Source organism: Paenibacillus sp. FSL W8-0439 (genome assembly GCF_038008995.1).
Classification (GTDB): Bacteria; Bacillota; Bacilli; order Paenibacillales; family Paenibacillaceae; genus Paenibacillus; species Paenibacillus polymyxa.
Window position 1 is genome coordinate 5,146,524 of sequence record NZ_JBBPAK010000001.1, and the last position, 57,671, is coordinate 5,204,194.

Consider the following 57,671-nt stretch of genomic DNA (forward strand, 5'->3'; position numbering starts at 1 on the left):
AAAATTCCCAAATCTACACCGAGACGTACATCGGACAACCGCTGTGCAGCCTCCTTGGAATCCAAAACTGCTGCATATGACAAAATACCGAATGAACGCATCACCCGATCTGTAATCCGCAGCATGGATTCATTCATCAATCGTTCTCTGGCAGAACGTTCATGCTCTATAATTTGCAGCACCACGCCATGCAGATTCTCGATAATTTCCGCTTCGGTTTGTCCCAAGGTAATCTGATTGGATACCTGAAACAAATTCCCAACTGCTTCGCTGCCTTCACCATAAATACCCCGAACTGTAAGACCCACCTGTGAAACAGCGGACAATATACGATTGATTTGATGAGTCATGACCAATGCGGGCAAATGCATCATCACCGAAGCTCTCATACCTGTGCCGACATTCGTCGGGCAACTGGTCAGAAAACCTCTCCGATCATCAAATGCATAATCAACATGCGCTTCAAATGCATCATCAATGACCATAGCACGTTCCCAAGCTTCTCTAACCTGACATCCCGGATATAAGCACTGAATACGCAGATGATCCTCTTCATTTATCATAACACTAACTGATTCATCATCACTAATCAACACAGCACCGTTGCGAGATTCGTTCGCCAAATTAGGACTAATCAAGTGCTTCTCAACCAGTACCTGTTTGTCGATCTCATCCAACTCGGATATTTTCAAGGTATGAAAAGTACCAAAACGACGCAAATCATCATACTGAAGGATATCCGTTAAGCGTTGAAGCACTTCTTCCGACTGCTGATTGGTAGCAAGCATGGGAAAAGGCAGATGCTGCAAGTTACGCGCAATTCTTACCCGGCTACTAATGACAATCTCCGAATCCGCAGCATCACCACGCATCCAATCACTTAGCGGCTTTTCCGTAAATCGGATATTGGGCATCACGCATTCCCTCCTACTCTTCACAAACTTTACTCTTCAGTCATTTCTTTTTCAAGCTTTCTGATTTGATCCCTAAGCTCAGCAGCTGATTCGAATTCTTCCTGTACAATGTGTTGTTGCATCTCTTTTTTCAAATCATCAATTTGCCGTTTAACCTTTAATCGGCCTCCAGTACGGACCGGAACTTTCCCAACATGACTCGTACTACCATGCACACGCTTGAACAGAGGGTCCAGGCGACTATCAAAATATTGATAGCATGATGGACATCCAAAACGTCCTAGCTTACTAAACTGTGTATAAGTCATACCGCAATCCTTGCATTGTAGATTTTGGGGAACACTGTGACCTGAAGACTGGCTCTTTGTGCTGGAGTCAAAATCCAACATCCCCGACAACAAGCTATGAATCGAAAAGCCATTAGGTGTTCCAGGGATCATCTCCCCTTTTTCCTTCGCACATGTCTCACAAATATGAAACTCTGTCTTTTCGCCATTCACAATTTTGGTGAAATGCAAAGTTGCCGGCCGCATATTACATTCTTGGCACAGCATAAAAGCACCTCCTTCAACGTCAGGATTTTTACAAATCCCTACATCTGAATTGCAAATCTCTATTCACTGGTTAATGGATACTAGCTATTTGGCCGCCAGCAACGAGATCAGCATAGCCTTAAGCAATCTTGCTCGCAGTTGGTCACGATAGGGAAGCTTCAGCAATAATGTATCTCTTGATAAAGCAGCCTTTATTAGACCCGCTTCCCTTTTACTTAAAAAATGAGCTTCCTCTAACTGATAAATCAATCCTTCTGCTGCCGATTGGCTAATTTCCTCCCCGATGCTCTGATGAAGGTGTGTATGGATCGCATGCTGTGCAGGCAATTGAATTCGCTGAATCCGAATATAACCTCCACCACCGCGTTTACTTTCCACCACATAACCTTTTTCCAGCGTAAACCGGGTACTAATTACATAATTAATTTGCGACGGTACGCAGGAAAAGCGGTCAGCCAGATCATTGCGCTGAATCTCCACTAAGCCTTGGGGACTTTCCAGCAGCATGCTCTTCAAATATTGTTCAATAATGTCGGAAACATTGCGCATTTCATCATCCTCCACTAACGGAAACGCAAGTATTCAAGTACATTTCACGCTCCACAGAGTCCGCCGTATATTGAACTTAACCAAACGGTATAGTCACGAATCTAAGCTGTATTCAGGCTATTGCCTGTTCTACATCCATTGGAATTGTACCGTTTCGTTTCTAGTGTGACCTTTATTTGCGATAAATCATACACTTCTCTTCTGTCCATAAGAAGCAGCTCCTAACTATACGCAAATCATGTCGTTATTGCTATACTTCTGTAGATTCACACTGTTTCTGATTGACTTTGACTTTCTTTGACTATATTCGTATTATAGCACAAATTTCATTTTTGCCAAGGGGTCAATACCATTTTTCGCAATCTAATTACGTTTTATACCATAGAATAAAAAAAACTCTTCCCATTATGGAAAGAGCTTTGAATAATTATGATATCCCACATCCAATTTGGTTAAAAAGAGTTGGGCATTAAGAAAATCTAATTGGGCCTTTATCAGAAAAAATCCAATAGGAACGTTTGTTTTGTTGGTATTACACGTTTAAGTGCAGCCACAGACTCACTGCTTCCTTCAATGCGCCCCCAATTAAACAGGTTATCAGCTTGCTGGTAGCCGAGCATTAAAGTTGTTAATGACTGAATTCCCAGTTCCAAGTCAGCTACTGTATCGTTCTCAGGCAAATTACTTGTATCCACTCTTGCCAGATGTCCTTGCCCCTCCGTAGTAATCGTTAATCTCCATACTCCTTCATTCCAAGGAGCATACCGATCTGTCAGATGTAAGGTTAAACTTGTTTCCTCTCCAATCTGCTCAAAAGGGTATCTCTCTACAAAAGCAACAGCATCCACAATACGCCCCATAAAATAAGGCACCGTTTCCTGTTGAATTCGCGGATCATCGAGTAAAAAAGGCAGATTGTCATCTGCTGGAACGTAAATAAATTTACCTTGGGTTATCATTGAGTCATGGTTTGCAAAATAAGTCCACAAAGCCCGACGTGCCGTCTCATTTTCATATACCAACTCATCACAATTTAACTGTTTATCTTCTATTTTGTATAGTGCATATCCCTGAGGATCGCCTGCATCTGTGTAATATACTACAGTTCGATAATTCTCATTTAAAATCCGTTCCTGCCACCATGCCTTATCTCGTACCAGCGTACCATTGTAACGTGAAGCATACGATTGATACACTTGGTCTAGTTCTGAAATATTTTTGATATCCCGTTTGACTATACCTTCTGTTTTAAGTTTAGCAGGGAATTTATCAATTGGAATGACGTATTTTTTGTACTCAGTATACGTTTCCCATCCAAATTTACGATAGAAGGCAAAAGAAAATGGATGCAGAAAAGAAAGGCTTTGTCCTGCGGTCTTCATTTCTTCAAGCGCATGCGTCAACAAACGTGAAACCATACCTCCGCGACGCTTTTCCGGCCACGTTGCCACACCAGCAATGCCTCCCATATCAAAAACCTGACCATGTATGTATACCTGTAGTGGTAGCAAAGTCAGTTTAGCGTTCAAGTCAGGTCCGTCGAATATCCCCCATGTTTGTTCTGGTTTGAATTTCTTCTTGGCTTTCTCCAGATCCTCCGGGGTCATTGTAAACTGAAAAGCATACTGGGATAATCCTATAGCTGCTTCAAATTCCTCACGTTGTAATTGTCTGATCTCCATAACTTCGTCACCTCGCTCGTATACTTGGACCTTTAAAAAAATACGCACTTAGAGTGTCGCAAAGCCTCTTCCCTCTGTCAACCTTAGAATCAGGTGTCCATCCACAAAATGCATAAAAAAAGGATGATAACCTCACTGAGGGTATCATCCTTTTTCACTTTTGCTTGGCAACGTCCTACTCTCCCAGGACCCTGCGGTCCAAGTACCATCGGCGCTGGAGGGCTTAACGGTCGTGTTCGGGATGGGTACGTGTGGAACCCCTCCGCTATCGCCACCAAACATGAATTTACACCGTAAATTCTTCCGTAAGGTTATTCGGTTCATCACAGATTGTGTGAATGAATCGCCATACGCTTGTCGTATGTACTTCTACATACTTTCAAGGTTACACCCTGAAAACTGGATCCGAAACTCATTGCGTCTTATCTTTAGGATAAGCCCTCGACCGATTAGTATTGGTCAGCTCCATGCATTACTGCACTTCCACCCCCAACCTATCTACCTCGTCGTCTTCAAGGGGTCTTACATACTGGGAAATCTCATCTTGAGGGGGGCTTCACGCTTAGATGCTTTCAGCGCTTATCCCTTCCGTACATAGCTACCCAGCGGTGCTCCTGGCGGAACAACTGGTACACCAGCGGTACGTCCATCCCGGTCCTCTCGTACTAAGGACAGCTCCTCTCAAATTTCCTACGCCCACGACAGATAGGGACCGAACTGTCTCACGACGTTCTGAACCCAGCTCGCGTACCGCTTTAATGGGCGAACAGCCCAACCCTTGGGACCTACTTCAGCCCCAGGATGCGATGAGCCGACATCGAGGTGCCAAACCTCCCCGTCGATGTGGACTCTTGGGGGAGATAAGCCTGTTATCCCCAGGGTAGCTTTTATCCGTTGAGCGATGGCCCTTCCATGCGGTACCACCGGATCACTAAGCCCGACTTTCGTCCCTGCTCGACTTGTAGGTCTCGCAGTCAAGCTCCCTTCTGCCTTTGCACTCTTCGAATGATTTCCAACCATTCTGAGGGAACCTTGGGGCGCCTCCGTTACTCTTTAGGAGGCGACCGCCCCAGTCAAACTGCCCACCTGACACTGTCCTCGTACCGGATCACGGTACCAAGTTAGAACCTAGATACGATCAGGGTGGTATCCCAAGGATGCCTCCCCTCAAGCTGGCGCTCAAGGTTCAACGGCTCCCACCTATCCTGTACAGATCGTACCCAAATTCAATATCAAGCTGCAGTAAAGCTCCATGGGGTCTTTCCGTCTTGTCGCGGGTAACCTGCATCTTCACAGGTATTAAAATTTCACCGGATCTCTCGTTGAGACAGCGCCCAAGTCGTTACGCCATTCGTGCGGGTCAGAATTTACCTGACAAGGAATTTCGCTACCTTAGGACCGTTATAGTTACGGCCGCCGTTTACTGGGGCTTCGGTTCATAGCTTCGCCCGAAGGCTTACCACTCCCCTTAACCTTCCAGCACCGGGCAGGCGTCAGCCCGTATACTTCGCCTTGCGGCTTCGCACAGACCTGTGTTTTTGCTAAACAGTCGCTTGGGCCTTTTCACTGCGGCCCCCTCGGGCTATTCACCCTACCGAGGCACCCCTTCTCCCGAAGTTACGGGGTCATTTTGCCGAGTTCCTTAACGAGAGTTCTTCCGCGCGCCTTAGAATTCTCTTCTCGCCTACCTGTGTCGGTTTGCGGTACGGGCACCTTCTCCTGGCTAGAGGCTTTTCTTGGCAGTCTGAGATCATGACCTTCGCTACTATAATTTTCGCTCCCCATCACAGCCCAGCCTTCACGATGTGCGGATTTGCCTACACACCAGCCTCACTGCTTAGACGGACATCCATCAGTCCGCGTCACTACCCTACTGCGTCACCCCATCGCTCATAGCGGATTACGGTGGTACAGGAATTTCTACCTGTTGTCCTTCGACTACGCCTATCGGCCTCGCCTTAGGTCCCGACTTACCCTGAGCGGACGAACCTTCCTCAGGAACCCTTAGGCTTTCGGCGGATCTGATTCTCACAGATCTTTTCGTTACTCATACCGGCATTCTCACTTGAATGCAGTCCAGCGCTCCTTCCGGTACACCTTCAACCCGCATTCAACGCTCCCCTACCCCTGATGCAAAAGCATCAAGCCATAGCTTCGGTGGTGTGTTTAGCCCCGTTACATTTTCGGCGCAGAGTCACTCGACCAGTGAGCTATTACGCACTCTTTCAATGGTGGCTGCTTCTAAGCCAACATCCTGGTTGTCTGTGCAACTCCACATCCTTTCCCACTTAACACACACTTGGGGACCTTAGCTGATGGTCTGGGCTGTTTCCCTTTCGACAATGGATCTTAGCACTCACTGTCTGACTCCCGGAACTAAATCTATGGCATTCGGAGTTTGACTGAGCTTGGTAACCCTTGCGGGCCCCGCACCCAATCAGTGCTCTACCTCCACGATTCTTCTTTCCGAGGCTAGCCCTAAAGCTATTTCGGGGAGAACCAGCTATCTCCGGGTTCGATTGGAATTTCTCCGCTACCCCCACCTCATCCCCGCATTTTTCAACATGCGTGGGTTCGGGCCTCCAGTGCGTGTTACCGCACCTTCACCCTGGACAGGGGTAGATCACCCGGTTTCGGGTCTACGTCCACGTACTCATTCGCCCTATTCAGACTCGCTTTCGCTGCGGCTTCAGCTCTTCACCTTAACCTTGCACGGGAACGTAACTCGCCGGTTCATTCTACAAAAGGCACGCCATCACCCATAGATCGGGCTCTGACTTCTTGTAAGCACACGGTTTCAGGATCTATTTCACTCCCCTTCCGGGGTGCTTTTCACCTTTCCCTCACGGTACTGCTTCACTATCGGTCGCCAGGGAGTATTTAGCCTTGGCAGATGGTCCTGCCGGATTCATACGGGGTTTCACGTGCCCCGCACTACTCGGGATCCGTCTCGGAGGGAACGGGTTTTGAACTACAGGGCTTTTACCTTCTCTGGCGGGCCTTTCCAGACCTCTTCATCTAACCGGTTCCTTTGTAACTCCATGTGAGACGTCCCACAACCCCAAGGAGCAAGCTCCTTGGTTTGGGCTAATCCGCGTTCGCTCGCCGCTACTGACGGAATCACTATTGTTTTCTCTTCCTCAGGGTACTTAGATGTTTCAGTTCCCCTGGTCTGCCTCTCACTCACCTATGAATTCAGTGAGTAGTGACTGTCGATGAAGACAGCCGGGTTTCCCCATTCGGACATCCCCGGATCAAAGCTTGCTTACAGCTCCCCGAGGCCTTATCGTTGTTCGCCACGTCCTTCGTCGGCTCCTGGCGCCTAGGCATCCTCCGTGTGCTCTTTGTAGCTTAACCTAGACTTTTCTTTCAAAGAAAGAAAATGTCGATATATGCTACCTTTATTTCACTTGTTTACACAAGATCAGCTTAAAGGAATATTCTAAAACGCAATTTCGTTTCGGTATCCAGTTTTCAAGGTGCAAAGCTGTGTGATTATCAATCAACTCCTGAAGAGTTAATGATCTCCAAACGGTTATAGATGAAATTGTAATTGGTGGAGCCAAGCGGGATCGAACCGCTGACCTCCTGCGTGCAAGGCAGGCGCTCTCCCAGCTGAGCTATGGCCCCTTACAAGTTCCATCAAAACTGAACAAATGGAATGATGAATTATTGAAGCTTACGCTTCATATTTGAATGTTTCCATTGCAGGAAACGATTCTCCATAGAAAGGAGGTGATCCAGCCGCACCTTCCGATACGGCTACCTTGTTACGACTTCACCCCAATCATCTACCCCACCTTCGGCGGCTGGCTCCTTGCGGTTACCTCACCGACTTCGGGTGTTGTAAACTCTCGTGGTGTGACGGGCGGTGTGTACAAGACCCGGGAACGTATTCACCGCGGCATGCTGATCCGCGATTACTAGCAATTCCGACTTCATGTAGGCGAGTTGCAGCCTACAATCCGAACTGAGACCGGCTTTTCTAGGATTGGCTCCACCTCGCGGCTTCGCTTCCCGTTGTACCGGCCATTGTAGTACGTGTGTAGCCCAGGTCATAAGGGGCATGATGATTTGACGTCATCCCCACCTTCCTCCGGTTTGTCACCGGCAGTCTGCTTAGAGTGCCCAGCTTGACCTGCTGGCAACTAAGCATAAGGGTTGCGCTCGTTGCGGGACTTAACCCAACATCTCACGACACGAGCTGACGACAACCATGCACCACCTGTCTCCTCTGTCCCGAAGGAAAGGCCTATCTCTAGACCGGTCAAAGGGATGTCAAGACCTGGTAAGGTTCTTCGCGTTGCTTCGAATTAAACCACATACTCCACTGCTTGTGCGGGTCCCCGTCAATTCCTTTGAGTTTCAGTCTTGCGACCGTACTCCCCAGGCGGAATGCTTAATGTGTTAACTTCGGCACCAAGGGTATCGAAACCCCTAACACCTAGCATTCATCGTTTACGGCGTGGACTACCAGGGTATCTAATCCTGTTTGCTCCCCACGCTTTCGCGCCTCAGCGTCAGTTACAGCCCAGAGAGTCGCCTTCGCCACTGGTGTTCCTCCACATCTCTACGCATTTCACCGCTACACGTGGAATTCCACTCTCCTCTTCTGCACTCAAGCTCCCCAGTTTCCAGTGCGACCCGAAGTTGAGCCTCGGGATTAAACACCAGACTTAAAGAGCCGCCTGCGCGCGCTTTACGCCCAATAATTCCGGACAACGCTTGCCCCCTACGTATTACCGCGGCTGCTGGCACGTAGTTAGCCGGGGCTTTCTTCTCAGGTACCGTCACCTCAAGAGCAGTTACTCTCTCAAGCGTTCTTCCCTGGCAACAGAGCTTTACGATCCGAAAACCTTCATCACTCACGCGGCGTTGCTCCGTCAGGCTTTCGCCCATTGCGGAAGATTCCCTACTGCTGCCTCCCGTAGGAGTCTGGGCCGTGTCTCAGTCCCAGTGTGGCCGATCACCCTCTCAGGTCGGCTACGCATCGTCGCCTTGGTAGGCCTTTACCCCACCAACTAGCTAATGCGCCGCAGGCCCATCCACAAGTGACAGATTGCTCCGCCTTTCCTCCTTCTCCCATGCAGGAAAAGGATGTATCGGGTATTAGCTACCGTTTCCGGTAGTTATCCCTGTCTTGTGGGCAGGTTGCCTACGTGTTACTCACCCGTCCGCCGCTAGGTTAGTTAGAAGCAAGCTTCTAACTAACCCCGCTCGACTTGCATGTATTAGGCACGCCGCCAGCGTTCGTCCTGAGCCAGGATCAAACTCTCCATTAAAGACCAACCGAAGCTGGTTATAGAAAGAGCGATTAGCTCATTTTTAATGCTAGCGATTCTTCTTTATAAGAGAAGTAATCTTTATTTCATCATCCATTTGTTCAGTTTTCAAAGAACTTGTCTGACCTCGTTTGTTTAACAAGTCAGGAATTAGATCATATCATATTAGTTGCTTTCTTGTCAAATCTTTTTTCAATTTTCTTTTCAGCAACTTTGCTTCAAGAAATATTATTCTCAAAGCAACGTCTAATAATATATCATGCCTGAAGTTATTTAGCAAGCACCTTTTTATACTCTTGTTCTTTACTATATAACAGATAATAAGGCAGCCACTCCGCTTTGGAACGGAATGACTGCCCTCATTGCAAAAACTATTATTCTTGTTCTAACAGTCTGATAAATTCATCCTCATCTTCTATGGTGTCAATTCCGAGCTGTTGTGCCTTAGCCAGCTTGCTCCCAGCCTTTTCACCAGCTATGACTAGATCCGTCTTTTTCGATACAGATCCGGCAACTTTGGCTCCCAGCGCCTCCAGCCTCGATGCAGCTTCATCACGCGTAAGCTGATGCAAGGTACCTGTAAGCACAACCGTTTTGCCACTGAAAAAGCTGTCTGTCTTTTTCGCCTGTGGAGCTTCGGGGGCCTGCGCTTTTACCCCTAGAGACAGCATCTTTTCAATCCCTGCTTGAGTAAATGGATCGGCAAAGAATGCAACAATGCTTTCAGCTACAATCCCACCTACATCCGGGAGTTCTATCAGTTCATCCACCCTAGCAGACATCGTCTTGTGCAAGTCACGATAGTGTTCAGCCAACATGCGTGTCGTCGCTTTACCGGTATTCGGTATGCCCAAAGCATAAAGGAAAGAAGCCAAGTCTCTCTCCTTACTCTTTTCGAGTGCCGCCAAGAGGTTATTGGCCTTTTTCTCACCAAACCGCTCCAGCTTCACAAGATCATCATATTGCAGTGTATACAGATCCGCTGGTTCACGAACTCCCAATTCATCATGCAGTTGAATAGCTGTTTTATCACTGAACGTCTCAATGTCCATAGCATCACGTGAAGCAAAATGAGAAATGCGGGCCACAATTTGGGGTTTACAACCTAGCTTATTGTCACAAAATAAATGAGCGCCTCGCTGCTGCAGCGGAAACCCACAAGCTGGACAATGATCTGGAACCACAATTTCCCCTCCATCGTTCTCAGATGTTACTTTTCCCAAAATCTCAGGAATAACATCGTTTGAGCGACGAATAAACACACGTGCCCCCAAAGCAAACTTCAAGTTTTTACGTTCGATGTCACCAGCATTGTTCAGCGTACAATTTTGTACAGTGACTCCCGCCAGCTCTACCGGTTCTACCCTAGCCAGTGGAGTGATCTTCCCGGTTCTTCCTACATTCCACTCGACCGAGTTAAGCACCGTAGTCGTTTCCTCTGCTTCGAACTTATAGGCCACCGCCCAGCGTGGGAATTTATCAGTATATCCGAGAACCTCACGTGTGCGCATATCTGTAATTTTCAATACTGCCCCATCAATAAGATAGTCCAATCCTGCACGGGATTCCTCAATCTCAATCAGTTGCTCCATTACATCATCAAAATTATCAAAGTAAGTCAGGTATGGGTTTACCTTGAAATGATTTTCACGCAGGAAGGTCATCATCTCCTGGTGGCTGTTAAACTGGATACCGTCTGCATATCCCACGTTGTAGAAAAATGCATTCAGTCGGCGTTCTGCTGTCACTTTGGGATTCAAGTTGCGCAAAGCACCAGCTGCGGCGTTGCGTGCATTTTTAAGAGGGTCCGCGGCAGTCTCATTATATTTGGACAGTACAGAAAGATTCATGATTCCTTCTCCCTGCACTTCAATTGTTCCATTTCGAAAAGGAATTGTAAGTGGCACGGATTTAATCGTCTTGACCTGTGCCAGTATCCCCTCACCTACCACACCATTACCACGTGTAGAAGCCTGCACCAGTTGTCCATCCGTATACGTTAGGTTTAGTGTCAGTCCATCAAATTTTAATTCTATTGCATAGCCTGGAGACGGCAAAGGCTGCTCCGGGTTCTTGGTATTATAATCATTGATCAGCTTCACGACACGCGCATTCCATGCACGCAGCTGCTCCATATTCTGAGCTTTATCAAGGCTCCATAATGGAGCGAGATGGCGATGCGGTGTGAAGCCCTTGAGGATCTCCCCGCCCACACGCTGTGTTGGCGAATCCGGCAGTACAAGACCGCTTGTCTGTTCAAGCGCTACCAGTTCGTCATAAAGCACATCATATTCTTTGTCGCTGATCTGGGGATCATCCAATGTATAGTAGTGATAGTTATATGTGTTCAGTTCAGCAACAAGCTGCTCCATCCTGTGCATTGGGTTCATGCAGGCGTATCCCTCCGGGAACTTCATTAGGGCAGAGGCCTTAGCCAAGCTGCCCTATGAGGTTCGAGATTTAATAATATTTAAGATTATTCTACTTTTGTAATCGGTGCAAAGCCAGCTAACAGTCGTTTAACCCCTACTGGAGCCGGGAAAGCAATCTGAAGCTCCATATCATTGCCCGTTCCTTTTACAGCTACAATGGTTCCAATTCCCCACTTGCCATGCTGTACCTTGTCTCCGGCAGCAAAAATGGATGCCCCCCCTGTCGAAACAGACGGAGTTGGTTTTGCAGGTGAGGAAGTGGTCACTGTTACGCGGGGCGACGCGGAAGCAGACGAGCCACTACGGCTCATCGTATCAAACGAGCGCTCTCCACCAAAGTTGCTGCCACTGCTTTTGCCCAGTCCGCGACCACCATAAGATCCGCCTACATTGCCTGAACGACGGTAACGATCACGCTTGATGACCGTATCCTCTTTTAACTCATCCGGAATCTCTTCGAGAAAGCGGGAAGGCGGGTTAGCTGTGGTACGTCCAAACAGAGTGCGCATCTGAGCGCATGTGAGGAACAACTGCTCCTCAGCACGGGTAATCCCGACATACGCCAATCTACGCTCTTCCTCCAGCTCTTCATTATCCAAAAAGGCCCTGCTGTGAGGGAATACCCCTTCCTCCATACCAACGATAAATACGATAGGAAACTCCAGTCCTTTGGCGCTATGCATGGTCATTAATACAACCGCATCACTCTGCTCCTCTTCATCGTCATTCATGGAATCAATATCGGCAATGAGAGCAAGATCAGTCAGGAAGGAGACAAGCGACTTGTCTTCCGTCCCTTTTTCAAATTCCATAGTTACCGACAGAAACTCATCAATATTCTCCAAACGCGAGCGTGACTCGAGTGTATTCTCGTTTTGTAGTTCCAATCGATATTGGGTGGTTTCCAGCATTTTTTCGGTCAACTCAGTAACTGACAGGTAATCCACCATCCGACTTAAACCTTCAATCATATCGTAAAACTCTACAAGCGCATTGCGCGTGCGTCCAGCAAAGCCCAAATCATCAACCACTTGAAGCACACGGAAAATCGAAACCCCACGTTCCGCCGCGGCTGCCTGTAATTTGCCAACCGTTGTGTCGCCGATGCTTCGTTTGGGTACATTAATGATTCGGATCAGGCTGATATCGTCGTCAGGATTGGACAGTAGGCGAAGATACGCCAGCAAATCCTTAATCTCTTTACGATCATAGAACTTGATTCCGCCCACGATTTGGTAAGGGATATCCGATTTGATCAAAATTTCCTCGACCACCCGAGACTGGGCATTCGTACGGTACAAAATGGCATGATGGCTATAGGTTTTGCCCGCCTTAATATTCTTATGAATTTCTGAGGCGATAAAATAGCCTTCGTCATGCTCGGAGTCAGCACGATAAACCTTAATCTTGGCGCCGCCTTCTTTGTCGGTCCATAGTTTTTTTGGCTTGCGGCCTGTGTTTTGGCCAATGACTTCGTTAGCTGCATTAAGAATATTTGAAGTTGAGCGATAATTCTGCTCCAGCAAAATCGTGCGTGCTTCCGGGTAATCCTCTTCAAAGTTCAAAATGTTGCTAATATCCGCACCCCGCCACCGATAGATAGATTGGTCGCTGTCACCTACAACACATAGCCGATGATGCTTGTCAGCCAGCATTTTGCACAGCATGTACTGCGCGCGGTTCGTATCCTGATATTCATCAACATGAATGTATTGAAATTTCTTCTGGTAGAAATCAAGTACCTCGGGCACTTCTTTAAAGAGCTGAATCGTTGCCATAATCAAATCATCAAAATCAAGAGAGTTGTTGTTTCTGAGCCGTTGTTGGTACTTGGTATATACCTTCGCCACAATTCCTTCAAAATAATCGCCAATCTTGCGCTCATACATTTCGGGAGTGACCAGTTCATTTTTAGCCGTACTCATCATAGACTGAACCGCTTTGGGTTCAAACTTTTTGGTATCTATATTCAGGTCCTTCATACAGCTTCGGATGACAGACAATTGATCCGTAGAATCCAAGATGCTGAAATTGGAGGTAAATCCGATCCGCTCGATATCCCGGCGTAAAATACGCACACACATGGAGTGAAAGGTGGATACCCACACATCTTTCCCCTGCGGACCAATCAGCTTAGATACGCGATCCTGCATTTCACGCGCGGCCTTGTTCGTAAAGGTAATCGCCAAAATCCCCCATGGAGCCGTCTTGCGGGTCGCAATGAGGTAAGCTATTCGGTGCGTGAGCACCCGTGTCTTACCACTGCCTGCGCCAGCCATAATTAGCAGAGGACCATCTACCGCCTCCACGGCCTGACGCTGAGGCTGATTAAGGCGAGCTACCGCCTCGTGTATATCTATTGATTGCATGCGTGCATGCTCCTTTCCCTAAGCTTTCATATATTCACGCTCTATACTTCCAATTTCACAGCTATCGTCTCCAACGCTTTCGCCAAATCACGATAAATAATGTTTCCTACTACAATGGTGTCACAAACAGCTGCTGCTTGTAACGCGGTAGTTTTATCCACGATCCCTCCTCCGTATAAAACACGAGATCGCTCCGTACCGCGATGTATTTGTTGTACCAGTTCCATATCTCCAAAGACACCGCTATATTCCACATATACAATCGGTAGATGCATAAGCTTGTCAGCAATCTGTGCATATGAAGCGGCAGCAGAAGCACTCAGCGAAGTTTCCGCACTAGTAAGCTTAGCGACGGTGGAATCACCGTTCAAAACAATATATCCTTCCGTCACAAGCAAATCCCAAGGGATCATATAACCAAATTGCTCAATCGCACGTTGGTGCTGCCCCATAATCCAATTACTGTCAGCGGTATTCAGCACCATGGGAATCATATATAGATCAAACCCCGGCACCACAGCTTCCAGATCGGATACCTCAAGCACACACGGCACCTCATAACGCCGAACCCGCGACAGCAAATCCACCGTATTTTCATAGGTTACGCCTGATGAACCTCCCACCATAATAGCGTCTGTACCAGACATACACACGGCATCAAGCGCCTCATCATTCAGTTCCTTGTCAGGATCAAGCTTAAATACATGCCTCCATGATTGAATTGAATCTGCCAACACACATTCCTCCAGCATCCATTGCTTTTGTCATCATCCAGACGAGCCGAATTCTAATATCCAAAAGCGTTCTATGCTAAGTCTATGACAGTGCTTAAAAGGTGTCAATGTTCGTATCAAATGGGAACACCGAGTTCAGACAGCTCATGGTCTCAGCGCATACAACCAACTGCGTCTACGAAGTTCTTTTTCCGTTAAAACGTCAGTATAAAAACCTCTTACACCCATCTGTTCGTACTCAGTGGCGTCCTTCAACTCGTTAATCGTATTTACGTAGCACACTGCCCCTGCCTGACGCAAACTTTCCACTAAGGCACCACTCACGCGATTTTCTGGTAAAGTTACTGCTGTTATATCATGCTGTTGGACAAATTGAATGATCTGGTCATCCGTGTCTTCTGTAGCATATAGCGTATAAATGATGGATGTATAAGGATAGATACTCCGCAACGTTTGCAACATTTCTTCATTATAAATTTGAGGGACAATACGAGACAGAAGTTCGGGATTTTTCTCCTGGGCCTGATGGGTCAGTTGTGCAAATAACTGTTTGATTTGGGCAGGGTCCTGCTCTTTCGTATCGGTCACAATATAGGCATCCGGGTAGTTTTCCAATAAATCCAATACATCCTTCCAATCAAGTGGAGTATAAGAACCGTGTATGGGGGTGTTTTTAAACTGATGATAGCTCCAAGGCTTTCCGCCCTGCTCTGTAGCAACTGCGTATTCCTGTTGCATTTGTTTGGTAAAGGATTCTGTCCATTCATGGCGCGCCACCAAATGTCCATCCGAAGTAAACATCAGGTCGACCTCGAATACACGGCTACCTTTTTTGTAATTTTCCACAAACGCTTCACGCGCATTGGTATAGGCCAAACCATCAACGGCTCCCATGGCATGCGAAATCACACGGTGTGTGGTAAAGCCAGTATGTTCTTCAGTAGATTGTCCTTTGTAAGCCAGTAAAAATGTACCGATTATCATTAAAAGAATAACTGCAGCAATCACTCGTTTCATAGGGTGTCACATCCTTTTCGTACAGGTCAATACCCTACATACACCTACTCAAAACAGCCCTATATCAGTTGAACTAAAAAATCAGCTATATAGACACAAAAACACCCTCCGGCTAAGTCGAAGGGTGACTCTGGATTAATATGCGTTTTTGAAACCATTGCGAATCGTGCGAAAAATAATTTTAATATCGAATAAGAGCGACCAGTTCTCAATATAGAAGATGTCATGCTTAATCCGTTCCTCAATAGATGTATCTCCGCGCAAACCGTTACTCTGTGCCCAGCCTGTAATTCCAGGACGAACATGATGCTTCACCATGTATTTTGGAATTTCCTCACGGAACTGATCCACATAATAGGGCCTTTCCGGACGTGGGCCAACGACGCTCATATCACCCAACAGTACGTTGAAAAACTGTGGTAGCTCGTCGAGGCTTGTTTTACGAATAAACGTACCAAAACGTGTGCGTCTTGGGTCATTAGCAGTCGTCCAGCCCGTATCTTCAGTTCCAGGCGGCAGTACCTTCATGGAGCGAAATTTGTACATTCGGAAGGTGCGACGGTTCAAGCCTACCCGCTCCTGCTTAAAAATAATGGGGCCTCTCGACGTGACCTTCACACCAATCGCCACGGCCAGCATAATCGGAGAGGTCAGAATAATCGCAAATAAAGAAAATAAAATATCGAACAGACGCTTAAACAATCGATTCCCTGCTACATCCAGTGGAATATCCCGTACATTAATCATCGGCATACCTGCAAAGTTGTCAAAGTAAGGTCGTGCCGGCAAATAATCAAAGAAATCGGGAATAATAAGCGTGCGCACTCCAGCCTTTTCACACATGTTGATAATCTTGGGATACTTATCATGAGCATCCAGCGGCAGCGCCAGAATGACCTCATCAATCATCAGGCGCGACAGCGTTGCCTCCAACTGATCTAATCCTCCAAGAATCGGGCGAAAATGGGCCTCTTCCTCTTCACTCCAATGCCGTTTATCATCCAGAAATCCCACTACTTCGTAGCCTAAATCAGGATACTGTCCAAGATTATGATAAAATCGTTGGCCCAAAGAACCCGCTCCAAGTATGAGCATGAATTGCTTATTGTATCCTTTTTGACGGAGGACTTTAAGAACTTGCTTCAAAAAATATCGATAAAACAAAATAATCAGTACATTACCAATCATATAGATCGCCAGGTAGGACCGCGAGATGTCGATTTGCTTTACGAAAAACATCACACTCAACAGCACAAACAGGCCAACAATATGAATCTGTGTGACGCGAAACACATCATCTGCAAACCTCTTTTTGCGTTTTGGTGAATAGAGCGAGAATAACATTCCCAGCACTACGGCAATCAGACCGTATATTAAGCTCCACCCTCCATATACTTGAATAGGAAGTGGCTCTTTATAAGTGATCCATTCACTTTCAAATTTGAAAAACCAAGCGATCAGAAAGGATAACTGAATGACCGCGAAATCCGCCACAATATATAATTGGGTTAAAAAACGCTGATTTCTGCGTATCATGCTTTCACCTCAGTACGAGATTGTTCCCCGCTGTCCGGCTTAACCGGTGCAGACAACTTATTTTTTAGAAAAGCCATCCCAAACTTCACCGTAATTCCCGCATATACAGCCATGTTGGTGATCCAGCTGTATTGCTGCTTATAATGCTTACGATGAAATACCCACATAGCTCTATGAAACTCATAAATAATTTTCAAAGGGCGACGGCGAGCACTGCCTCCTTTGATATGAATAATATATGTGCGCGGGTAGTAGTAAATGCCCCAACCAGCTTGTTTAATCCGATAACACCAGTCTATATCCTCACCATACATAAAAAAGGTTTCGTCCAATCCGCCGACCTGGTCAATCGTCTCCCGACGCACCAGCATAAAAGCCCCAACCAGTACATCCACAGGATACTCATCATCCGGGCTTAGATGCCCAAGCTGATATTGGTTGTACTTCGGGTTATCCGGGTAACGCTTCGACCAGCCGAAAGCATAGTAAAAAGACGCAGACGGCGTTGGAAACCCTCGCTTACAAGCCTTATCTAGCGAGCCATCCGGCAGGATGACCTTACAGCCCGATGCCCCCATCTCCGGATGCGTATCCATAAATCGAATCATTGTATCCAGCGTATCCGGCTGCACCAACGTATCGGAGTTCAACAGCAATACATAACGCCCGCTAGCTACTTCCATGCCCTGGTTATTCGCCTTGGCAAACCCTGTATTATCCTTATTGGCTATCAACATAATTTCAGGGTATGCAGCACGAATAGCCTCAACAGACCCGTCACTGGAGTGATTATCGATAACAATCACTTCATATCGATACTGCGTCTTTGACGCATACACCGACTGCAAACAATCCAGCGTCAATCGACATGTATTATAGTTGACGACCAGTATGCTTACATCCATATTTAAAACGCTCCTGACAAATTCAGTAATCTATTCTACTATCGCCTATTATAGCATACCGTGCAAACCACGGGGCGCAAAAAAGCACATAACTTGTAACCTTGCATAGTTAGTAGAATTTCGCAAAATTCGATTCCAGTCGCTCCAAAGTGCAAATATAGACAAACGAAACCATTTGGATCTATATATTGTTCATTGGAAGTCGATTATTAGATTTTTGTAAAATCCTCGGTTGAGGTCTAAATTTCATCGTGGTAAGATATACATGGAAAAAGGGCTGGTGCCAGCCAGCCCCGCGCAACCAACGCTCCAAGAGCGGACGGTTTTGGAACAATCAGGCCGAAAATAGACCCTTCCTTGCGGGGGCGGTCTATTTTCGTTTGTTAAACTCTAACAGTGTGACGATTAACGCCCCGAACGTCAGCATTAAACTGAGCGCCTCAAACACTGTCACAGGCTTCACCCCCCTCCTCGGGAGAGTTAGCCGACCGCCCTTGTCAGCTCTATCGGTTGCACGTTTCAATTATACTATATATTTCCAAAAAGGAACACGCATTCGATGGTATTTTAATAAAATAGTTATGTCTAATAAAAGAGTATAAGCTTGAACAATTATCAAAATGAAGCTTTAATCCCCACTCAATTAACAAAAAACCACCGATGAATTACGATTTTCCATAAATATTGAACTTCAGAACTTATTTATTATTGTGCAGAAAATATTACTTATGTTTCCAATGTAGATTGTAGTAGTATGACATATGGAGTATGTTAAGAGCAAAGAAAAGCCCATGCTGATTCCGCGTAAAATGATAATATACACCATTACGCAACAAACCATCATGAGCCACCAGCATTATAATTTAACGTAGTTAATTAGAAAGCCATCCGCAGAAAGAGCACTTGCCATACTTATATGGAATTGATTCATCTTAATTGTATTCAGAAAACCCTGTAATTAATTAGAAAATCGTGATAATTTCTAATAATTTAGTCACTTGTTCTTTTCATAAATACCAAGTATTTGCTTGCCAAGTAATTCACTGCTATAACTATAAAGTTAACAATAATTTTTGCTAGAAAATCATCCATCCTTACATTTTGGATAAGCACAATCATTAAAATGAAGTCCAGGCAAAGAGATGACAATCTGATAAGGAAGAATAAAGAGAACTCTTTAGGTAACGAAGTTAATTGAGAGTCATTTTTTTTAAATACATATAGCTTGTTCGTTACAAAAGCAAATATCATAGATATCAACCAAGCTACTGTAATAGAAAGCTTATAATCTGCACCTAATACTTTTGTAAAGAGGGCATAAATAATCAAATTTATAATAGTTGTAAGAATTCCAAAAACAACGTAATTTACAAGCTCCTTACCTAATTTCATAACCGACCCCGAGAGAATCTGTTTTCCATATAATTTTGTTCCGATATAGCACCCTTACCATTTCTATACTCTTTGACAAAATACAGTGGCCTACTTTTGGTTTCATTAAATACTCTGCCTAGATATTCCCCAATAATACCGAGAGACAACAATTGTATTCCTCCAAGAAATAAAATTACTGTCATAAGTGAAGCATAACCAGCAACAGAACCTCCAAAAATAAGAGTCCTAGTTATGATAAAAATCATGTAGAAAAATGCTCCTATCGAAATAAATACCCCCAGCATTGCAGAGAATCTTAAGGGTGCCGTTGTGAAAGAAGTAATTCCTTCAATAGCCAGATCTAAAAGCTTATAATAATTCCATTTTGTTTCTCCTGCCGCACGAGAATCACGATTAAATAAAATCTCTTTCTTGTTAAATCCAATCCAACTAAACATACCTTTTGTATACCTTTGTGTTTCTCTCAACTGTTTTAATGCCTCGATACAACGCCTGTCGAGCAATCGGAAATCCCCTGTGTTTTCTTGGATAGGAATTCTGCTCATTTTTTGAAGCAATTTATAAAAGCTGGATGCTGTCCATTTTTTAAACCAGGTTTCCCCCGCTCTGGTTGCCCGCTTCGCATATACATCGTCATAGCCCTGCTCCCAGTATTTAATCATCTCAACAATCAATTCAGGAGGGTCCTGAAGATCTGCATCGATAATCACAACAGCATCCCCCACGGAAAAATCCAATCCAGCAATCATCGCAACCTCCTTTCCGAAGTTACGTGAAAGGTCCACTAATGAAATTCTTCTATCCTTCTTACCTAAATTTCCAAGAATTTCAACCGTGTTATCCTTACTTCCATCATTTACGAATAATAATTCAAAATTATAACCAGTAATAGAATCAATTACTTTAGTTAAGCGAGAATAAAGTTGGTAAATAACTTCTTCTTCATTATAAGCAGGTATAAGAATTGTTATAGTTTTAAACATAGAAGCCCCTTCTTTATAGCATATTTATTCAAATTGAAATCTTTATAATTTATAAAAACCTTTCGACGCAAAAAAAAGCCAACTGATTATTAATCTGACAGATGTAATATCGCCATTATTCGAATAATCCTCTTTATCAACCTAAATTACCACTTTTTCGTATCGAGAAATATCTATATCGAATACTTGGGATTCCATAGAAACAGTACAGGCGAGTCCTTTAAGAGATTTTTGTGAATCTACTTCTATATAGGAGACACTTTAGAATCGTTTGTTTCTCCAGGATGAATTGCTATTTTATCCGGTATTAACCTAACTTCAACATTAGGCAATCCCGAGTAAGTTTTTGAAATTTCAACTCTATAATACGCTCGAAAATAGTGATCTTTGTATTACCAACCAGATTAACTGTTTAATACCCCATTAAAAAAATAAGCATCAATCATTTTATAATCTACCTATTATAAAAACAAACTTGTAAATCAAATTGTCAATTACAGACTGCCTATAGAATGGTGCTCTAAAAATATATATGGCACGCTTAATTATATTTTTGCTTTGAAAACTAATAAACCTAGAAATTTCCTGTTGTTTCTGATCATCAAGCTTCTGCTGAAACGTTTGCGCAAATTCTATAGCCTGTTTACTTAAAATATAATGGTTTTTTCCGTTTATAAATCTATTCCACCTCTTGCTCCACTTGCTTTTCCAGCCATCCGCTGCTCCTCCCAGAACATTATTGTGGTGTTGACGATAGAGGATACTCGGCTGTGGATCGAACACGACCCTTCCAAAAGATGAAACACATAGATAAGTCCACCAATCGTGCATGATTACATTTTTTATATTTAATGGAATATTACCTTTCACCAATTCCATTGTGGTTTTATTGAATACCATTGTACAACCGACACATACGTTCTCAATTAATGCATTGTAATGAGATAAGGGTTTTTGCGGAGCTACAGGCCATTTTTTCATAGGAGATAGCCACTGATCCACCATTTGGGTTGCAGAACAGTACATTAAAGGAATGTTATTAGCAAACTTATTCAGAGAGGATATCGCAGTTATTAACTTATCCTTATTCCAAACATCATCTTGATCACAGAATGCATAAACATCAAACTCATTGGAAGACATTAGCATAAGATCAAAAAAGCTTTGCACAACCCCTCTATTCTCACCCTTAAATATAACAATTTGTTGTGGATATAGCTTTTTTAGATGCTCCAGCTTCTCCAAAGTATTATCTGTTGAACCGTCATCACGAATTAATATTTGAACCGACACGCCTTCTTGTCTAATCAAACTTAAAATTTGCTCGTCAATATACTGTTCTCCGTTATAAGTAGATAATAGGATCTGAACTCTGAAAGTGTGCAGATGATCCCCCCCTTATAAAACACTCTCGTGCTCTTACTAAATGAAGATATATCCTGACTACTATACTATAGACTGTCCTTCTTACTAAGCACAAGAAAAAATCCCCCCAAACTCTAGCTTACAGGGGGATCTTTCTAACATTCTAATTATCATTTCGAAAATCAGCTAGTTCTTTTATAAAACAATGTAAACCTTCCCGCCAATGACGAAGATTGTTCAAACCGTTGGTACGAATTGCGATATGCTCCATGACCGAATTTTTTGGACGTGCTGCTGGTCTTGGAAACTGATCAGTCGAGCATGGCTCAAGTGTGGCAGTTATCGTAGCATCCAATATGTCTACCGCTTCTTTAAAAATAGCTTGCGTAAACTCATACCAGGTGCAAGAACCACTATTGGAGGCATGATATACGCCGTACTTCTCGGTTTGAACCAACTCTGCCAAAAAACGAACCAAATCCACCGTATAAGTAGGCGAGCCTTTCTGGTCGTTCACAACCTGCAGATGCGGCTTTTCCTGCCCAAGCTTTAGCATTGTTTTTACAAAATTGTTCCCGTACAGCCCATACACCCATGACGTCCGAACAATAAAGTACCTTGAGGAAAGCGTCTGGGTTAACACCTCTCCCGCCCGTTTGGACTTTCCATAGATACTCTGCGGATTCGTATTGTCATATTCGTGATAAGGCTGCTCGGCTGTCCCATCAAATACATAATCTGTACTGATATAAACCAGTTTAGCTCCTGCTTTTTCTGCAGCCAGTACCATATTACGTGTTCCTGCCGCATTTACTTGATAAGCTGTATCAAGATCAGTCTCCGCCGCATCCACCGCTGTATACGCTGCACAGTGGATTACCGCTTCTGGCTGATATTGTCCTACTATCTTTATCGCCTGGTCCAGATCCGTAATATCCAGCTGTTCCCGATCATAGCCAACAACATCATGTCCCTGCTCTTGGAAGACCTTTACCACATCCTTACCGAGTTGGCCGGATGCTCCAGTAACCAATATTCTCATTTTACACATCACCTAAGCGGGAACCATACTGCTTAGCATAATATTGCTGATATTCGCCAGATTGAATGCGAGTCCACCACTCCTCGTTGTCCAAGTACCAGCGAATCGTTTCTTTAATGCCAGTCTCAAAAGAGTGCTTGGGCTTCCAGCCCAGCTCGTTCATGGTTTTGGTCGGATCAATACCGTAACGGCGGTCATGACCCGGACGATCCTGCACATAAGAGATTAGAGATTCTGGCTTGCCTAGCTCCTCCAATACCGTTTTGACGATATGCACATTCGTCCGCTCGTTATTTCCCCCGATATTATACACTTCACCCAGCTGGCCCTGATGAATGACCAGATCAATTGCACTACAGTGATCCTCTACATACAACCAATCGCGAATGTTCAAGCCATCCCCATACACAGGAAGCTGTTGGTCGCTCAATGCACGTGAGATCATTAACGGAATCAGTTTTTCTGGGAATTGATATGGACCGTAATTATTAGAACAACGTGTGATATTCACTGGCAAACCGAAGGTTTCATGATATGCACGAACTAACAGGTCACCGCCTGCCTTGGAAGCAGAATAGGGACTATTAGGCTGCAACGGAGTTTCCTCTGTGAACAATCCGGTTTCACCCAGAGAGCCATACACCTCATCTGTCGATACCTGCACAAATTTGGTCACATTATATTTCTTGGCGACATCCAGTAACACCTGTGTGCCCAGTACGTTTGTTTTCACAAACACTTCCGGCTCCAAAATACTCCGATCCACATGCGACTCTGCCGCAAAATTCACCACCACATCTATTCCCTGCTGCATCAGCTGATCCATCGCTTGTGCATCAGTAATATCCGCTTTCACAAAGGTATGCTTGGGATGATCTTCGATCGATTTCAAATTCTCCAAGTTGCCTGCATAAGTAAGGGCATCCACATTCACAATTTCATAGTCTGGATGCTGCTTTAACATATACAATACAAAGTTACTGCCAATAAATCCGGCACCGCCGGTGACAAGAAGTTTCATAAATACCTCCTCAAACGTGCTTCAATACATTTAACATGTTATTTTGAAACAGAACGACAAAACAGCCGCCTATTATCACTCTAATCAAAGTTAATGTCTGCATCCCTTAATGTCGGATGCTTCTGATCCTTCTCTGAAAGAATAGCATGAGAAGTTGGCCAATCAATCCCCAGCGCAGGGTCATTCCACAGAATTCCCCGATCATTTTCGGGTGAGTAATACTCGTCTACCTTATACAACACTTGAGTATTTGGAACGAGCGTACAGAACCCATGAGCAAATCCTTTAGGCACCAGTAACTGACGTCTATTATGCTCGCTTAAGATCACCCCGACCCATTGACCGAATGTTGGGGAACTTTTACGAATATCCACAATAACATCATAGATGGCTCCAGAAAGCACTCGGATAAGTTTGGTCTGGGCTTTAGGATTAAGCTGGTAATGCAGCCCTCGGATCACGCCAGCTTCTGCAGATAAGGACTGATTATCCTGAATAAAAGCATAGTTGATTCCATGCTGCTTCATGATTTGTTCATTGTAGCTTTCCATAAAAAAACCACGGTGATCACCATGGACCACGGGTTCAATAATTTTTGCACCTTCTAGTTTCAAAGGGATTACTTTCATTTCGTTCATATCCTCCCTTTATTCTAAATCTTTAGCTTTCCAAACTCTTCACCAAACACTATATCTTTGGCTAATTCATTAGCACGCGCAAGAGATGAATGAGTTCCCGCATCTGTCCACCATCCTTGGAGAACATCATATGTCAATGTTCCCTTAGCAATATATGCATTGTTGACGTCAGTGATCTCAAGTTCTCCACGAGCTGAAGGTTCAAGCGTTTTTACAATTTCAAACACGCTATGATCGAACATATAAATACCTGTTACAGCGTAGTTACTTTTTGGGTCTTTAGGTTTTTCTTCAATAGATACAATCCGTTCCCCTTCAAGCTCAGCTACTCCAAAACGGTGTGGATCTTGTACCTGCTGAAGAAGAATCTTCGCACCCGTGATTTGATTGCGGAAATTGTCCACAAATGGTGCAATGTCATCTTCAAATACATTATCACCCAAAATAACAACCATCTGATCATCACCTACAAATTGTTCAGCCAAATCAAGGGCTTGTGCGATCCCACCTGCCTCATCTTGAACTTTATAAGTGAATGTTACGCCCATTTCACGGCCACTACCAAGAAGGTTAACGACATCTCCCATATGCTCTTTACCTGTAACGATAAGTATATCGTGTATGTCAGCTTGCTTGAGCTTGGATACGGAATGAAAAATCATTGGATATTTCCCCACAGGTAACAGATGCTTATTCGTTACTTTGGTTAAGGGATAGAGGCGAGAGCCTGTACCTCCTGCAAGAATTATACCTTTCATCAAAAATCCTCCGATTTCTATTAGTTATATCGTTTATTTAACAGAAATATTCTGATAGTAGTTGATTGTCTCTTTCAAGCCTTGATATAAAGTGAATTGACTTGTCCAGCCAAGGATGAGCTGCGCCTGTTGATTGCTTAATGAGCTGTATTTAATATCGCCTATACGCTCCTGCATATAATAAGCGGAAGCATCGATTCCCAGTATATTACGCATCATTTCAAACAATTCTTTCACCGAAATTTCTGTTTGTGTGCTGATATTAGTAATGCAATTTTCCCCTTTGGTAAGAGCCGCAATATTGGCGTTAACGATATCTTTGACATAAATGAAATCACGAGTTTGAGCACCATCACCGTGAATTTGAATCTCCTTGCCAGCAAGAAGGTTATCCAGGAAAATTGAGATCACACCGCCTTCTCCTTTAGGATCCTGCCGTTCGCCGTAAGCATTGCTGTAACGCAAAATCGTATATTTAAGACCATGAAGATTGGAGTACAACTGAATATAAAATTCAGGTGTTAACTTGGACAGTCCATAGGGTGACAGCGGAGAAAGCTTGGCACTCTCCTTTACAGGAAGTTCTTCTGGATAGCCATACACTGCTGCTGAAGAAGCATAGATAATTTTTTGTACTCCGGTTTTATAGCAACAATCCAAGATATTAATCGTCCCGCTAATATTGATCGATGCGTCCTGTGAAGGATCAGCAACCGAATGCGACACACTAATCTGGGCAGCATGATGTATTAGAATCTGCGGCTTGAAGTTCTCAAACACTTCCAATAACTCTTCACTGCGAATATCCACATTATAAAAAATAGCCGAAGGATTAATATTTTCTTGCTTTCCAGTGGACAAATTATCAACAATGCATACTTCATGTTGTTCAGCAATCAATCTGTCAACAATATGAGAAGCGATAAATCCAGCTCCTCCGGTTACTAATATTCTCATACCTCTACCTTTCCAGTACTAAGATTTTTGTAATACAGTTCTTCCAATGTGTCAATGCTCGGCTCCCATCTCCATTCTTCTGCTGTCTTTCTACCATTCGCAGTCAGACGCTGTCTAAGCTCAGTATCTTCGATAAGCTTTTTAACAGCTTGCTTTGCGCCTTCAACATCCCCGATCTCCACGACCAGTGCGTTATAATTATCGACAATATACTCATCATAACCAGTTACATCTGCAACTACGCAAGTTCCTCCACAAGCCATCATTTCTAGAGGCGGACCAAAAAATCCTTCGACCCTACTCAGTTTAACGAGGATATCACAGCTGGAATAGATTTGATTCATCTGGCCCATTGGCACCTTTTCAAAGAATACATCGCATTTCCATTCTTTTTTCGGTTTCCCCGCTGAACTTACACACCACACTTCACAATCCAGATCATTAATAGCATTAAAGGCATCTTCCATCCCTTTAAATGGAATATCGATCGGTCCTTCAAGCAGTACCCTTACTTTATCGCCTTTTTTGGTAATTGGATCTGTTTGGAAAATAATATTCTCATCCAATCCATTAGGAACATAGGTAGAGTCGTGACCAAACTTTTCTTTCAACCATTTTTGAATCCATTTTGCTTCCGTCATATATTCATAATCGAATTTATATGAATCCCATGCCTTTTGACTTTCAAAAGACCCTGCAGGATAAAAGCGGCTCTCATCGGATTGAACAAAATATACTTTTCTCTTTGCAGGAATATCAGCAATGGTATAAGCAGTGCTCCAACCTGTTGCAACAAGAATATCCAAATTAGTCGGTGCTTCATCAATACCGATTATCTCAACTTTCTGGTTCGGAAACCAGTTGATCTCTCGATGAATATCCTCAGTAATAAGCAGCACATCATATCCACGATTTAATAAACGGTTTGCGTGCTGACACACTACTGCGATACCACCTGATATGCCGCATCCTGGAATAAGATAGGCAATCTTAGGCTTCATTACTACAATGTTTTTGTGCTCCTCCAGCATCAGATCAAACCAGTGATTATCGTCGTCTTTAAACGAAAGTTCCAGGTTGTTGCCATGTAATCTAAGATTAGTTAACATCAAAGGAATTGATTTGAACTTATATCCTTTATACGCCATTCTGAGCCATAATTCGTGGTCCTCGCGATAGCGCATATTTGTTTTTAGTCCACCTACGGCTCTGACAGCATCCAACCGCAACATTACGGTACTTTGGCAAGGGACACACATTTTGAGCAATTCATCATATCCGCAATCTGGACTTAATACTTCCTGCCCATTCTTAATATCAATCATGCGTGATCCGTCCACAAGAGCTCGCCAGCCTCCATAAACAACATCCGCTTTAAATTCATTAATATAATTCAACGAAATTTCCAGGCGATTTGGTTCTGCAATATCATCACTATCTTGAAAAGCCAGAAATTCTCCGCGCGCCTCACGAATGGCTTTGTTTCGTCCACGTACCGCGTTACCACTGTTGTTATAATATTTAAAAATGCGAACTTTCTCATGATCTTTATACTCATCTACGATTTTTAGCGTTTCATCCGGAGAACCATCGCAAACGATGATCAGTTCAAAATTTTGATACGTTTGATTCAAAATCGAATCTATACTTTGTCGCAACACATCTGTTCGGTCATATACAGGAATGACTACACTGATGCGAGGAATATCTCCATTTACTTGTTGTTCCGCATATTTTTTCACAGGAATAGGGGCGGGAAGGGACTGATTCCGATTAGCCAGTTTCTTGATCGCCAATTTTGGATTAGCTATGCCTTTTTTGACCCATCTTCTATATTTTTTGACTTTGGCAATCAATTTCCAGGAGCGAGAACTATAAATACTTTCCAGTTCCTTATCTTTTTCCCTTGTGAGTTCGAGCAAGTATCTTGTATTGTTTTCTTTTTGATCCAGTTGGTTAAGAAATCTTTCTCTTTCAAATTCCAGCTGATTAAGAACCCCTTCTTTTTCAAATTCCAGATCTTGAATTTGAATGTCTTTACTGGTTGCCATCTGCGTCAAAGTAACAATTTCGCGATTCAAAGTTGCTTCCGTCTTTTCCAGTTCAGATTTTAATTGTGCCTGCTGCTTCACTGCTTCATCTCGATCTTGCATAAGTTTTGCTTGCTCAGCTTGCATCTCTGTCAGGCTTTCACTCAATCTGACTTCATTGGCCTCATTGACTTTTTTAACTTCCAGCAAATATTTTAAGTTCTTCTCTTTTTGTACAATCTCTTTTCCAGCAAAAGAATATCCTTCTATGAGATACTCCATAATTTGCGGATCGATCGTAACGATACTATCTCTTTTTTGCTCGCCAAGCTTGTATAGCTTAAAATACTGTTCCGCAATCGTTCTAATGTCATGGAATTGAACAGCAAGTTCCAAATTGGCTTCAATAATCTCACGCGTATAGAATTTTTGAATTAATTCAATAATTTGATCGGCATTGTACTTTTCACTGTTTATCCTTCCAGAAAAATTTTTCTGACGGAAATCATAATAAGTATCGGGTGTTACAATACCATCGCCGCCATTATAATCAAATACAAGCGGAAGTCTGCCACAACTCATGGCTTCCAGTATGCCTCGTCCCAATGAAACAACCACATCGGCATTCAAAATTTCCTCTTCTACTTCCCACACATTGTTGTGCGATTGTCCAACAATGTTAAGCTTCATGCTTGCTTTGTTGGATACTTCTCCCAAAACCTCTTTAACATATGAAGTATAACGGTTAGACAATAACAAAATGGTCTCGGGTTTTTCATGAGCCGGGGTCCTAGGATGGAACCGGGTTTGATCGATTCCATTACGGATAATGGATATTTGATCTTCATGAATGCTCCAGTTTTGAATCAAATGTTGTTGTACCTCTTCACTAACAGCTACATACTTGACAATTGAGGGAATAAAGACTGGCTTCTCTTGCCATGGAATAATGCCATGCGATGTGAATACCATAGGTACAGAAGGATATTTATAATAAACGGAGATTGCTTCTGCACGATGCTGGGCATGTATAATGTCAACATCATCAGGTAAAGAAGCGATTTCGTCTGTGACAAGTACACCGATCTCGGTATATTTGTCTGCTAACTGACCAATTCGAGTGGAATAAAGAAAGATTTCATGGTTTTGTCGCAAAAATTCTTTGACGAGACTATAAGTAAAGGTTTCCGTCCCCCCACTGTATTGTAAATCATGAAGAGTAAATAAAATTCTCATTTGACCAGGCGCTCCTATCAAAATAAAAGATTATATTCAAAGTCCTTCAGGTTTATATAAAAAATCAAGTGGATAATAATGATCCCTATCTTGCAAATAATCTTTATATTTCTCTAGCATAACTTCCCGTTCATTTTTAGGCCATGAATAGGAATGGGATTGTCGAGTATATAAAAGCTCATGATTCACTAGCTTAACGTGACCAGAAAGAAAATTGACACGCAGGCAATAATCCACAATGGTCAAATCGGTAGTATAGGTTTCATCAAAATCCCCATAATATTTGTAGGCATCTTTTTTCAACAGGAACAATTCAGGACTGATTGCCGTAATATTTTGTGCGATTTTAAGTCGACCGAAATAACCAAAAAAGCTAGAATTGATATTATGATATAGATTTATAATTCCTTTTTGGCTAACCGCAAGTCCATAACTGCTGATTTTATTTTTTTTGTTCAAAACTTTGGGAGCTATAACAGCTGACTCGGTTGAGACAGCTTCCGCTATTAAAATCTTGTACCAATTATCAGCCAAAGAGTGAATATCCGCATTTATAACGATGGCATGATCAGCATTACTTTTTTTTAACAAACCATTTAATGCTTCAGCAACATTTTTATCACTGCAGTCATACACTTTATAGTATGAAGACTGCTCGGCAATGCTGTATGCATCTTTATGAAATGGAGTAAAATTCATCATCACTACATCAAACGGTCGGTATTCGGAAGAGATATTAAGACTGGCATAGTACTCTTTTATAGACTGTGTACTTCCCCAATTGCCCAGGCAAAACAAAGCTGCTGTCTGTATCTCATTTAAAACTGGAGTTATATTAAAAGCGCCATGAAATGCGCCTTCATTCACTGTCAATGATTCGTTTCGGTTTGACACATAGTTCTGCAGGGCATTTTTTCCAGCCTGCAGGGCGTAAGACTTGGCTGAATAGCTGGCAGCTGTGGAATTTTCGCTAATTCGCCAATGATACAAAACCTTTGGGATATGATGGACACAGATTGCTCGTTCAGTCAATCTTAAAATAAAATCGTAGTCCTGGCTTCCATCGAATTGACTATTAAATAGTCCCGTGCTTTGAAGCAACGAAGTTTTAAAAACCAAAAAATGACAGATATAATTGTAGCTCAGCAATGTATCTGGAGACCAGTCTGGTTTTTTGTGAACACTGATATGTTTCCCTGTATTACCGATAATTTTATCTTCATCGGAATAAATGACGTCTGCACCGTGTCTGTTAATAGCGTCTACGCATTCATATAATGCGTCATGCGTCAACAAATCGTCATGATCAAGCAACCCAATATATTCTCCCGTTGCCAGTGCCAGTGCGCGATTTGTATTTTCAGAGATTCCATAATTAGTTTCCGAGCACGCATAGACTATTTTATCACTTTTGGATATAAAATGGTTTATTACTTTCTCGACATCGCCCTCTGTACTCCCGCCATTAAATAAGCACAATTCAAAATTGGAATAGGTCTGGTTCAGTACAGAGTCAACCATCTGCTTCAAAAACAGGGGGTTTGTATTGTAAACAGGGACGACAATACTGATTTTGGGTTGGATGTCGAATATTCTGTTTTTCTGCTCTTCAAGCTGCTGTTCAGCCAACGGCACAAAAGGAGGCTCTGAAAAAGAAAGTTGAAACCATTTTTCATGAGCCTTGTTGATAAAGCTTTTTATGCCTTTATCGCGAACCAGGTGAATTGCACGCATGATTACTCGGAACTTATTAATCATAATTGTCCCCTACTTATTTTTTATGAATCGCAATAATTCAAACAGAATAATATTCAAAAAACTAAAGAAAAGACCGTTAATTATAATATCCTTAATAGTAAATTGGTTCTGGTAAATAAGTTTGCCTACCAGACTGCCTTCCTGGTGCTGCCCCGCAAATGACAGATTTCCGTCCGCCAGGCTGGTGTTGTCCTTCCAGAGGGTTACTGCCTGGGAAGGATCACTTGTATTAGAGCTTATCCTCAAAATATACATCTTGCCTTTTGAATTCTCAACAGGATCGAAGGACAACTCGCTATAGGCATTATCTTTGGCCTGAATGTTATTGAATTTTGCCTGTCTTATTAATTGGTTTGTATCTGCTTCATATAGAGATAACAGCGTTTCACTGTCATTTTGCCTGTTAAATGTAGAAAAAAACAGTTCGACTTTAGCAAGACCATCCTGTTTGGCAGAAAAGGACTGTTCAATTACTTTAGCATTTGTAATCTCTCCAAAGTTTGCATTCAGATTTGTGCCCAGATTGATCGTCTTGAGTTTATACACCTCCGGGGCAAAAAGATTGCTATTTTTGATAGCAGATACTGAAGATACAAAAGCAAACGTGACGATTATTACAATAATAAAGCGCAACATCTTTCTAATCATCATACACCACCCAAACTCACCAAATTATTCCAACAATGTATATCACTCTAATATCTCCCATTCATGCTTACATCTAAAATATCCTTCCCCAACAGGCAATCCGCGCAGATTTTTCTTGGGCAATACTCTAAATTCGGACACATAGTCATTACGATCATAAGGGTACATAGCCATTTCATCAGAGATATGAACGGAAATGAAATATCGTCCATCTAAAAAGTCATTATTCTCCACTTTGATTTTAAATACGGAATAAGGCTGGTCTAATTTCACATCATCACGAACAGTATTAAACAGAGTGACAATGTCGCCTTTCTCATTATAAACGATCAATCCCACACCGTATTTCAAGCCGGATTCTCTGAAACCGAGTTCAATTGTGAATACAATATCCTCTCCGGTAACCACTACATTTTTATTAATTTGAATTTTTTTTACAAAAATCTTATTTTTAGCTTTACCGGCAAGCTCATCGGTAAGTTCTTCTGCATCAGTAGCCATTACAATTTCTTTTGCTTCTTTTTGTTCGATAAAATATTTATATTTTTCGCAAATTTCATCTGCCGGTCCCTCTTCTCTCAGTATGCCTTTTTCAATCCAGACTGCATGACTGCAAAAGTTACGGATTGCGCTTAGGCTATGACTCACAAACAGAATGGTAGCTCCGCTTTGCACCATTTCCTTCATTTTCTCATAACATTTCTCCTGAAAAAACATATCCCCAACAGCCAGCGCCTCGTCCACAATCAATATATCCGGCTCAACATTGATGGCTACTGCAAAAGCTAATCTGGCAAACATACCGCTTGAATAAGTTTTTACGGGCTGGTAAACAAAATCCCCAATATCAGCAAAATCGAGAATTTGCTGCAACTTCTCATCAATTTCATCCTTGCTCAGATTCATCATAGTTCCATTTAAATAAATATTTTCAATGCCAGTAAGCTCCTGGTTAAACCCTGCACCCAGTTCCAAAAGCGCGGATATTTTACCATGAACGCTCACTGTACCACTCGTTGGATTCAATAGACCGGTAATAATTTTCAGAATGGTGGATTTACCGGAACCGTTTGTACCGAGTATTCCTACAATTTCCTTTTTTCTAACTTGAAATGAGACATTGTCAAGAGCAGCGTAATCGTTATGATATTTTTTTTTCATCGGATGCAATGCTTCTTTAAGCCGGTCAGCTGGCTTGGCATATAATTTGTATATTTTGCTTACATTTTTTACATCAATTACAACTTCAGCACTCATCTTAACACTCCATCCTTATAAAACGTCAGCAAAATGAGGTTTTAATTTTTTGTAGAACAATGCTCCAACCAGAAAAACAATAAAGGAAACACACCAGAAGTACAGCGTCATCTCGGGCTTTTGCCAGAACCAGACCTCACTCACCAGCGAGTCCCTGTATCCTTCAACAATGTAATACATAGGGTTCAGTTTCAATAAAGTTAAATATTTGGCCGGAAACAAAGAGGGTTGCCACAAAATAGGTGACAGCCATATTCCAAATTGCAAGATGATAGCCACGATTTGATTCAAATCCCGAAAAAAAATGACGCATGAAGCCGTAATGTAAGACAAACCCAGCAATAAAAAGCACAGCGCAAAAAGATAATAAAAAAGTTGCAACATATAAATTGTGGGCTCATAACCATGCAAGAAATACACATACAATAAAAAAGCCATAAAAAATACGTGTACAAACAGTGCCGAAATAATTTTGATGCTTGGCAAAATGCTGACTTTAAACACAACTTTTTTTACCAGATAACTGTATTCAATTAAGCTGTTGGTCGAGTTGCCAAGGGCTTCAGAAAAAAAGAACCATGGAATAAGACCACACATCAGCCATAAAATATATGGGATATTGTTGAGCGGAACTACACGGAATCCAATTTCGAAAATGAACCAATATACAATAATGGTCATCAAAGGCTGGGCAAAAGCCCACAAAATCCCAAGTTGAGAACTGGCATATTTAGCCCAAAAATCATTTTTAGCCAGTTTTAAAATAAGGCCTTTGGAATTATAAAATTCTTTAAAAAGAGTTAGAATCTTTATCACTTCTTTCGCATGATATCATCCAATTATCTTATAGTTGGACATCATATAATGTAAGAACCTTGCCAATATTGCCTTTTTCATTATAAAGACCAATATCTATTTTTTTGAAGGACCTTATTCGGGATTTAGCTGTGTGAGTCCAAAATCCATCTTGTGTTGCAGCGCCCAATTCAAAGTCCCAATTGGCGTAACCGAACTTAACACGCTCTGCAGGCAAATTATTGATCTCTGAATCTGCAGGATATGCGTGTATAAACAGATACATTCCATGCAGCATTTGATAGTCTGAAATCGCAAGACGTGTTATTACCTGAAGTTCCTCAGGACTGAATTGATTAAGTTTGAACTCATCCATCGTAATATTGTCACTCAACTTAAATGGTTCTTTCATTAAAGCCTTGCCGCTTGTTTTGATATCATGGCTCGGCTCAATTTTTCCTGCAAGCTCTTCTTTGTTTAAACCAAGCACGTTTCCTTTGCGCCCGTCAGTGACTGAATAAAATCCCATTTCTACATTTTGATAATTCCCAAGATTCCCATTAATCTCACGAACGAAAAATGTGGTTCCATTAATTTTTTTTGCTACAGGTGCCATATCCCAATTATCATATCCAAACTTTTGGCGATCCTCCTGCAGCAGCGAAATATCATTATTTAAAGGAAAAGCATTAATAAAAAATCTTAAGTTGCTCATATCATTAACATTAGTATCGTTTCTAAAAATGAACAATAAGTATTCTTTATTATCCTCTTTAATCAGCTTGATGTCATTAATGGTTATGCTTTTGTAAAAATAAAAGTTTTTGTGGTCAAGAATGGACGGTAAGCCATAAAGAGTATCCTTGTTTTCCAAAGCATCCAACACGGCCTGATCCTCGGCAATTACGCTGCTTAAACCGTAATACTTATTGAAATAGTACGCAAATTGCTGATCCTCAATATCTCTGACAAATACGTATCTATTGCCATCTGTAAACAGCGGTAGAATAATGTCGTAATTGTTTTTGTTTTTGTTTTCGTTCACGGTCGCAATTCGAGCTGTATTCTCCCGATTTAATTGCACATAGCCTTTGAAAGCCGAAAACATGGATATTAGCATCACTACCGTAAAAACAACAACTATCGCCGCTTGTACTCTTGAGAATTTCAATTCAATATTCAGGTTTTCGATTAAAAACAAGCAAGCCACGATTAAAAAAGCCGCCCCCCCATAAGAGGCTCTGATAGGGAAAATAGGGGAAGCAATCATAATAAAAAAGCTCATAAAGCCAGCAAACATAAAAAGGATCGCAAAATAGACATTTTCCTTTTTCAATTTCCAAGCTTTGAAATAGATCAGTGCAAAAATGTTAATAACAAGCAGAATAGCCAGAACAAGCAGCAAATACTTTTGCTCGATCAATGCCCCTTCAAGATTATGCGCATAATCTTTCAATCTCTGCAGTAATGGTGCATGATAATTGATCGCTTCAGATCGTTTATTATTGCCCGGAGCAACAATCATAGTTGCAAATCCGAGAAAAACGCCTATACCGCCTGTATAGAACCAATTGGGTAATTTTTTTGACTTGATCCATTTTAAATACACATATAAAATTGCCACCAGCATACATGCAATTGAACCAGTATTTTCATTAGTCATACCGGCCAAAAAACCAAGCAAGGCCATACACACACCAATCAGATAATTATCTTTCAGCATTGGCTTTTCTACGGCCAGATAGCGGTAAGGGAATAAAAAAAGCATAATAAATACAGTAGTCCATAAGTAGTTGACAGAGCCAATTAACCAGATTGAAGTTTCCCCGAAGTTTGGCAGACCGAACCAGCACAAAATTACTACCGCAAGCAAAGATCCAACATCTTGTACACGGTTCATCATTCTTAAACGCACAAAACACAAAATTGTTCCAATCAGCAACACCATCATGATGGCATTCATGATATTAAAGATCGGTTTTCCCAGTAGCAAAAAAAGCTGGCCGAAAAAATGTGCAACTAACCGACCACCCCAGGTAAAATAATGTACATGCAAGGATTGGAAGATATCCAATAAACTCGTTACTTTGGTATCTGTTGCGAAAATAAAGCTATACGCAAAGTCATCCGCAAACAACGGTTCCATCACATTTAATGCATAAAAATAAGCGAGTAACAAGATCCCAGTTATACCTGAGACCCAAACGTACTTTTTTGACATAATATTTATTTCACCCTTTAGATAAAAGTGTCTCACCTTAGACGACAAACATAATGGCATGCTCCTTCTAGGTCATTAACATCTGTATTTCAGGTCTGCCGATTAACCGAAATATTTAATTAAACGACATCTACCCAAGGCAGATAGGATTATACAACTACATTAATGTCGATGCTAAAAATCGTTTCGTATGACTGAAGCTCTTCTGAAAGAGCATTCGCTCTAATAGTACTTCAACTTTAACCAAAAATAGCCCTTGTCTTGAAAATGTAGCTCTTTGCTGATTCGACTCATAATGCAATTCCGTATCATTCCTCAGTCAAGTTTCCCGCCGTTGCGTAAAAAGTCTCCTATTGTTTTATTCTCTTTTCTCTGTAGCAAAGTATTTCCCGATCCCTTATGGAAAACAGAAACCGTTTAAAAGACGATTTAGAACTCGTCCTGTACAATTAAATTATGGCTTAATATTAACTGCATTACTGAAAAGCTCATATCCCCATTTATACAAAGCACGATCAAAGTCTGACTTTTCATGAACCGCCTTTCCTTTTCTTTCAGTCCACTTTTTTCCATATGGCTCATATGGAAAATAATTAGCATAATAATCGCAAGTTTCTTCCCAATGCTGAATTGACAGAGATTTCCCATAATGTTGACAATAAAACATGGTAACTATACTACTGTCCTCAGTATATGAAGGCTCTCTCGAATCCAATCCAATATATTTAATACTCGCATTTGGTCTCCATAACATAACAATATCTCGTCTTTCAGGTCCGAAATATTTCCTGAAGTTGAGGAGTTTGCTCGTAGGTGCATAAGACTGCTGATCTTCCTTGGTTATATAGGCATCAAACAGTTGAATTTTAACTATATCAACGTTTTGAGAATCATCTGAGTTTATAAATTCTCTAATTTCTCCTATATACCGCTCATCAGCGTCGGCACAAAATATCCATTCAGGAGAATAACGCGAAGATAACCGAAGAAGATTATCACGATGTTCTGTTTCACTTTTTAACCGTTCCTCAGGTGTTGTCTCCCAATGAAAGTTTCTAATTATTGCTATAACTTTCTTATGATTTTTTAAAATTTCAAAAGTATTATCCGTACTGGCGTCATCATAACATATAATCCCATCAGCAAATTCACTCAAATGATCTAATGTATCTTGGAGAATTAGGGATTCATTTCTTATCCGCAACATTGCTAAGAGCTTGTAATTTTTAATTTTTTTGTAATCAAAATAGTATATTCTTTCCTTTTTCGAAATTTTATAAAACCAATTTAATAATTTCATGAATATTACTCCCCATCAATTCCATATTCAACTGAATATCGATTCTATTCCTTTTGTATCTATATAAAAATTGGCTGTACAATTTTTGCTAGTAATGAAACAAAGATAACTCATTAGATACAAATACGATCACAAAGCATTTCCTTCAACAAAGTTATTTTTCCTAAAACTCATCTTCACTTTGAAAACCCGCTCTTTTCCTAACAAAATTGATTCACAATGTAGATCCCTATTATTTCTTCGTCAAATTCCCCAACGTTACACGCATGCTGTCCTGGTTGACAGAGCCTTTCACACAATCTGTTCGGAAGCCATGAGGTCTAAAGCTCCTCTTCGATGAGCCTAAGCCTCTTCAGGTATTTTTTTCTGCAGTCAAGGAGCAACAGCGCTGGGCATAACTTTCCTGAAATCGTTTCGCTTGATAGATTTACCTGCTCTGCATTCCGACAAAGCTCTCGGCTTAGTCATGGCAGAATGTCTGCCACGCTACTTGACGAAGGCTCTGGCATGTTCCCCTACTGGTGTAGGCTTTCTAGCTCGCTGTGTTAGACTATGGTAAGATAAGTGTAGCTCATGTTGGATTTCTTTATGTGAATGTGCGTGTACACATAATTCAATTAAAATTCGCCTTGCACTGATAAAAACTATTAACTGTACAGTTGTAATAATTGTTATGTTAAAATACTAGCATTAACTTCAAAAAAAGGAGATTGTAAACCTTGTCGAATCCAGTATACGGGAAACAGGCCAAAACGTCGACCCGTGACGATAAAAGGCCGGCTATGTTTTGGGTGTTAATTGTTGGCATGATTCTGTTTTTAACTTGGTCTCCCTTCCAGGCTGCACTTTTCAATGGGCAAATGCTCGATTTTGAAAAGCCACTCTATTGGGCTTTGATCATCAGCACGATTCTATTAATTTTAGGAATCGTAACCTATTTTAAAAAATTCAAGTTAGAAGAGCAAAGGGATTGGCTGACTGTATTAGTATTATTGCTTCCCCTAACTTATGTGCTTTCACTGACTTCAGCAGCTTCACATTACCTGGCCATGAATATGGTTGTGGTACAGTGCATCTATGCCGCTCTGTTTATTATCTCAATCTATCTACTACAGGATCGCTTAGGCAATAAGATTATTCACAACCTGATTATGACTATTGCTTATATCATCGTAGGCTTTGGCTTCATTAACTGGTTCGGACAGTGGGTGCTTGCCGGCAAAATGGTAGGCTGGTTTACCCAATATGTGTATCAATATCGCTATACCAATGCAGTTATGACAGATACAAATGGTCTCCGGCTGACATCAGTGTTTCAATATGCGAATACATATGCGGCCTTTCTAATGGCTTTCCTATTCGCTGCCGTTTTCTGTCTGATGAAATCAAAACTATGGTATGGCAAGGCTATCCACGGCTTCATGTTGGTGCCTATTCTAGTCTCGCTATTCCTGACTTTGTCACGGGGCGGTCTGGTTATGCTACCTGTCGTGTTCGTGATTCTTTTGCTTTTCTTTAAACCAGCACGCCAAATTATATGGATTTTGCATTGCGCCATTGCTGGTGTAGCGTCAATATCTATCTTGGCGCCGATTACAAATATGGGATTACAACTCAATAAGACTTACAACGGCGGAGAGGCTGCCGAGGCTTGGGGATTACTTATTGGTGTCTCCCTGGCTGTAGCTGTCGTACTGTGGCTTGTTGAACGTTATTTGGCTCCAAAGCTGGAGAATGCTCTCAAAGGATGGACTTCACGCAAGTTATCCAATTTGTGGTTGCCTGTCGGGTCAGTTGTGGTGATTGGCTTGCTGGCTTTTCTGTTGATGGGAACTGGCCTGCGTAGCGTACTGCCGGAGAACGTACAGGTCCGGTTAGAAAACATCAATTTCCGCCAGCATAGTGTGCTGGAGCGGCTTGTATTCTATCAGGATGCTGCCAAATCGATTAAAGACCACCCGATTATCGGAAGCGGCGGTGGCGGTTGGGCAACTTTATACGAGAAATATCAAGATTATCCTTATACAAGCCGTCAGGCCCATAACTTTTTCATGCAGTATTTAGTTGAAGTAGGTATTATCGGTTTCGTAATTTTCATGTCATTCATCTTATATATTTTCTATAAATATATCCGCAACTATATTAGACAAAATGATGAAGAACGGGATTCTCACTTCCTATATCTCATTTTGGCACTTTCGATCTTACTTCATAGCTTGCTGGACTTTAATCTTAGTTACGTGTTCATGGGCATATTGGTATTTGTGAGTCTCGGTGGTATGGCCGCTGCTATGGACAGCAAGCCGCTTAAACGTCTGTCTATGAATGCTTCGGGATTCCGAATCATGTATAGTGCCATCATTGGCGTTCTAAGCATCGTAGTGCTTTTTTCAGGTCTTCGCTTCGTGCAATCAGCCAATGCTGCCACAACTGCCAAACAAATTATGGCGGTAAGCTCATCATTTGAGGAAATGCAAAGTGCCATTAATAAGGATCTTGAACTTCGTCCTACGCACCCGGATTCGGTTATAAGATTGGCTGCACTGTACAAGAGTGTGTATGATCAAACGAAAAAAGAGGAATTTTATAACGCTGCAATAGAGGTACTTAATACGGGCCTGAAGGCAGAACCGTATAATAAAATCATGTATAGCTCCAAAGTTAACCTTTTAAAAGCAAAAGGTGAAAATGAGCAGGCCTTCAGCATTTTGGAAAATAACATTTCCAACTTCAACTGGGACAATGACTGGTACAACATGTTGATTACTCAAGCCTACACTATTGGTAATAAGGCACGTGAGCAGAAGGACACCGCCAAGGAACAGAAGTATTTCCAAGCAGGTCTTACTGCTTATCAGAAGGTTCTGGATGGGGTAGCTCATCTTAAGACGGTTCCACCTGAAATCGAGTTGACACGTACTTTTGAAGTAACTCCAGGTATTGCGCTCAGTACGGGCAAAATTGAGTTCATGTCAGGTAAGCCTGCTGAGGCTGCAAGCATCCTCAAAAGCGGCTTGAAGGACGACCTGAGTGATGCTACAAATCGTGAGGTCGCTCGCTATTACATTGCTGCCCTACAACAGCAGGGCCAATCGGATGAAGCATTGTACGATAGGTTGATTAAGGCTGATCCGAAGGAGAAGGAGCAGATCGAACAGTTGAAAGCGGAGAAATAGTTAAGAAAAAAGAGACTATCAGATGATGTTACAACACCTGATAGTCTCTTTTTTATATTAAGGAAGCATATTGTGTTTAGCGAGATGTTTATTTTTGTTGGTCAATCTCTTCAATAACCTGTCTCATATAAGCCAGTACTTCATCCTTGATTTCGTTATGCTGTAGAGCATAATGAATGGTCGTTTCAATGAATCCCAGCTTCTCGCCAACATCGTGGCGATTGCCATCAAATTCATAAGCCAGAATAGGGTTCTTTTCTCCCAGCTTGGACAATGCGTCCGTCAGTTGAATTTCCCCGCCTACTCCTGCGGATTGCTGACCCAGGATATCGAAAATGTCAGGCGTCAAGATATAACGTCCCATGATCGCCAAGTTGGATTTGGCTTCTTCCTTCTTTGGCTTTTCCACTAATCGTTCCGCCTCAGAGATTTTGGAAGTAAGTGCATGGCCTTCCACAATTCCGTAACGATGCACCTCGTCCCAATCGACTTGCTTTACACCTACTACAGAACGCTGATACTCATCGAACACGTCAATCATCTGTTTGAGACATGGATTCTCAGATTCAACAATGTCATCTCCTAAAAGTACGGCGAAAGGCTCATCACCAATAAACTTACGTGCACACCAGATGGCATGCCCCAAGCCTTTAGGTTCCTTTTGACGAATATAGTGGATATCTGCCATCTCTGATGGTTTGCGTACTTCATTGAGCAGGTTCCATTTTTCCTTCGAAGTCAAATTATGCTCCAGCTCAAAGGAGTAGTCAAAATGATCCTCTATCGCCCTTTTGCCTTTACCAGTAACGATAATGATATCTTCTATACCAGATGCAACAGCTTCTTCAATGATATATTGAATGGTTGGTTTGTCTACAATGGGAAGCATCTCTTTAGGCATGGCTTTCGTCGCAGGAAGGAACCGGGTTCCTAGTCCCGCAGCAGGAATAATTGCTTTACGGATTTTCATAGGTTAAGACTCCTTTGTCTTCAATATAACGGTTAGGTATACTGTCTATGATTATAACAGGTAGATAGATAAATTTAATAGGTTAAAGAAGAAGACATCTTCCCTTAAAGAGAACATGTCTTCAATCTCTACTTACTATATGATTATATTATGCTTCTAAAATCTAATTGGCTCCTGAACAAATATACAGTTGTTTATTTCACCAATTGCCCACGTGTAACCCCTAGCTGATTCGTCGCTTTCAGCGTCTTCCATACTTGTGTTCCGCTAATTTCTCCGCGCAAGGCACGGTTATAGAGATCAATAACCTCATGAACTTGCTCTGGTGTCTCCTCCAAAAATTCCACTCGGTAACGGGACACGCCTAATTCCAGAAAGTTAGATAGGTATTCCGCGCCCGATTGCTCAATCGCGTTGTACACCGTATTACGGCATCCTTCGTCCACGCGAACCGGGTGAGACATCCCAATACGATCACGCAGGGATGCGCGATGATCCTCACATGGACGACCACAGTTGGTGTAGTCTGTGCCTTCACTCATAAAAGTACAATACACGCAGTGTTCGGTATGGAACATCGGTAAATGCTGCTGGATGACGATCTCCAGCTTGTCGGTACGTGTACGTCCCAGCATATCGACCATCTGTTGGATGTTCAAATCATATGACGGTGTCACCAGGTCGCAGCCGGAATCCAGGAACAGGTCAGCCGCTTTATGGTTGGCGATATTCAGCGAGAAGTCGCCGATCAATTGCGGATGATGCACATCCGGGTTCTCCAAGCGATGACGCATGTAAAAATACAATGCTCCCGGATTGCGTACCAGTACAGCATCCGGTTGCAGGCGCAGGATATTGTTGTGATATCCGTTTTCGCCCGGCATGTGAATACGCGGAGTCACCAGCGCAATTCGGCGCCCTGCGCCGTGCACAGCCTCTACAGCTGCTGGAAATTGCTTGATGAACTCGAAGTCGGCGTAGATGAACTCCACGCCGGCCTCAAGCGCAGCCTCCACCTGAGGGAGGCTGCGGCACAGCGCGGTCAGCTCTGCCTGTCCGCGCTCCACAGAAGATGCTGGAGCCGCTGCGTCGCCATACACCTCTACCGCCCGCTTCGTGTATACGGGTGGTTTGGGGCGCTCGCCCGCGAGCAGTTCCACCGCCTGACGGCGGATGCTGTTCAGCTCGCGCATGGGTACGATGACGTCCCCATGCAGATGGACGTCCAGCTCCTCCAGCTGGAACACGGTTCCGCCCAGTCGGCCGAACTGCTCTTCGAGCAGTTCGTGCGTCATCGGACGCTTCTGGGCGATTTCAAGTTCCAGCTCAGAGTCCACGCGGACCGTTGTGCCTTTCTGCACGTCGGTCCACCATGTCGACAGCGGCTGTCCTGGGGAGCCGCTGACCCGCACATGTACCGGGAAGACACGGTACGGCTTTTCGGTTTCGTACGACTGGCGCAGACGCTTGTCCAGCGCCGGGTCGTTGGTCTTCCAAATACGGTCGCCCACGTGCACTCGGCGCAGATCCACATCGTTGCGTCCCGCTACGATGTCAACAATCCATCCTTCTCCAGCTTCGCCTTCAATCTTCACGCCCTTGCGGCGGATATCGTATACGCGTCCGCCTTCTTCTTTTTGCGTAGGATCTCCTGCATCAAATACAATACCATCGCCACGCTTGAGCGGGGCGTCGATACGGCATACTACACCATCACGTAGGATTTGCTCCACTCGGCCCAGATACACGCCCCGGCTTTTCGGGAACGTACCGTCCACCAGCTTTTTGTTATTCGTTCCTTCCAGAAACCCGTGTGTAAAGCCGCGTGAAAAGCTCTGCTGCAGCTCGCGGATATCTTCTTTGCTCGTCTTGGACGTATCGCCATCAAAATACTTGTCAATGGCTTTACGATATTTGCTAACCACATTCGCTACATATTCAGGCGTTTTCAGTCGCCCTTCGATTTTAAAGGAAACCACACCTGCATCGATCAGTTCTGGCATCAAATCAATGGCTGCCAAATCCTTAGGGGATAGCAGGTATGTCACATCGGCCATCGGCTTTTGCTCTCCATCCACCATCAGATCGTAAGGCAAACGGCATGCCTGTGCACATTCACCACGGTTTGCAGAGCGTCCGCCCCACATTTCTGAAGTCAGGCATTGGCCTGAATAAGATACGCACAACGCTCCATGCACGAATACTTCCATCGGAAGTCTCGCTTGATCGCCAATTTTTTGAATCTGTTTTAGATTATTTTCACGACCCAGCACAACCCGTTCCATGTTGTACGGCTTCGTGAATTCTACAGCCTCCGGCGAGGTAATCGTCATTTGAGTAGAACCATGGATCGGGAAATCCGGCGAAATGTCGCGAATCATTTTCACCAAGCCCATGTCCTGAACAATTAGGGCATCGACACCGGCATCAATACAGGCATCGACCAGCTCTTTAGCGTCCTCCAGCTCATTTTCAAATACTAGTATATTGAATGTCAAAAAGCCCTTAACCCCGTAGCTATGCAAAAAGGCCATAATTTCGGGTAATTCATCCATGCGAAAATTATTCGCCCGTGCCCGTGCATTGAACTTTTCCACCCCAAAAAAGATCGCATCGGCTCCGTTCGCTACCGCCGCACGCATACAATCCCAGTCACCTGCTGGTGCCAGAAGCTCGACATCTTCTCTTCGTACTGCTGATTTCATTATTGCCCTCCCTATATGCTGAAAACGAATGACCCCTCATTGGAGCATCGTTGTTTTCAGGGCAGCTATGCTGCTTACTTGGTAATCTCATTAATGTTCCATCCACTCATTCCAAAGCTGGTTATGTTCAGTCAGGGATATGGAAACCTACTAAGAATCTTATTTTTTAAACCTATCTGTCTCTATCATCTTGTCCGATCATTCACACGCTGAACCATCGGTCCCTTGTCTGAATCGCATCCAACTCAAAAAATCCGCATTACAATCATCTGCGGCAGAAATTATTCTTATCTTGTAACTAATCTAGTGTACCAGACTGCGCCCCAAGCTTCTACACTTTCCAAGCGATTCCTTTAAAAATATAATACTGAAATACAAAAACATCTCCAATCCCGGTCAGCGGTGCATTGGAGGTGCGTCATCATACCATTAACTAGGCAAAGCTATACTTCGCAAGCATTTCTCCCCAGGGTGATATTCCTTCCTCCCTGAAACCAGATTTTCTGTATAGCTTTCTAGCAAGTTCATTGTCTGGTTTATATCCAATCATGATCATATCAGTCCGATTACTGGCTTTCCTTATTTCGTCGATAACCAGCAACATTGCATGGTAACCATGGCCTTGGCCTTGAAATCTTTCGTCAATCATAAATCGGTAAATCCAGTAATTCCCGTCATCCGGGTCTAAACCAAACATCGTAAAACCAATCAATACGTCATTATTATAAATCGCTCTAGATAAAAACCCATCCAAAAACTGACATTCAGCAATTGAGTAAAGGTTAGAGACCATAAACCTTTGTTGCTCGGGGCTCGGTTGAAGTTCAGCACATTCTTCCCAATTACTTTTGTCGACTGCCTTTAATGTAATTATTTTTAGATTCCTCCTATATAGACCAACATCTTCGATCTTCCCTGCTTACTTCACTCTTTAAAAGATTAGGGATATTTGGCGGTGGCCAGCGAAGCGGGCCATTTGAATCCGAAGAAGCGCCAGCGCTCGCCTTTGACCTGGGATTCTTACTATTTAATCCTTACACAATCCAAGAATCCCGGGTCAACAGCGATCGTAGGATCAAATGGCATGCGTAGCCTCTACCCACTACAGCTCACTAATCTTTTATCCTCACCCTTTACTTCACAAAACTAAACGAATTCAGCGTCGAATCCAGTGCGTTGGACTGTACACCCGTGTTGTTTGCATCGTTTAATGTCGTTGTTACGGTATATGTTTTACCGTTATGCTCCAGAACGATTTGGCGACCTGTATAGCCGATACCTTCGTCCACACGGTGGAATGTAAAGGACACTGCCGGCACACCGGCAAACGTTACATCCTTAACTTCCTCCACTTTGAGGTTTTTATAGTTCTTGGCTTGCTTATCATAGAAGTCCTTAAGCTGGGACACCGTTAATTCAAAGGATTGGTCGTTGTCGATTTTAATGGAAAAACGTCCTCCGGTAAATTGATACTCTATATCTCCCAATTCAAATTGATCGCTAACCGCAGTCCAATACCGTGGGATATTTACTGTATATTCATATGCTTTAGACGTCTTTTTGATCGTTTTCGTTTTGTCCGCCAGGTAGTCATCCTCTTCCAATTGTCCAAAGTTATTCGCTACTGTTTGAAAATCGATTTGAAGCGAAGAAATGAGCGCGTTGAACTGGTCATTTCCCTTGCTTACCTTTTCAGGCACTGCGTATTCAGCCAGGTAGCGATATCCATTTTGCTGAATTAGCACATTGTACTCCTTGACCCATTCATCCCCAAAATTATAGCGGTACTCCTGCACTAATCCCTGAACGCCTGCAACCTCCAGCGGATAAGTCTTTTGTGCCTCATAAGCAGTAGACACAAATGAATCGCTTAGCCATTTTTGCAGCTGCTGGCCCCAGTTCTCCAATTTTCCATCTGCTGGAGCAGAGGTGACTTTCATGCGGAAGCTTGATCCGTCATTGCTTTCATACTGCATTCGTTGGTCGTCCATTCTCCAGCCTGCAGGTATTTTGAGTGACACACCGTAATCTGGATTCCCGGCCTCACGTGTGCCTCCTACTACAGTGGACAAGTCTTTAATACTTTTATCCTGTGCATTAAAAGAGGTTTTAAATGAGTTCAACAGTCCAGCATACTGGGCCAGATCTTTATAGTTCGTTGCTTTAGCATCGGAAAAATAAACGACATACAGTCGTCCGTTGTCATAGTACTGACGATTTTCCCACAGTACGCCGTCCCCATCCTTCGTAATAACACGAGCATAAGGCACTTTCGCTTTCGGGAAGGATTTTCGGTCCACTACAGTTTCTCCCGTTTCCTTGGCTGCCTGCACCAATTGTTGCAACAAATCGTCTGCATTCAGTGGAACCGGCTGTAATGCTGTGTGTACTTCCATATAGTATGCACTGTTCTCGTCCATAAATGTGGAAATACTCTCATCTCCACCCCCCTGACCGATAACGAGTCCTGTTGGATAGTTCATGGACCAATCGTAGTAACTATTCCCGATCTGCGTCTTGCCCTCATCATTATCAATGTTCGGTGATTCTTCTGCTACCGTGCCCGCCTCTTCTTGGGCTTCCATTCGAATGATGATTCCTGCGCCATTCTTCTCCATCTTACCGCCCAGTCCTTCTGCTACTTGACGCAAAGGCACCATGAGGATTCCTGACGACATTTCCGGTGGAGCCGGAAGTGTCACCTTGTGTCCTCTCACCCAGGCTGTACGACTACCGATTGTCAGCGATACAACGTGAGTGCCGCTGGTGATCTTAACCACATTATCTTCAGCTAGGCGAATTTTGCTGTTAAATGCCTTTTTAAACACACCAGCCGGAACCATCAGTGCTCCACTTTTGGAATAGGGTTTCGTAATATTCGCATTTTGGCCGTTCACGATGGCTGTATTGCTGCCGCTTTGCAGACGCAATTCCAATATGTTTTTATCTTGATCTGCTGCAACTGCTGGTAAAGCGGTAAGCAGAAGGGACAATGCGACAGCGCCGACCCCCAGCTTACGCATCATTTTTCTTTGCATATGCTTCACAGTAAATCTCCCTTTAGCTTTATTTTATAGATTGATGAGCCGTTATCGCTCACTTTCCCGTAGCTGAATCTGACGCTTCCTTCGGAGGCGCTATACCGTCATCTACAGCAGCTCCTGATTCATTCGAGTCTTCAAGATCTTCTCCAGACTGAATGGAATCATAAATTTCACCAGTATCCTGTGTCAGTACCAGCTTGCGCTTCACAATATCACCGTCCGACTGCATAAGTACACTCACCGTTTGGCCCGGTTGATAGTTTTTAAGCAGCTCATTGACATCAATGGCGGAAGCTACACGCTTGCCGTTAATACTATACAATTCATCGCCTTCCTTGATTTTAACCTGTACGGCACTGGCTGAGGTGACTTTAGTGACTTTCAAAGGGTCCTCGGTAGGCAACCCCACGATAGCCGACCAGCTCTCTTCAAGCCCTAGACCAAGACTAGCACGTCGAACCTCACCATATTTGAAAAATTGATTGATGACATATTTCACTGTATCCGCCGGAATCGAAAAGCCCATATTTTCAATTCCGACCGCTGAGAACTTCATTGTATTGATCCCGATAACCTCGCCCTTGAGATTGACCAGCGGACCACCGCTGTTACCAGGGTTGATCGCGGTATCACTTTGAATGAGACGATACGCAGCGTTGACACCACGGTTCAGCCCGCTAACAACACCTGAGGTTGCCGAGTTACGAAGTGAAAAGGAGATCGGTGTACCGATAGCTACTACCTGCTCGCCTACCTGTAAACTATTCGTAGAAGCTGCAAAGGTAGCAGGTTTAAGACCGCTTGCCTTAATTTTAATCAACGCCAAGTCACTGATCGGATCGCTGTAGCTGTCGATGATTCCGTAAGATTTTCCGTCCGAGGTTACAACTACGGCATCACCTAATCCTTCGATTACATGCGCGTTCGTAACAATCCATCCATCTGCCCGAATGATGACACCCGTGCCGTGAGCCAGGTTGTATCGGTCTCCCCCTGCTACGGTCTCTCCTGTCGCAGAACGGCCAATGATGCCGACTACCGAAGGAGATACATTTTTAACGACCTGCGGCACACGATCGGCCGATAACGTATATGTACCATTTGCGCTGTTATACGCGCCGCTGGTTCCTAATACTTTATTCATATCACTTACGTTCACATAGACCCCGCCATTAATGACCTTGGCCTTTAACGCAGTTCCACTGCTGGCTGCACCTGCCGTTCCAGAAACACATAGAGCGCTGCCCAAAGCCAGCACAGCTACCCTTTTCCCCATCTTACGCATATACTCACCATTTCCTCTCTAACATGACCCTGTTCTATCAGTTAGTCCAAATCTACCATAGAGGGGACACGCATACAATCGCTTTAAGCCCTATCTTTTTCTAAAAAAGCGCCGTTTGCCACATCCCTATCCTCTCATACTATTTATATTATAAATTTTCCAAATCCTTATATCAAAAAAATAAGCAAAAACAATAAAAAATCGTTATACCCTTTGGACCATTCCTTCGTTTACGGGCATAACCAACTATGATACCATCACATTATATCTTAGTTATATTGTCGGAAATAAAAAATCGTGAGTTCTATATCCAAAATCTCAAGTATAAATAAGACACATGAAGGAGGTTAAAAAGATGGCCTATGAACCCATCTGGAATGCTCATCCCGATAAGCTTAACAAGTTTGAGTTAGTCAAGCTGGAAAAGGATGGTCTCGACGTTATACGTACCATCATCGAAAGCTATGCACACAAAGGGTATGACTCAATCTCTGCGGACGATATGGACCGATTCAAATGGGCTGGGGTTTACCAGCAAAAACCCAAGGATGGTCATTTCATGATGCGCGTCCGCATCAATACAGGGATCATGACTTCAGCCCAGGCACGTGCCTTAGCAGACATCTCCGCACTATACGGGCGTGGTCTTGTGGATGTCACCACCCGTCAGGCTATTCAATTTCACTGGCTGACCGTTGAAAGCTTGCCGGATATTTTCGAACGGCTGGAAAAGGTTGGTTTGTATTCCTTTGAAGCCTGTGGGGACTGCCCGCGTACCATTGTCGGCAATCCTCTGGCTGGCATTGATCCTAATGAGCTGGTGGATACTCAGGAGATTGTAGATGAAGTAAACCGCTTTTTCTTATTGAATCGCGACTTTTCCAATCTTCCGCGCAAATACAAAATGTCCATCTCCAGTAATACGTACAATAATGCACAGGCTGAAATTAACGACCTGTCCTTCACACCGGCAACCAAGATCCTTAACGGAAAAGAAGTGGTTGGCTTCCATGTGATGGTTGGCGGAGGACTATCCGCCAAGCCGCATTTGGCACATCCGCTGGATTTGTTTGTCCGTCCTGAGGAAGTACTGAAGGTTGCTATTGCTGTGACCACCATCTTCCGTGATTACGGCTATCGGGAAAAACGGCACCATGCCCGTCTGAAATTCCTTGTTGCCGATTGGGGCCCAGACAAATTCCTGGCCAAGCTGACTGAGTACACTGGCGAAATGCCGGGACGAGGTGAAGATAAAACCATTGGCTGGCAAGCCGCCTATTTTGACGGTATACATCCCCAAGCCCAAGAAGGTCTGAACTATGTCGGTCTGAACGTACCTGTTGGTCGCCTCAGTGCTGACGAGTTGCATGAACTGGCCGACCTGGCTGACCGCTACGGTGATGGGCAGATTCGTACCACGATGTCGCAAAATATTTTGCTGAGCGGTGTGCCGGATGATCAAGTAGATGAGCTACTAAAAGCTCCCGTGCTGCAACGCCTGACACCACAGCCCAAGCATTTTATGAGCCGTACAGTATCTTGCACAGGAAATGAGTTTTGCAATCTGGCGATTGTGGAAACGAAAAAGCGAGCGATTGACGTTGCCGAGTATTTGGATCAGCACGTACAATTGGATGAAAAGGTGCGCATCCATTTTATTGGTTGCCCGAATTCCTGCGGTCAAAAGCATATTGCCGACATTGGACTGCAAGGCTCGCTCCTTAAGACACCTGAAGGCATGGTTGACGCGTTCGACATCGCTGTCGGCGGGGCACTTGGAGCAGATGCCCAGTTCAACAAGGCACTCAAAGGCCGCGTGCGTGGCGATCAGGTTGGTCCTGTATTGGCAGAGCTTATTCTGTTTTACAAAGAAAATAGGATTGCTGGCGAAAGCTTTTATGCGTATGTACAGCGTGTAGGCATTCCGTCTTTCCAAGAGAAGTTGTCTGCCATTTTACAGTCCAGCCACGTTGCATCCTAGACATAAAGCCCATTAACAGCCTGCTTGTATTTTATATACAAGCAGGCTGTTTCTTATGCCACACCACAGTGCCATACCTACTTGCTACTTCTTCGATTTCATAAAAAAAGACACCGGATTACTCCGGTATCAATATTTTCGCAAAATCGAGTACTATTGGCTTTTGGACGCCTGTTGTAGATGTCACCACCGCGTAGCCTGAAGGAATCTTATATATCAATCCCGTATCATATCGGATGCCGAAGGAGTTATCTTCCTTATAATGAGTCTTCGTTTCCCACACCTTCGTGCCGTTTCCTTTTAAGCCTGTGATAGTAATGCCATGCATCTTCGTGGTTTTACCCAGTGGATCATATTGATCACTGAACTGGACGTACAACTGCTCCTCAGGCAGATACACCCGGTCAGCGGCATAGTCCTCTGTATTACTAAACAATTGCAGACCATTACTTAACACCTGGGTACGCTTGCTGTTTCCTTTAAGCCCTGTTACAGCAATATGACCGCTGGACAACTCACGTACCGCCGCAATTTCCTTACCTGATCCTAAGTCTAGATGGACATCACGGATATTACGACCATACACATCGGCTTGTACTCCCACGGGACCATCTGAGCTGTTCAAAAGCGCATAATATCCATTGTGACTGCCAACCAGCCAACCTGAGGTCACCCCGGCCGTCGTTCGATTCCATTGTATGTCGCCATCTTCTGTGTATTTGAGTACAGTGAAGGACTGCTCCGCAAGGTTCAGTGAGGAGACTAGAAAACTGCCATCCTCAAGTGGCTCCAGTCCTACCCGAGAACCCTGCCCTTGAGATATCAAGCCATCAGTCGGTAATGTTTTGGACCACAAGGGGTTTCCATCCGCGTCCAATCGTGAAGCCTGCAAATCCCGCATTCCGTTCGGTTGGGTATAATCAATCAGAAACAACAACCCACCATCTGACGTCTCCCGCTGGACTCCCCTGCTACTTGTTCCCGGTTGTACGTTCAGGTCCTGCTGGTGTTTCCATACAGTCTCCAGAGAACTGTCCAGCTTGCCGTACGTGACGTGTACCACACTTGCTTCTGTAATGTCCTCGACGTTCAGCATTAAAAACCCACCCTTTGCTGCGGGCTGAATATAATTGTGAGCGTTTTCTGAATCTTTAATAGTTCCAATCGCTGCACTGGTTTCGATCTCGGCTTGTATGGGCGCATACGCCTCGGACACCTCGGAGGCATAGGACGGTGCAGCACTATAACCCAATAACCATGCCGCTATAGTGACTCCTGCTGCCCATGAGTATACACGTGTACGTAGAACTTTACTTTGCTTAATCTTCAAACGTTCCAGCTCCCTTCATGACTTCCTCAGAGATGTGGTATAAATCTTAGATGTGATATAACTATAGACGGTTTCGCTTCAACTAGTAATGGTTGTCACGGGGCACGGAACTTCGTATGATGCTAGATAATCATAAGTTATATATTAACCTCTTCAAGCCCGAGCCTAAACATCCAAAACTCCAAAAATTTAGAGATTACTCAGAGACTTTCTGTCGATGAATATACATATAGATTTATTATTCCAGCGCTTGGTAAACTATGTGTCACATGCTTTAACGCAGGAATTTGATAAAAGTTTTCTTTTTTTACAAAAAAAATAAACCCTGCCAACGGGAAAGCATAAATACGCTAATTCGTATTCTGCCTTCCTGCCTGTGCAGGGTTTCTAAAACATACACTAAATAGTATCTAAAGATCGACGGTCTGGAGCGCTTGGCTGCGCTGTGTATCCCGTTCAAGGATCGGCTTTAAGTATCGGCCTGTATAGGATTCTTCGACTTTTACGAGTTGTTCTGGTGTCCCGGTAGCCAAGATCGTTCCACCGCCGCTTCCGCCTTCAGGCCCCAGATCAATCAGGAAATCGGCTGTTTTAATTACATCTAGATTATGCTCAATAACCAGCACCGTTTCTCCCGAATCAACCAAACGATGCAGCACCGTCAACAATCGGTCAATATCGTGAACATGTAGACCCGTTGTCGGCTCATCCAAAATATAAATGGTTTTACCTGTGCTGCGACGATACAGTTCGGAAGCCAGCTTCACACGCTGTGCCTCACCACCGGACAAAGTAGTCGCTGGTTGACCCAACTTGATATACCCCAAACCTACATCCATCAGCGTCTGAATCTTGCGATGAATCTTCGGGATATTTTCAAAAAATGCTGTTGCATCCTCTACCGTCATCTCCAGCACATCAGCAATACTCTTCCCTTTATACTTAACCTCAAGGGTCTCCCGATTATAGCGTTTGCCTTTGCACACTTCGCAGGGTACGTACACATCGGGCAGAAAGTGCATCTCAATCTTGATGATGCCGTCGCCTCTGCAAGATTCACATCGGCCTCCCTTAACGTTAAAGCTAAACCGGCCTTTCTTGTAGCCTCGAACCTTAGCCTCGTTCGTCTGCGAGAATAAATCACGGATATCATCGAACACACCGGTATAAGTCGCAGGATTGGAACGCGGTGTACGGCCGATTGGCGATTGATCGATCTCAACCACCTTTTCGATATGCTCTAGCCCGCGAATTTCTTTATGTTGACCTGGACGTACTCTTGCACGGTTCAGATCACGCGCCAGCGTTTTGTACAAAATTTCGTTGACCAGCGTCGATTTCCCAGACCCGGATACACCAGTGACAGCCGTGAAAACACCCAATGGAATTTTGACATTCACATTTTTGAGATTGTTCTCCTTGGCTCCGCGAATCTCCAGCCACTTATCTGCAGGCTTGCGCCGCTCGGTATTGACCGGAATAAACTTACGCCCGCTCAAATATTGACCGGTCAGGGAATTCGGATCTTCCATAACTTCCTGTGGGGTTCCCTGTGACATGATCATCCCGCCATGGATTCCGGCTCCTGGCCCAATGTCAATGATATAGTCGGCCGCCATCATCGTATCTTCGTCATGCTCCACCACGATCAACGTATTGCCTAGATTACGCATATGTTCCAATGCACTAATCAGGCGGTCATTATCTCGCTGATGCAACCCGATACTTGGCTCGTCCAAAATATAAAGCACACCCATCAGACTGGAACCGATCTGTGTCGCCAATCGGATACGCTGTGCCTCCCCGCCGGACAACGTACCTGCTGCACGGCTTAAAGTCAGGTATTCCAGACCAACGTTAACGAGGAAACCCAGTCGGCTGTTAATTTCCTTTAAAATGAGGTTGGCGATCGACTGCTCTTTCTCACTCAGCTTCAGTGTATGGAAAAATTGAGAAGCCTCCCCGACAGACAAAGCTGTCACATAAGCGATATTACGCTCTTGAATCGTTACTGACAGGCTTTCTTTTTTCAGTCGGTGCCCCTTACAGGTGTTACATGGCTTTGCACTCATAAAGCCTTCAATAAATTCACGTATTCCCTCAGAAGCCGTATCACGGTAGCGACGCTCCAGGTTCGGGATAATGCCCTCAAAGGTCACATAGGCTTCCTTACGTTGACCAAAATCATTTTCATAGCGGAAACGGATCTTCTGGTCACCTGTTCCGTGCAAAATAAGATTCATTTGTTCTGACGTCAATTGGCTTACAGGAACGTCCTGCGGAATACCGTAGTGTTCGCATACGGACTGTAAAAATTGAGGATAATAAGTGGAAGTTCCTCCACTCCATGCCTGGAACGCCCCATCTTCTACACTTTTTTCTGGATCGGGTATGAGCAGATCAGGGTCAACCACCATTTTAACTCCTAGCCCATCACAATCTGGACAAGCACCAAACGGACTATTAAAGGAAAACATCCGTGGAGACAGCTCATCTATGCTAAAACCGCAAATCGGGCATGCAAAGTTGGAGCTAAATCGCAACTCCTCTTGCCCTATAATATCTACAAGCAACTGTCCGCCTGAAAGATTCAGTGCTGTCTCGATAGAGTCGGACAGACGCGCACGTACATCTTCCTTGACTACGATCCGGTCTACGACCACTTCAATCGAGTGCTTCTTGTTCTTCTCCAATTCAATCTTCTCGGACAATTCACGCAGTTCGCCATTCACACGTACCCGTACAAAGCCCTGCTTGGCTATATCAGTGAACAGTGTCTTATGCTCACCTTTGCGGCCGGATACCAATGGAGCCAGGATTTGCAGCCGTGTCTTTTCAGGATATTGCAAAATGCGGTCTACCATCTGTTCGACGGTCTGAGAAGTGATTTCAATGCCATGTTCAGGACAATGAGGATGACCCACTCGGGCAAATAACAACCGCAAGTAATCATAGATTTCTGTAACTGTTCCGACCGTAGAACGAGGATTCCGACTTGTCGTTTTTTGGTCAATGGAAATGGCAGGTGACAGGCCGTCAATCGAATCGACGTCCGGTTTCTCCATTTGCCCGAGGAATTGACGGGCATACGCAGATAATGATTCCACATACCGCCGCTGTCCTTCCGCATAGATCGTATCGAAAGCCAGTGATGATTTACCTGAGCCGCTAAGCCCTGTCAGGACGACGAACTTGTCCCGCGGAATCGTCACGTCAATATTTTTGAGATTATGCGCGCGTGCGCCTTTGATGATGATGCTTTCATTCGCCAAATGTTTCATCTCCTTAGCCGTAATTCACGTCATCCTATATCGCATCGGATGATCCGATGGAAGTGATATATCGCAAAGAGAACGACCACATCGGCCGTCCTCACTATTTCTTAAAAGCAATCAAACATTCTATTATCAATATGTTGTGCTTCTAGCTTATTCCCAATGTTTAATCAGCCCGCAATTCCAGCAAAGCATCACGCAACTCGGCGGCCCGTTCGAACTGTAGATTCTTGGCCGCATCCTTCATTTCTGCTTCTAGGCGCTGAATGAGGGATTGACGCTCCTTCTTGGAAAGTTTACCCGTCTCATTAGGAAGGTAATCATTCTTGGACTCTGCCGTCTTGGTTGCTTCAATGACATCACGTATCTTTTTACGGATGGTTTGCGGGGTAATCCCATGCTCTTCATTGTATTGAATTTGAATCGCACGGCGACGTTCCGTTTCCTTAATCGCTTTATCCATAGAATCGGTAATCTTATCGCCATACATAATAACACGTCCGTCACTATTCCGCGCTGCCCGTCCGATCGTCTGAATCAGAGAGCGCTCAGAACGCAGGAAGCCTTCTTTGTCCGCATCCAAAATCGCAACCAGCGATACTTCCGGCAAATCGAGACCTTCCCGCAACAAGTTGATCCCGATCAGCACATCGAAGGTTCCCAGACGAAGATCCCGCAAAATGGCCATCCGTTCCAAAGTCTTAATCTCGGAGTGCATATACCGAACCTTGATGCCCACTTCTTTTAAGTAGTCTGTCAAATCTTCAGCCATTTTCTTCGTGAGTGTGGTGACCAGTACCCGTTCTTCACGTTCTATGCGCTGCCGTATTTCATTAATGAGATCGTCAATCTGACCTTTGCTTGGACGCACCTCAATTATAGGATCAAGGAGACCGGTAGGACGGATAATCTGCTGCACCATCGTATCGCATTTTTCCATCTCATACGGGCCTGGAGTAGCCGATACATAGATAATTTGATTCACTTTGTCCTCGAACTCTTCGAACTTCAGCGGCCGGTTATCCAAGGCAGATGGCAAACGAAAACCATGTTCAACGAGAACATTTTTACGCGCCTGGTCCCCGTTATACATCGCACGAATCTGCGGCAATGTAACATGAGATTCGTCGATGACGATCAGCATATCATCTGGAAAATAATCCAACAGTGTATATGGTGTTGCTCCACGCTCGCGGAATGTCAGTGGACCCGAGTAGTTTTCGACACCGGAACAAAAGCCAACCTCTCTCATCATCTCGATATCATAGCGGGTACGTTGCTCCAAACGTTGCGCCTCTAACAGCTTCCCTTGCTCCTTCAGCTCTGCTAAGCGCTCTTCCAGTTCACGTTCGATGTTGACCAGTGCTACCCTCATCGTATCCTCATGAGTAACGAAGTGAGATGCCGGGAAAATGGCGATATGCTCACGTTCACCGATCAATTCACCTGTAAGCACATTAATTTCGGTAATCCGTTCAATTTCATCTCCGAACAGTTCTACGCGTATCGCGTTTTCTCCATGGGAAGCCGGGAATATTTCAACAACATCCCCTCGTACACGGAAAGTACCCCGCACGAAGTTGATATCGTTCCGCTGATATTGAATATCGACCAAGCGGGACAAAATCTGATTGCGGGGTTTCTCCATGCCGACTCTAAGCGAGAGCAGCAAGCTTGAATATTCTTTCGGGGAACCCAAACCATAAATGCAAGAGACACTCGCTACAATAATAACGTCACGACGCTCAAACAGAGAGCTTGTGGCTGAGTGGCGAAGTTTATCAATCTCCTCATTGATGCTGGAATCCTTCTCAATATACGTATCGGAAGAAGGGATGTACGCTTCCGGTTGGTAGTAATCATAGTAGCTGACAAAATAATCGACTGAGTTGTTGGGAAAGAATTCTTTAAACTCACTTGCCAGTTGAGCAGCCAAAGTCTTGTTATGTGCAATAACCAGCGTAGGCCGATTCAGCTTGGCAATAGTCTGAGCGATGGTATACGTCTTACCTGTTCCCGTAGCACCCAATAGAGTTTGATGCTTCTTTCCTTCTGCAATTCCCTCTACCAATTCAAAAATGGCCTGGGGCTGATCGCCTTGAGGTTGGAATTCCGACTGAATTTCAAAAGTCTTATCGCTAACAACGATATCACTCATTGCCCTGCATCACCCTTATCGTCTAAAATGGAAACATCATGTTTTTACACCAATCGAGCTTTAACGTCTTTGCCTGTAATTCTATGTCGATATTTCCCGAGCAATGATACTTGGGAAATATGGTTGAATAAGAATGTTTGTTCCCGTATTATACCTCTTTCTTACCGTGGATGCAAACGATAAGTCTTGAATAGGAGTGAATTAAATTTTGGATATCATTATCGTATTGGGCATCATCGCCGGAATCATAGCATTAATCGGTGGCTTCTTATGGGAAGGCGGCGAATTCACAGGGCTGCTTCAAGGCACATCCGCTCTGATTGTATTTGGCGGAACTTTCGCCGCAGTTGTGATCAGTTACCCTGCCTC

General features: G+C 43.7%; 37 protein-coding genes, 1 tRNA gene and 3 rRNA genes (2 of these 41 cut by a window edge). 3 read left to right on the forward strand and 38 right to left on the reverse strand.

The window, feature by feature from the left end:
- The 30 genes from MKX36_RS22235 to MKX36_RS22375 all read right to left on the reverse strand — a co-directional run.
- On the reverse strand, positions 1-914 hold the 5' portion of the coding sequence (locus tag MKX36_RS22235; RefSeq protein ID WP_013373293.1) for a protein arginine kinase. The gene continues 151 nt to the left of window position 1, outside the view; the window shows 914 of its 1,065 coding nt (coding positions 1-914); its start codon is at positions 912-914; its stop codon lies beyond the left edge, outside the window.
- 29 nt (positions 915-943) lie between these two features.
- The gene (locus tag MKX36_RS22240) at positions 944-1,468 is read right to left on the reverse strand and encodes a UvrB/UvrC motif-containing protein (protein ID WP_016818632.1); all 525 of its coding nucleotides are present in this window, start codon (positions 1,466-1,468) and stop codon (positions 944-946) included.
- A gap of 84 nt (positions 1,469-1,552) precedes the next feature.
- Positions 1,553-2,017: a CtsR family transcriptional regulator gene (locus MKX36_RS22245; RefSeq protein ID WP_016818631.1), complete on the reverse strand. Its 465-nt coding sequence runs from the start codon at positions 2,015-2,017 to the stop codon at positions 1,553-1,555.
- 494 nt (positions 2,018-2,511) lie between these two features.
- Positions 2,512-3,699: a GNAT family N-acetyltransferase gene (locus MKX36_RS22250; RefSeq protein ID WP_123797691.1), complete on the reverse strand. Its 1,188-nt coding sequence runs from the start codon at positions 3,697-3,699 to the stop codon at positions 2,512-2,514.
- A gap of 162 nt (positions 3,700-3,861) precedes the next feature.
- Positions 3,862-3,978, reverse strand: a 5S ribosomal RNA gene (rrf, locus tag MKX36_RS22255).
- A gap of 150 nt (positions 3,979-4,128) precedes the next feature.
- Positions 4,129-7,056, reverse strand: a 23S ribosomal RNA gene (locus tag MKX36_RS22260).
- A gap of 197 nt (positions 7,057-7,253) precedes the next feature.
- A tRNA-Ala gene (locus MKX36_RS22265) sits at positions 7,254-7,329 on the reverse strand.
- 98 nt (positions 7,330-7,427) lie between these two features.
- Positions 7,428-8,981, reverse strand: a 16S ribosomal RNA gene (locus MKX36_RS22270).
- The 16S, 23S and 5S rRNA genes sit together here with 1 tRNA gene alongside, the layout of an rRNA operon.
- A gap of 374 nt (positions 8,982-9,355) precedes the next feature.
- Positions 9,356-11,371 carry an NAD-dependent DNA ligase LigA gene (ligA, locus tag MKX36_RS22275; RefSeq protein WP_340865703.1) on the reverse strand — a complete coding sequence of 672 codons (2,016 nt, stop codon included), beginning with the start codon at positions 11,369-11,371 and terminating at the stop codon, positions 9,356-9,358.
- 86 nt (positions 11,372-11,457) lie between these two features.
- Positions 11,458-13,782 (reverse strand): DNA helicase PcrA, encoded by a 2,325-nt coding sequence (gene pcrA, locus MKX36_RS22280; protein WP_123797693.1) that lies wholly within the window; start codon positions 13,780-13,782, stop codon positions 11,458-11,460.
- A gap of 41 nt (positions 13,783-13,823) precedes the next feature.
- A complete protein-coding gene (locus MKX36_RS22285; protein WP_340865704.1) occupies positions 13,824-14,534 on the reverse strand; it encodes a heptaprenylglyceryl phosphate synthase in 711 nt (236 codons plus the stop codon).
- A gap of 126 nt (positions 14,535-14,660) precedes the next feature.
- Positions 14,661-15,533 (reverse strand): phosphatidylinositol-specific phospholipase C/glycerophosphodiester phosphodiesterase family protein, encoded by an 873-nt coding sequence (locus MKX36_RS22290; protein WP_031462313.1) that lies wholly within the window; start codon positions 15,531-15,533, stop codon positions 14,661-14,663.
- A gap of 135 nt (positions 15,534-15,668) precedes the next feature.
- Positions 15,669-17,069 (reverse strand): undecaprenyl-phosphate glucose phosphotransferase, encoded by a 1,401-nt coding sequence (locus MKX36_RS22295; protein WP_016822991.1) that lies wholly within the window; start codon positions 17,067-17,069, stop codon positions 15,669-15,671.
- A complete protein-coding gene (locus MKX36_RS22300; RefSeq protein ID WP_340865705.1) occupies positions 17,066-17,974 on the reverse strand; it encodes a glycosyltransferase family 2 protein in 909 nt (302 codons plus the stop codon). Before MKX36_RS22300 ends, MKX36_RS22295 begins: the two co-directional genes overlap by 4 nt.
- A gap of 370 nt (positions 17,975-18,344) precedes the next feature.
- Complete coding sequence (locus MKX36_RS25430; RefSeq protein WP_219727884.1) at positions 18,345-18,437, reverse strand: putative holin-like toxin; 93 nt, start codon at positions 18,435-18,437, stop codon at positions 18,345-18,347.
- A 527-nt stretch (positions 18,438-18,964) separates the two neighbouring features.
- On the reverse strand, positions 18,965-19,366 hold the full coding sequence (locus MKX36_RS22305) for a GtrA family protein (RefSeq protein WP_290402629.1): 402 nt from the start codon (positions 19,364-19,366) through the stop codon (positions 18,965-18,967).
- Positions 19,363-20,352, reverse strand: a complete 990-nt coding sequence (locus MKX36_RS22310) for a glycosyltransferase family 2 protein (RefSeq protein ID WP_290402628.1) — start codon at positions 20,350-20,352, stop codon at positions 19,363-19,365. The genes MKX36_RS22305 and MKX36_RS22310 overlap by 4 nt, the downstream gene beginning before the upstream one ends.
- A gap of 447 nt (positions 20,353-20,799) precedes the next feature.
- The gene (locus MKX36_RS22315; RefSeq protein ID WP_340866136.1) at positions 20,800-21,738 is read right to left on the reverse strand and encodes a glycosyltransferase family 2 protein; all 939 of its coding nucleotides are present in this window, start codon (positions 21,736-21,738) and stop codon (positions 20,800-20,802) included.
- Positions 21,739-21,880: 142 nt separating this feature from the next.
- A complete protein-coding gene (gene rfbD, locus MKX36_RS22320) occupies positions 21,881-22,759 on the reverse strand; it encodes a dTDP-4-dehydrorhamnose reductase (protein WP_257126342.1) in 879 nt (292 codons plus the stop codon).
- A gap of 1 nt (position 22,760) precedes the next feature.
- Positions 22,761-23,780, reverse strand: coding sequence for a dTDP-glucose 4,6-dehydratase (rfbB, locus tag MKX36_RS22325; protein ID WP_107733877.1), 1,020 nt, complete (start codon positions 23,778-23,780; stop codon positions 22,761-22,763).
- Positions 23,781-23,860: 80 nt separating this feature from the next.
- Complete coding sequence (rfbC, locus tag MKX36_RS22330; protein WP_340865708.1) at positions 23,861-24,409, reverse strand: dTDP-4-dehydrorhamnose 3,5-epimerase; 549 nt, start codon at positions 24,407-24,409, stop codon at positions 23,861-23,863.
- A gap of 23 nt (positions 24,410-24,432) precedes the next feature.
- Entirely contained in the window at positions 24,433-25,176 is a 744-nt protein-coding gene (locus MKX36_RS22335) for a sugar phosphate nucleotidyltransferase (protein ID WP_107733875.1), read from the reverse strand.
- Between the two features lie 33 nt (positions 25,177-25,209).
- Positions 25,210-26,133, reverse strand: coding sequence for an NAD-dependent epimerase/dehydratase family protein (locus tag MKX36_RS22340; RefSeq protein ID WP_290402626.1), 924 nt, complete (start codon positions 26,131-26,133; stop codon positions 25,210-25,212).
- Positions 26,130-29,399 (reverse strand): glycosyltransferase, encoded by a 3,270-nt coding sequence (locus tag MKX36_RS22345; protein ID WP_340865710.1) that lies wholly within the window; start codon positions 29,397-29,399, stop codon positions 26,130-26,132. The genes MKX36_RS22340 and MKX36_RS22345 overlap by 4 nt, the downstream gene beginning before the upstream one ends.
- A gap of 36 nt (positions 29,400-29,435) precedes the next feature.
- Positions 29,436-31,157 (reverse strand): glycosyltransferase family 2 protein, encoded by a 1,722-nt coding sequence (locus tag MKX36_RS22350; protein ID WP_257126345.1) that lies wholly within the window; start codon positions 31,155-31,157, stop codon positions 29,436-29,438.
- Positions 31,158-31,166: 9 nt separating this feature from the next.
- Positions 31,167-31,805: a hypothetical protein gene (locus MKX36_RS22355; RefSeq protein ID WP_107733871.1), complete on the reverse strand. Its 639-nt coding sequence runs from the start codon at positions 31,803-31,805 to the stop codon at positions 31,167-31,169.
- 42 nt (positions 31,806-31,847) lie between these two features.
- Positions 31,848-33,062, reverse strand: coding sequence for an ABC transporter ATP-binding protein (locus MKX36_RS22360; protein ID WP_107733870.1), 1,215 nt, complete (start codon positions 33,060-33,062; stop codon positions 31,848-31,850).
- 15 nt (positions 33,063-33,077) lie between these two features.
- Complete coding sequence (locus MKX36_RS22365) at positions 33,078-33,878, reverse strand: ABC transporter permease (RefSeq protein ID WP_107733869.1); 801 nt, start codon at positions 33,876-33,878, stop codon at positions 33,078-33,080.
- 28 nt (positions 33,879-33,906) lie between these two features.
- The gene (locus MKX36_RS22370) at positions 33,907-36,078 is read right to left on the reverse strand and encodes a DUF3329 domain-containing protein (protein WP_340865711.1); all 2,172 of its coding nucleotides are present in this window, start codon (positions 36,076-36,078) and stop codon (positions 33,907-33,909) included.
- Positions 36,079-36,532: 454 nt separating this feature from the next.
- Entirely contained in the window at positions 36,533-37,378 is an 846-nt protein-coding gene (locus MKX36_RS22375; protein WP_107733867.1) for a glycosyltransferase family 2 protein, read from the reverse strand.
- Positions 37,379-38,097: 719 nt separating this feature from the next.
- Here MKX36_RS22375 and MKX36_RS22380 point away from each other — a divergent pair.
- Positions 38,098-40,554, forward strand: coding sequence for an O-antigen ligase family protein (locus MKX36_RS22380; protein ID WP_340865713.1), 2,457 nt, complete (start codon positions 38,098-38,100; stop codon positions 40,552-40,554).
- 88 nt (positions 40,555-40,642) lie between these two features.
- On the opposite strand, the gene galU is transcribed toward MKX36_RS22380, so the two are convergent.
- The 5 genes from galU to MKX36_RS22405 all read right to left on the reverse strand — a co-directional run bounded on the left by galU (position 40,643) and on the right by MKX36_RS22405 (position 48,558).
- Positions 40,643-41,524, reverse strand: a complete 882-nt coding sequence (gene galU / locus MKX36_RS22385; protein WP_257126348.1) for a UTP--glucose-1-phosphate uridylyltransferase GalU — start codon at positions 41,522-41,524, stop codon at positions 40,643-40,645.
- Positions 41,525-41,718: 194 nt separating this feature from the next.
- Positions 41,719-44,229 (reverse strand): U32 family peptidase, encoded by a 2,511-nt coding sequence (locus tag MKX36_RS22390; protein WP_025365953.1) that lies wholly within the window; start codon positions 44,227-44,229, stop codon positions 41,719-41,721.
- Positions 44,230-44,662: 433 nt separating this feature from the next.
- A complete protein-coding gene (locus MKX36_RS22395) occupies positions 44,663-45,103 on the reverse strand; it encodes a GNAT family N-acetyltransferase (protein WP_045244617.1) in 441 nt (146 codons plus the stop codon).
- A gap of 259 nt (positions 45,104-45,362) precedes the next feature.
- The gene (locus MKX36_RS22400; protein ID WP_340865716.1) at positions 45,363-47,276 is read right to left on the reverse strand and encodes a stalk domain-containing protein; all 1,914 of its coding nucleotides are present in this window, start codon (positions 47,274-47,276) and stop codon (positions 45,363-45,365) included.
- A gap of 49 nt (positions 47,277-47,325) precedes the next feature.
- Positions 47,326-48,558: a S1C family serine protease gene (locus MKX36_RS22405; RefSeq protein WP_340865717.1), complete on the reverse strand. Its 1,233-nt coding sequence runs from the start codon at positions 48,556-48,558 to the stop codon at positions 47,326-47,328.
- A 355-nt stretch (positions 48,559-48,913) separates the two neighbouring features.
- On the opposite strand from MKX36_RS22405, the gene MKX36_RS22410 reads away from it, so the two are divergent.
- Positions 48,914-50,539 (forward strand): nitrite/sulfite reductase, encoded by a 1,626-nt coding sequence (locus MKX36_RS22410; protein ID WP_340865718.1) that lies wholly within the window; start codon positions 48,914-48,916, stop codon positions 50,537-50,539.
- A gap of 118 nt (positions 50,540-50,657) precedes the next feature.
- Here MKX36_RS22410 and MKX36_RS22415 read toward each other — a convergent pair whose 3' ends face one another.
- From MKX36_RS22415 to uvrB, 3 genes are all read right to left on the reverse strand, one after another.
- A complete protein-coding gene (locus MKX36_RS22415) occupies positions 50,658-51,869 on the reverse strand; it encodes a hypothetical protein (protein ID WP_340865720.1) in 1,212 nt (403 codons plus the stop codon).
- Between the two features lie 410 nt (positions 51,870-52,279).
- On the reverse strand, positions 52,280-55,141 hold the full coding sequence (gene uvrA / locus MKX36_RS22420) for an excinuclease ABC subunit UvrA (protein ID WP_016822963.1): 2,862 nt from the start codon (positions 55,139-55,141) through the stop codon (positions 52,280-52,282).
- Positions 55,142-55,310: 169 nt separating this feature from the next.
- A complete protein-coding gene (gene uvrB, locus MKX36_RS22425) occupies positions 55,311-57,302 on the reverse strand; it encodes an excinuclease ABC subunit UvrB (protein WP_013373322.1) in 1,992 nt (663 codons plus the stop codon).
- Positions 57,303-57,510: 208 nt separating this feature from the next.
- Here uvrB and MKX36_RS22430 point away from each other — a divergent pair, with 208 nt between their 5' ends.
- Positions 57,511-57,671, forward strand: partial view of a flagellar motor protein gene (locus MKX36_RS22430; protein WP_340865722.1) — the 5' end (the start) only. Its footprint extends 667 nt past the window's final position; the window shows 161 of its 828 coding nt (coding positions 1-161); the start codon lies at positions 57,511-57,513; its stop codon lies beyond the right edge, outside the window.

Coding starts and splice junctions, on each gene's coding strand:
- MKX36_RS22360 (WP_107733870.1), bottom strand. CDS start 33,062: ATGAGTGCTGAAGTTGTAATTGATGTAAAAAATGTAAGCAAAATATAC.
- MKX36_RS22240 (WP_016818632.1), bottom strand. CDS start 1,468: ATGCTGTGCCAAGAATGTAATATGCGGCCGGCAACTTTGCATTTCACC.
- MKX36_RS22345 (WP_340865710.1), bottom strand. CDS start 29,399: ATGAGAATTTTATTTACTCTTCATGATTTACAATACAGTGGGGGGACG.
- MKX36_RS22285 (WP_340865704.1), bottom strand. CDS start 14,534: ATGCTGGAGGAATGTGTGTTGGCAGATTCAATTCAATCATGGAGGCAT.
- MKX36_RS22355 (WP_107733871.1), bottom strand. CDS start 31,805: ATGATTAGAAAGATGTTGCGCTTTATTATTGTAATAATCGTCACGTTT.
- rfbC (WP_340865708.1), bottom strand. CDS start 24,409: ATGAAAGTAATCCCTTTGAAACTAGAAGGTGCAAAAATTATTGAACCC.
- pcrA (WP_123797693.1), bottom strand. CDS start 13,782: ATGCAATCAATAGATATACACGAGGCGGTAGCTCGCCTTAATCAGCCT.
- MKX36_RS22290 (WP_031462313.1), bottom strand. CDS start 15,533: ATGAAACGAGTGATTGCTGCAGTTATTCTTTTAATGATAATCGGTACA.
- MKX36_RS22245 (WP_016818631.1), bottom strand. CDS start 2,017: ATGCGCAATGTTTCCGACATTATTGAACAATATTTGAAGAGCATGCTG.
- rfbD (WP_257126342.1), bottom strand. CDS start 22,759: ATGAGAATATTGGTTACTGGAGCATCCGGCCAACTCGGTAAGGATGTG.
- MKX36_RS22370 (WP_340865711.1), bottom strand. CDS start 36,078: ATGTCAAAAAAGTACGTTTGGGTCTCAGGTATAACTGGGATCTTGTTA.
- rfbB (WP_107733877.1), bottom strand. CDS start 23,780: ATGAAACTTCTTGTCACCGGCGGTGCCGGATTTATTGGCAGTAACTTT.
- MKX36_RS22410 (WP_340865718.1), top strand. CDS start 48,914: ATGGCCTATGAACCCATCTGGAATGCTCATCCCGATAAGCTTAACAAG.
- MKX36_RS22405 (WP_340865717.1), bottom strand. CDS start 48,558: ATGCGTAAGATGGGGAAAAGGGTAGCTGTGCTGGCTTTGGGCAGCGCT.
- MKX36_RS22305 (WP_290402629.1), bottom strand. CDS start 19,366: ATGAAATTAGGTAAGGAGCTTGTAAATTACGTTGTTTTTGGAATTCTT.
- MKX36_RS22310 (WP_290402628.1), bottom strand. CDS start 20,352: ATGTTTAAAACTATAACAATTCTTATACCTGCTTATAATGAAGAAGAA.
- MKX36_RS22250 (WP_123797691.1), bottom strand. CDS start 3,699: ATGGAGATCAGACAATTACAACGTGAGGAATTTGAAGCAGCTATAGGA.
- MKX36_RS22390 (WP_025365953.1), bottom strand. CDS start 44,229: ATGAAATCAGCAGTACGAAGAGAAGATGTCGAGCTTCTGGCACCAGCA.
- MKX36_RS22335 (WP_107733875.1), bottom strand. CDS start 25,176: ATGAAAGGTATAATTCTTGCAGGAGGTACAGGCTCTCGCCTCTATCCC.
- uvrB (WP_013373322.1), bottom strand. CDS start 57,302: ATGAGTGATATCGTTGTTAGCGATAAGACTTTTGAAATTCAGTCGGAA.
- MKX36_RS22295 (WP_016822991.1), bottom strand. CDS start 17,069: ATGATACGCAGAAATCAGCGTTTTTTAACCCAATTATATATTGTGGCG.
- MKX36_RS22340 (WP_290402626.1), bottom strand. CDS start 26,133: ATGAGAATATTAGTAACCGGAGGAGCTGGATTTATCGCTTCTCATATT.
- MKX36_RS22350 (WP_257126345.1), bottom strand. CDS start 31,157: ATGATTAATAAGTTCCGAGTAATCATGCGTGCAATTCACCTGGTTCGC.
- ligA (WP_340865703.1), bottom strand. CDS start 11,371: ATGAACCCAATGCACAGGATGGAGCAGCTTGTTGCTGAACTGAACACA.
- MKX36_RS22375 (WP_107733867.1), bottom strand. CDS start 37,378: ATGAAATTATTAAATTGGTTTTATAAAATTTCGAAAAAGGAAAGAATA.
- galU (WP_257126348.1), bottom strand. CDS start 41,524: ATGAAAATCCGTAAAGCAATTATTCCTGCTGCGGGACTAGGAACCCGG.
- MKX36_RS22300 (WP_340865705.1), bottom strand. CDS start 17,974: ATGGATGTAAGCATACTGGTCGTCAACTATAATACATGTCGATTGACG.